Raw genomic sequence first — 57,671 nt, forward strand, 5'->3', positions numbered from 1 at the left:
CCTAATTCTCTTTAACATAAAACCCATGCCTACAGTTTCTTCTTACCACGGGGTAAATTTGAAGTTGTTTTTTCTACTTTACCTGGTCTCACTACAAGCGGTTTCCCAAGTGCGGTTTCTAGGTTTACTAAGGTTTCAAGGGTGAAATTTTCGTTTCCTTTAATCCATTTGTTTACCAGCTGCGGTGTAACGTTCATTTCTTCGGCAAGACGTTTTTGCGTCCAGCCAAGTTCATCCAACCTGGCCAGGATGTCAAAAGCAATCAACTGTGACATCTTAATGAATTTTCTCCGCTCCTGTCTTTCCTTAATGCTTTCAAAAGTGTTTGTTTTTTCTTTTGAAACCAACTGGAGGAATTTTTCTTTAGTTGTCATAGCCTTCTTCAATTAAAAATTCAAAAAATGAATCAGCATCAAAAATTCCATTCGACTGTAAATAGCTTCTGGCTTGCTCCAATTTTACCAGCTCTCTTTGTGTATGGTTTCGGTCAGACATAAGGTGCGTTAATTTGATAGTTCCCCCGGTTATGACGAAACAGTTGGTGTCAATTCGAAGCGCGTAAAGCCGTAAGCAATATGCCCTTCGTTTACGCAGCGAGAGAACTTTAGGGTCATATTCATAATTGCGCAAGGGCACGAAAAACTGGTCCAACGACTTTTCGGGATCTTCACAAATTCTGATAATAGCATCTTCTGTTTCCTGTACTGCTATTAGAATCTGGTCCAATATTTTCGGAAGATCCTGGTCAATTTGCAGGTCTTCAATATTCTCAATCAGGAACTTATGTAAGTACTCTGGGTCGTTCCATAAATCTAACACCCTGGTTAATTCATCCTTGTCCTCCGGTGTATAACAGAAGGAAAATAGCTTCTCTGCGAAGATAGAAACAATTTTCATAAAATCAACCTATAGGTTAATTGCAAAATATTTTTATTCCCTGATCTTTAAGCCAGTTTGAATCTCAGTAATTAATTGTCCTGGAAAAAGGAGTAAATGACTGTATTTATTTGGGGGTGCCGGGTCTTTCTCCTGATCAGCAACTGAAGTATCTTGCGCCGATGAATTACAGTTTTCGCAAAGCCGTGGCCGATGACGCAACCCACATCTGGGAAATCCTTCAACAGGCTATCCTCCGCCGTAAAGCCGAAGGCAGCCAGCAATGGCAGGACGGATATCCTAACCCCGAGGTAGTAAAGAAGGATCTCGACAATGGTTATGGATTTGTGCTAACCGGCGATAACGAAGTGATAGGTTATTGCGCCCTGCTGATCAACGACGAGCCAGCATATGCTAAGATCGATGGGGAATGGCTGACCAATGGTGATTTTGTAGTGGTTCACCGCGTAGCCGTATCCGAAGCCCACATCGGCAAAGGCCTTGCCAAAAAGATGATGAGTTTTATTGAACAGTTCGCTCTGGAAAACGGTATCAACAGTGTAAAAGCGGATACCAATTTTGACAACCCACGCATGCTGAAAGTTCTGGAAGACCTTGGTTACACGTACTGCGGCGAGGTCTGGTTCCGCGGCAGTCCCCGGAAGGCTTATGAGAAAGTGCTTAGCCTTACCCCTTGAGTTGCAGCTTCATCATAATATCCGTCTGGTCATCATCGCCCAAACGGAAAATGTGTTTATCAAATTCAACGAAACCATTTTTCTTATAAAACCCAATCGCCCGCTGGTTCTCTTCCCACACACCGAGCCACACATAATCGACATCTTTATCCCTTGCAACCTGCAGGGCATATTCATAAAACAATTGTCCCACCTTTTGACCCTGGAACTCATTCAACACATAGATCCTTTCAATCTCCAGCGCCCTGCTGTCTTTCAGTTCTGTTTGTGACTGCCCGAAGTTCAGCTTCAGATAGCCAATCACCTGGTCGCCGAGCATCGCGAAATAGAATTCAGAATCGGGGTCATTCAGTTCAGCAGTCAACTTACCGGTAGCATACCATTCTTCCAGGAACTTCTTCATGTTCTCTTCCGTATTCTGCGCCGAAAAGGTTTCGTAGAACGTCTGCCTGCTGACGTGCTGCAAAAGGTCAACGTCCTGCACCGTTACCCGTCTTATCTCAATTCTTTCCATACAGTAATTTACGAGCCGGATACCAAAGGCATCACCTTTTTCCCGATCAATTCAATCGAACTCATCAGTTGCTGATGACTCAGTCCGGCGTTATCCATCTGGAACGTAAACCGGTCAATTCCACCCAGCGCTTCACTATGCCGCAGTAATTTCTCGGCCACGCGCTCCGGTCCACCTACTACCAGCACGCCCTGCGGACCTGCCTGTGAATCAAAATGACTTCTTGTTACCGGTGGCCATCCCCGTTCACGTCCAAGCTTCGTCCACAATTCCGCATAGCCAGGGTAGTATTCTTCAATGGCCTTCTCATCAGTCGAAGCAACAAAACCAGGTGAGTGCAACCCCACTTTCAATTCCGCAGGCGAAAAGCCTGCCTTAGCGCCGGCCTCCCTGTACATATCGATCAGTGGGCGGAACCGCGCAGTATTTCCCCCGATGATTGCCACCATTAATGGCAATCCCAAACGGCCGGCACGCACAAATGATTCCGGCGTACCACCCACTCCCAGCCAAACGGGCAATTTACTTTGCAGCGCCCGCGGGTAAACGGGCAGATTGTTTAAAGCCGGGCGAAACTTCCCTGACCAGGTCACAAACTCGTTGTCCCGGATCTTCAGTAACAGTTCCAGCTTCTCCTTAAAAAGCGCGTCATAGTCGTCGAGGTTAAAACCGAACAGCGGGTATGCTTCAATGGATGAACCACGACCCACCACCATTTCTGCCCGCCCTTTGGAAACCAGGTCAAGCGTGGCAAAATCCTGGTATACACGCACCGGGTCGGCAGTGCTGAGCACACTCACGGCACTCGTCAGTCGTATTCGTTTTGTACGGCCGGCAACAGCGGCCAGTATTACAGCGGTGGAAGAGTCGAGGAATGCCTTCTTGTGATGTTCTCCGATCCCGAATACATCCAGGCCAACCTCGTCGGCATGTACGATCCGGTCCATCAATTGTTCCATGGCATCCACGCTGCTCAATGTCTTGTTTCCATACATCGCTGATGCGAAGCTGTCTATTCCAATTTCCATGGAATTATTAATGCTTGTCCCCTGCATATGGTTCAGTCATGTCACTAAAAATGACATTAACAGGAATTTAATTATCACCGGTAAGGGGGTGCTCTTGCATTCCTACCGAATTCTTATTTCTTTTGTACCACAACCTTAGCACTATGAGAAAAAGCACCCTTTCCTGGGCATTCCTGCTTTTATTTCCCGTATTCGCATATATCGCCTGCCAGAAAGATTACCGCCCCGGCTTCCCGCTCAACCCAACAGATCCGACATCAGAAAAAGTGACCGCCAGCATTTCCGGCCGTGTCTTCAACGAACGCCAGGAACCTGTAGAAGGTGCACGGGTCACCGCCGGGAACAGCACTGTCAACACAGACTATAATGGTTACTTCAGTCTCGAAAATGTAACTGTCGCAGCAGACGCAGCATATATCAAAGTGCAGATGCAAGGGTACTTCCCGGGCTCCCGTACCATTATGGCGCAGGAAGACGGCGCACATTATATCCAGGTAGAACTCATTCCCACAACCAAATCCGCAGAATTCGCGGCAGCTACCGGCGGTACGGTTTCTTTCCCCAATGGCGGCAGTGCAAACTTCCCTGCCAACGCCATTGTCCGCCAGGCTGATGGCAGCGCATATACCGGCAGGGTAGAACTGAGCCAGTCCTTCATTGACCCAACGTCCGAAGGCTTCACCAGCAGGATGCCCGGCGACATGAAAGGCATCTCAACCGGCAACGACATGCGTGCCCTGAAATCATTCGGCATAATGGCCATCCAGATGCGCGGCGAATCAGGCGAACTGCTGCAGGTAGCCCCGGGCAAAAAGGTCGACATGCACTTTCCCATTCCCGCAGCGCTGAACGCCAGTGCCCCGGCAAACATTCAGCTCTGGTCCTTCGACGAGGAAAAGGGACTGTGGCGGGAAGAAGGCAGCGCAACCAAATCCGGATCCGAATACATTGGCCAGGTAAGCCATTTCTCTTTCTGGGGTGCCACTTCGCCGATAGATTTCACCGAGATCGAATTTGTGATTAAAAGCCCGGCAGGACAGCCCCAGGCGAACCTGTACGTAGAGATCAAAAATAAATCTGACTATACCAAGGCATTCAGTTTTTCAGATGCGGAGGGCAGGGTAAAAGGATGGGTCCCCGTAAACCAGGCACTTCAACTGCTGATTAACGACAGGTGCGGTACCTATAGCCATATGCAGGACCTGGGGCCATATACTTCTCCCGTCGACCTGGGTACCATCACGCTGGATGCCAGCGCCACAACGGGGTATTCCATCAGTACTACCGTTACTGACTGTGCCGAACAACCGATTACCAATGGTTACCTGAACGTTTTGTTCCGTTACGATAACCATCGGTTCGCACTGAACGGTCAGCCGATGAACATTACCTTCCAGGGCTGCGACAACCAGCCCGACAGTGCACAAATCACTTTGTATGATGCGGAGCAGGACATCTACGTTACAAAATGGGCCTGGCTCCAACCTGGCAGTAATGACCTTGGTGTGCTGCAGCTTTGTGAAGGGCAACAGGCCGAGTTTTTCAAGATTGAGATCGGGCCAAAGAAGTTCGAATACCTTTCGCCTGGTGACATGGTGTTTATTGATGTTAAAACCGACATTACCCTAAATGGCTACCGGTCTACAGAATATGGAGGCGCCAGCCTGCTCTTCCTGTCGAAAGCCGGCGGCCAGCCTTATACTACCCCACTGAAGGAATTCAAAATTGTAGCCGGTGGTGATGCCAACTATTCTTCAAATGCAAATGGCACTGTGAATATTACGAAGAATGGCCAGGCCGGTGAGTTTGTGGAAGGTACTTTCAGCAGCCAGGTGTATGACTCGCTGACCAATACAGCAAATATTCCCATGACCGGCAGCTTCAGGAAGAAGCGGAAATAGTTTGTCAGCTTCTTATTGCTTCGTCCACATGGGTTTTTGTTTTAAAACATCCTTGTGGACGGGGCAGTTTTCAGTATGAGCCCCACGTAAGTAACCAATACTCTGTAAAAACTCGTTTACGATTTCGCCACCTGTAAAGCGGAAGGTTTTTTTGAACAACTTAACCCATTCTTCTTTTGTTTTGGGGTGATGGTGTTCCAGCCATTTTTCAAAAGAACCAAACTCCTTTTGCAAAGAAAGAATGGCTTTAGCGTTTTCTATCGCGGCATTTACTTTTAATCGGTTGCGGATGATCCCGGCATCAGCTAAAAGCCGTGCCCGGTCTTCTTCGGTATAGGCTGCCACCTTTTTGATATTGAAGTTGTGATAAGCTTTGCGAAATGATTTTTCTTTCTTCAGGATGGTTTCCCAGCTTAGTCCTGCCTGGTTAATTTCCAGCACAAGGCGGCAAAACAATTCATTGTCATCGTGAATCGGGAAGCCGTAAAGTTTGTCGTGGTAGTTTTTATGCAGCGATTTTCTTTCTTCCGGCTGCATTGTTTCTATAGCTGCGCAATAACTCATCGTCAAATGTACCTGAATTTTCTGCTGGTAGCGACCAAGTGAAATCTCCAATCCCCACCATAAAAATTATTTCCTTATTTTAGGTCACCAACTAACTGCGATTGCTCCACAACGATGCCAACAAGTACGAAGAGGCTCAGCTATTATCATTATTGGCTGATGACAGTGAATATGCATTCCAATTAATATATGACCGCCACCGCAGCCGCATTTACCAGGTCTCCCTTCGATACCTCAAGTCGCCGATCCTCGCGCAGGAAGTAGTGCAGGACGTATTCCTGAAACTATGGTTCAACCGGAAGAACCTGAAGACAGACCAACCTGTGGAAGCCTGGCTCTACCAGGTCACCAAAAACAACCTGCTCAACAGGCTGCGTAAAATTGCAAACGAGTGGAAAGCAATGAAGGGCCTCGGACTCATTGCCGAAACCTCCATCAACAATACAGAAGCCATCTGCCAGGAAGCCCAGTACGACGAACTTTTGCAGGCTGCCATTGCGCAACTGCCTGACCAGCAGCAGAAAGTTTTCACCCTCGCCCGGCAGGAACAGCTCACCTATAACGATATCGCCCAAAGACTGAACATTTCTCCGCTTACGGTCAAAACGCATATGTCCAGGGCGCTGGACTCCATAAAAGTGTACCTGTCAGCACACGGCATCATCATTCCTGCCGCCCTGTTCATCATCCTGAAATAATTTTTTCCATCACTGTACTCCGACCCATCCACTCGCGTGTATAAACTATTATGCACACGACCGACCGATTCAAATATTTACTGGAACAATACTTATCCGGCAAGATCACCCTAGCCGAGCAGAACGAATTCTATGAACTGCTGGCGACCCAGGAGTACGACAATATCCTCGACCTGTCAATCGAAAATCACCTGGTAAATGGGGTGGAAGGTGTGAACAGCGACCTGCCCCCCCATATCGCTGAAGAAATTGTCAGGAATATCCATAATGCAGAAAAGTCAACGGCCAAAATCCTGCCGCTCAAAACTAAAAAGCACAAACCCTGGCGCTGGATAGCCGCAGCTTCGGTCATCCTCATCATCTCAACCATTTTCCTGTTTACCCGCAATCAGAACAACAACAGCGGTATGCTCGCCATGGTACCGCCAGACGCGATCATTGAAAAAAATGTCACCACCAACCCCCGGCTTATTACACTGGCCGATGGTAGTGTCATTACCCTGGCGCCCCAAAGCACCATCCATTTCCAGGGAAATTTCAATGACTCCACCCGCGAAGTTTACCTCGAAGGAGAAGCGTTTTTCCAGGTGGCAAAGAATCCACGCAAGCCTTTCCTGGTATACTATAATAACCTTGTCACCAAAGTCCTGGGCACCAGTTTCCGGGTCAATACCAATGCCAAAACCGGCAATATTGAAGTTGCCGTAGTGACCGGCAAAGTGCAGGTATCCGAGAACGATAAAATCCTGAAAGACCAAAGGACAGCCGCCTCGGTTATTCTCGCTCCCAACCAGAAAGCAATTTACCAGGTTGAAAAAGGCCTGCTGGAAACATCGCTGGTTGAAGCACCACAACCACTGCAAACCAACCACGAAACCAAACAGCTACCGCAAAAATTCATCTACGACCAGGAGCGCCTGGAAACCATCTTCCACGAACTCGAAACCGCCTACGGCATTGAGATCTTAGTCGAAACCGCCAACCTCAACAACTGCGTGTTCACCGGTGATGTGTCGAACCAGGACCTCTTCACTATGCTCCGCATAATCTGCCTGACCACCAACTCAACATATGAAATTAACGGCACCCGCATCCTCGTGAGGGGAACAGGCTGCAACTAAACTTATAATATGAAAAACAACAATTCGCCACCCCTGGAATAAAAAAGAGCCAGACGTGTTCGCACCACATCCGGCTCTAAAGGCTGTTTTTGACAACTATTTATTGATCCAAAAACATTTTAAAAATATGAAAAAAAAGCAACGATTGGTTGCTTCCATACTGCTTGCTATGAGAATATCGATTGCGCATCTTGCCCTGTCATTCATATTCCTGAATTCTCTTTATGCAAACGAGGCTAAAAGCCAGGACGTTTTGCAGAAGACATTCACACTGCATGCTGAAAGTCAACCCCTGAAGAAAGTCATCGCAGAAGTGCAAAAGCAAACCCATGTGATGTTTTCCTTCAGTCCCAATTCCATCAACGGTGATAAACTGGTCACCTATTCCGCATATAGAAAAACGATCCTTGATTTTCTCACTAACTTCTTAAAACCAAACCAGGTCGGCTATGAACTGATCGATAACAAGATTGTCCTCTTCCAGTCCAAAAACGCCGCTGCTCCTGTAGTCCAGGCAGTCGTTACCGAAAGACCGGACAAACTCATAACGGGCCGTGTCACGGATGAAAAAGGCGATCCCATCGGTAATGTCACGGTCTCAGAAAAAGGAAAGGACAATTCCGTCATGACCGATGAATCCGGCAACTTCACGATCAAAGTCGCTGACGATGCCATCCTGCTGGTCTCCAGCGTCGGCTACCAATCAATCGAACTGTCTTCCCTGCAGGCAGGCAGTATCGTCCTGAAAGAAAAAGTAAAAGGACTGCAGGATGTAGTAGTGGTGGGATATGGCACCGCAAAGAAAAAAGACCTGACCGGTGCCGTTGCTTCCGTGAATGCGAAAGAATTAAAATCGCTTCCCGTGGCTGGCATCGGTGAAGCACTGCAGGGCCGCGCGGCCGGGGTGCAGGTACTTACCAGTGGCGCACCCGGAAGTGATGTTACCTTCCGCATCCGCGGCGTCGGAACCATCAACAACAGTGATCCCCTGCTGGTGATCGACGGTGTTCCCGCCGATATCCCACTCAATACCCTAAGCCCCGATGATATCGCCTCCGTCGAAGTACTCAAGGATGCGTCGGCTGCAGCCATCTACGGCTCGCGCGGAGCTAACGGTGTGGTTATCATCACCACCAAACGTGGCTCCAGCGGCAAAAACAATCTTGAACTGAAAAGTTTCGTGGGACAACAACAGGCTGCCAATATGGTCGACATGCTCGATGCATCCCAGTTCGCCAGCCTGCACAATGAAATGATGAGCAATAACGGCCAGCAGCAGAATCCAGACAATGCGGATCCGCTCTCACTCGGTAAAGGCACCGATTGGCTGGGCGCGCTGTTTAATCCCGCCCTCATCCAAAGTTATTCGCTGGCTTATTCCGGTGGCGGTCCAAAATCTACGTACTACGTGTCGGCCACCCTGCTCGACCAGGAGGGCATCGTACTGCATACCGGTTATCGCCGTTACACCGTTCAGTTCAACAGTGAATCAAAAGTGTTCGATTGGCTCAAGTTCGGCAACAACCTCACCCTTAGCCACGATATCAAGAAAAGCGGTGATTACAATATCCGCAACACCATGGCTGCGCTGCCAACGCAACCCATCTACAACCCCGATGGCAGCTATAGCGGACCGGTAGGAAAATCATCCTGGTATGGCGATATCAGGAATCCCATCGGCACAGCAACCCTCACCGAAAATAAAACCAGTGGATATAACACTGTTGGTAGCCTGTATGCGGAATTTTCCATTACAAAAAACCTGAAGCTGAAAACAACCGGGGGTATCCAGGCGCAATTCTGGGACAACCGCACCTGGGCACCCGCATATAACTGGCAACCCATTCCACAGGAAAACAGCTACCTGTACCAGGCATCCAACAAAAGCATCACGCTGATGTGGGACAACTACCTCACTTACAGTAAGGTCTTCAACCAGAAACATAGTGTAACGCTTTTGGGCGGTACCAATGCCCAGAACAACCGTTTCGATTACATGAACGGGTCTATTCAGAATTTCGCCAGCAATTCTACCCAGCAAATAAATAACGGTATTGCGCAGCCCACGGTAGGTGGTACGGCAAGTGAATGGGCTTTATTGTCTTTCATCGGCAGGGCGAATTATGGCTTCGACGACAAATACTTATTTACGGCTACCATTCGCCGTGATGGCAGCAGTCGGTTCGGTGAAGACAACCGTTGGGGCTGGTTCCCATCTGCATCTGCCGCCTGGCGGATCTCCGGCGAGAATTTCATGCAATCTGTCGGCTGGATCAACGACCTGAAACTTCGCGCCGGTTATGGCATCACCGGTAACCAGAACATCGGTAACTACTCCTTTGCTTCGGTGCTGCAGACCGTTCAATACAATTTCAACGGGCAAACCGTAAATGCAGTAGTGCCGCTGGCTATTCCCAATCCCGGTGTGCGCTGGGAATCTGTTGAACAGACCAATATCGGTATCGACGCCTCCCTGCTGAACGACAGGATCAAACTCACTGTTGATGGTTATATCAAGAATACCAACGACATGCTTGTGCCAATGAGCGTGCCCATTTCAACCGGTTATTCCGATATCGTGGTACCCAGCATCAACGCCGGCAAAGTGCAGAACAAGGGCATCGAACTTACCCTTACCACCCAGAACACCAGGGGCGCTTTTGAATGGAATACCAATTTCAATATTTCCTTCAACAAAAACCAGGTGCTGAGCCTGAACGACAGTGTGCCGCTCTACACCGGTAGCATCGGGTTGAACCAGAACCTGAGTATCCAGCGTGCAGGCTTTCCCGTTAGTGCGTTCTATGGCTTCGTCACGAATGGCATTTTCCAGTCGCAGGATGAGGTAAACGGTTATGCCGTACAGGTTCCCGGAGATGATCCCTATAACCGTACATCTGCGGGCGACATCAGGTTCCGCGACCTCAACAATGATGGAAAGATCGATGATGCGGACCGCACTTATATCGGCAACCCAGGTCCACGTTTCATCTTCGCCATGAACAATACTTTCGCGTACAAGGGAATCGACCTCTCCATCTTCATCCAGGGTGTGCAGGGCAACGATATCTTCAATGCAAACCGCATTTACCAGGAAGGAATGGCCGTGGCGCAAAACCAGACAACGGCGGTACTCAATCGGTGGACCAACGACAAGTCCCATTCCGAACTGCCCCGCGCTGTGTTTAACGATCCCAATAAAAACACGCGGGTTTCCGACCGCTTCGTGGAAGATGGCAGTTACCTGAAGATCAAAAACATTACACTCGGCTATAGTTTACCGTTAGCGCTGATCAGCAGGCTGAAAATGCAGACTGCCCGCATTTATATCTCGGGACAAAACCTGTTTACGTTCACGAATTACACCGGCTTCGACCCGGAAGTAGGGGTGAATGGAATTGACCTGAATGTGTACCCGGTTACCAGGACATTGAGCGCAGGCGTAAACCTCATTTTTTAACCAAGAAGTTCAGTTCATCATGAAAATATTGAAATCAATAGCTGTTCCACTGCTCATCCTGGCACTAAGCAGCTGTTCAAAATACCTGGAGAAGGCCCCGCTCGACAGCATCAATACGTCCAACTTTTTCAAGACGGAAGCTGATGCCGTTGCTGCCATCAATGGAGCCTACCAGCCACTACAGTGGCCAAAATTATACAACCTGCGCATGTGGACCACCGACATTTGGGCAGGTAACAGCCTCGTTGGTGCCGGTGGCGGCACCGACGGTATCGAAACCCAGGATATCGCCAATTTCGTTACCGCTACCGACAACGCGGCAGCACTGGATATCTGGCGTGGACCTTCACCCGGCATCCTTCGCTGCAACCTGGTGCTGAAAAATGTGCCGGCCATCGAAATGGATGAAACAAAGAAGAAGCGAATCCTCGGTGAAGCCTACTTCCTTCGCGCCCATTACTATTTCATCCTTGAACAATTGTTCGGCGATGTGCCCCTGATCACGGATCCCGTTTCTGCAGAAGACAACCTGCGCCCGTCAAGGACGTCCCGTGCTGAAGTAATTGACCTGGTGATCAATGACCTTAAACAAGCCATAGAGTTGCTTCCCGCGAGCTATACCGGCTCCGATATCGGTCGTGCCACTAAAGGCGCCGCAGCAGGAATGCTTGCTAAAGTGTATTTAAGCCTGGGCAACTTTGCAGAAACATTAAAGTACTGCCAGCAGGTAAATGGCCTGGGATATAGATTAAACCTCGATTATTCAGACAATTTCAACCCGTCTACCAAGAACTCACCCGAAAGCCTGTTCGAGATCCAGTACGTGGGCAAAACGAGTTACAGTTTCTGGAATAACGAAAACCAGGCAAGCTGGGTCAGCACATTCACCGGTCCACGCAACGCAGATTTCGTTGCCGGTGGTTATGGCTGGAACCAGCCAACCGCAGAGTTCGCCGGTCTGTACGAAGCCGATGATAACCGCAAGGATAAAACAATCCTCTATGTCGGCTGTCCTTCTTATGACGGGAAAGAGTACCAGGCATCTTATTCTTCAACAGGATATAACGTGCGCAAGTTCCTGGTTCAGAAATCCGTTTCGCCCGACTACGATACCAACCCGGCCAACTGGCCCGTGTTACGGTATGCCGATGTATTGCTGATGGAAGCTGAAGCCTATTGTGAGCTGAACCAGCTGGAACCGGCCATTGAACCGTTGAATAAAGTAAGGGTAAGGGCCGGGCTTCAACCCGTAGCTGTCAGCAACCAGGACGAACTGCGCAAGACCATCAGGAAGGAGCGCAGGATTGAACTGGCATTCGAAGGCAGTCATTGGTTTGACCTGGTCCGTTACGACAATGGCCAGTACGCGCAGCAGTTCCTGCACGGCATCGGCAGGTCGAATTTCGCGCCCAAACACCTGCTGCTACCCATACCACAGAAAGAGATCGATGCAAATCCCAATCTCACGCAAAATTTAGGTTACTGAGCATAACCCAAAAAACTATTTATGAAACTCATCTATAAAATTTTTGCAGTGATCGCCATTGCACAATTGCTGGCGTCCTGTAAAAAGGAAAATTATGCGGAAACAAATAAGGGGAATACCCCGCTGGTGATCGCAGCTTCAAAGGAAACTTTGGTGCTGAATGAAAAAGAAAAGAACGGTGAAGCACTTGTGCTTGCCTGGACAACCGGTACCAACCAGGGCACCAATGCATCGATCGGTTACACCCTGCAGTTAGCAAAACAGGGAACGAATTTCACCGACCCTGTTTCTGAAGACATGGGAACAGCTGTGTACTCCTACAAGTTCACCACCGGCAAACTGAACGAGATCGCGTTGACAAAATACAGTGCGGTCGCGGGAACAACCATCGCATTCGAAGCCCGCGTAATTGCCCAGGCAAACACTGATGGCCTCGAGCCAGAAGTTTCCTCACCGGTAGTGATCAACGTGGTTCCCTACGAGCCCGTTTCTTCAACCCTCTACCTCATCGGCGACGCCACGCCCAACGGCTGGGATAATGCAAACGCAACACCCCTAACCGCCGTGGAAGAAGAGCCTGGCGTATTCACCTGGACCGGCCTCCTCATGCCCGGCGAGTTCAAGTTCATGACCACCCTGGGTGAGTGGCTTCCCACTTACAATAAGGGTACTGAACCAGGCACTTTGTTTTATCGCACCGACTTCGGTGAACCGGACGATAAATTCACGGTTGCTTCAATGGCTACCTACACCGTGAGGGCTGATCTCATCAGCAAGACCGTAACTATTGCCGTGCCCACCAATCCCACCGTTCCACCTTACGAGCGGCTCTGGATCGTAGGCGATGCCACACCCAACGGCTGGAACATCGATGCGCCCAGTGAAATGCGGGTCGACGCCGGCAACCTGTTCGTGTTCGATTTCAATGAAGTGCTGAAAGCCGGTGAATTCAAGATCCCGACCACAACCGGTAACTGGGGCGGCGATTTTTATATGCCCCTTGTAAACCAGCAGGACCTGTCCGCCGATGGCGTTCAACTGGTTAAAGGTGGTAGTCCCGATAACAAGTGGAAGATCACTACTCCCGGTGCCTATAAGATCAAATTAGACCTGTATTCAACCAAGATCAGCATCACGCCATTTACGCCTTACACGAAACTCTGGCTTGTTGGTGATGCTACTCCCGCTGGCTGGAACATCGACAATCCCACACCCATGACCGCCGACGCTGGCAATCCTTACATCTTCACCTGGGAAGGGGCCATGACAGCGGGCGAGTTCAAGATCCCTGTCGGAACAGGCAACTGGGGTGGCGACTATTTCATGCCCATGGTCAATCACCAGGACCTGTCCCTTAAACAGGCAAAATTTGTAAAGGGTGGCAACCCCGACAACAAATGGCAGATCACTGCGCCCGGTACTTACCGGATCACCATTAATCAATTGAAAGAAACGGTCGACATCGAAAAATTATAACCCGATCCATGAAACATATTTTCATCCTATTTCTTGTTGCGTGCCTCGCATGCAACAGGAATAACGTCACGAGCAATCCCATTACACCCGGGCAGTCAACAACACGTATTCAAACCGATAAGGCAGTTTACCGCCCCGGTGAAACCGTGACCTTTACCCTGAATACGGTGCCGCCAAACAGTAATGTCCGTTACTGGCATTTAAATACCGTTACCAGTGAAGCCCCTTTGTCCGGCACGAGCTGGAACTGGCAGGCACCCGCCACCGACTTCCGCGGTTACCTCGCCGAAGTATATACGAAGGAGAATAACACTGAGAAAACGCATGCATCCATTGCCATCGATGTGAGCAGTGACTGGAGCAAATTCCCGCGTTACGGATTCCTAAGTGAATACGGCGCGGTGCCATCTTCAAAAATGGATTCAGTAATTTCTTCACTCAACCGTTACCATATCAACGGCATCCAGTTCTACGATTGGCACCACAAACACCACCAGCCTTTAGCGGGTACGGTAGCGAGTCCTTCAGCTACCTGGAAAGATATTGCCAACAGGTCTATCCAGCGCAACACGGTGCAGGGTTATATCGACCGCGCCCACCAGGCAGGCATGAAAGCGATGTTCTATAATCTTTGCTACGGTGCACTTGGCGATGGTGCCGGCGACGGGGTAAAGCAGGAATGGTTCATGTTCAAAGATGCGCAGCATACGAAAAGGGATGTGTTTCAACTTCCCAACCCGCCATTCACCAGCGATATCTTTTTTACCGACCCGGCCAATACATCCTGGCAGCAATACCTTGCCAACAAGAACAACGATGTATACCAGGTGTATGATTTCGACGGCTTCCATGTTGACCAGGTGGGTGACAGGGGACCGGGGCTTTACACCTATAACGGAACCGGCCTCGATCTCGCCTCACGATTCCAGTCTTTCCTCGAAGGCATGAAAGCTGCACACCCGACAAAAAGACTGGTGATGAATGCGGTGAACCAGTACGGGCAGCAAAACAGTATTGCCCGCGCGCCGGTAGATTTTATGTACACCGAAGTGTGGACCGGTCATGAAGGTTATAAAGACCTTGCCACGGTGATCCAAAACAATGCCACTTACAGTGGCGGTAAAAGCACGGTACTGGCCGCCTATGTTAACTACAAAAAAGCAGAAAGCCCGGGTGCATTCAACACCCCGGGCGTATTGCTGGCAAACGCGGTGATCTTTGCTTTTGGTGGAAGTCACCTCGAATTAGGCGAACACATGCTGGGCAAGGAATATTTCCCCAACAATAACCTGGTGATGAACGACGACCTGCAGAAAGCGATCGTGGTGTACTATGACTTTCTTACCGCGTTTCAAAACCTGTTGCGCGACGGTGGCGATTTCAACAACATAACGGTAACCTGTACAAACGGGAAATTCAACACCGCCAGCTGGCCGCCGCAGTCAGGCAAAGTAGCGGTTCAGGGAAAAAAGGTTGGAGAGAAGCAGGTGCTGCATTTCATCAACATGGCCAATGCTACTTCCTTCGACTGGCGCGATACCAACGGTACTCAACCCACGCCGGTCACTTTCAGTAACGCCGATCTGGAGGTTTCTGTCAGCGGTTCCATTTCAAAAGTATGGGTGGCCAGTCCTGACCTGAACCATGGCCTGCCGCAGGCTCTTGAGTTTACCCGGCAGGGAGATAAAGTGAAATTTACCTTGCCGCAGTTGAAGTATTGGGATATGGTGGTTATGGAATAAGGATGGTCCCCTTTTGCAGGACAGACTTCAGTACTTTCATGATTCAGAATTTTCCGGTCAGGCATACGTTTATGACCTTATTTACACGATCGCCTAAATTAATGGGTTCTGTATGTGCTGAAATGATACTCGTTACCGAGAGTTCGCTGTCTTTAAAAGGCGATCCTTCAATTCTAAAACTGTGATTATTTTCATCAACCCCCGTTACGCTTATGCGGATGTAGTCTGCTTCGAAGCTTCGCACTGATTTGGCTTTGCTATGCTTAAAGGCTGGCCAGTCTGTCAATTTGTGTTGCCGTAAATCTTTGTCCATGGTCTTGAATAGGCCAAAATACTTCAAAGTGTATTCTCCGAGTGGCAGGTCGGAGAGGGGAAGCTCATACGAAAAACACGCTTCCTGCTCATACCTAATGCCAGCAAGATTTATGGATACAGGGGCAAAGATTATGTGGCCGTGTTTGGCGGAAACATAAATACTCAGTGATTTGTAATGAGTTTTCGATTTTGTTTTTCGGAACAGCATGATTGCAAATCTGGCATTTTATCCTTTTTTTCGCACCATAATAATTTTTTACTGGGCCAACCCGATTTGTTTCATAATGGACTGGTTATCCCAGAAAAGATATTCTTCAATCATTTTTCCATCTTTCCAATGTCCCACTGTGCACATGCTGAATTTAAATTTCTTTCCAGTTGGCGGTATGGTTTTGCCATTCCCGACCGGCATGGGCTGGGAAAAGGTACCTTCCACTTCCCCGATGGTAGACGTCCATTCACCTGTGCCGAATTTAACCGGGTGTGAGGTGACTTTCGTGTCAGGCGCAAAAACAAACATTGGTTTCAGCATATCTATGTGTTGGGGGAATAGTCCGGTTGTCGTAGTCCCGTCAGGGTAATACACTTTGATATTGTCCGCATGACTGATGGCAAGTGAGTCCCACATCTGGTTGCTGTAAAATTGAAAATCCAGGGAGTCCATCCGTCTCAGATATTCTTCTGTCAACTGTGTATCGTTGCTGGAAATGTGGTCAGCAGGTTTCTTTTGCTGGTTGTGTCCACATGCTATTAGCACCGTACTTAAAACGATAGCTGAAAGCAGGGATGCAAGTATTCTCTTTTTCATTTTTCGTTTTTTAATTGTTAGGAAAACATAAAGGTATGCTGCGCGACTGTCAATAAGCTTTTTCTCCAACAATTGCTTTTTTGCCTATTCTTGATACATTGATTTCTCCGAAATTTTGATGTTGCCTGTATGTAAACAGTTCAGTTAATAATGCTTCCCTGGTAAATGCTTTCCATATCTTGTCTTGTCCGTGGCTTCTGTTATAAAAGCAGTAATCACTTCCGTACATTTGAACTGTCACCATTGTTCCAGCTTCGCTTTTTTCAGAGTCAAATGGTCGGAAATATTCTATTTGAAACTCGCCCGGCACCGTATTTAAAAAGTCTTCTAAATTTTGAAAAGTGGTCTGTTCATTAATATGAAAATGGAAAACAAGGGCAAATGGCTTTGGATTTATGACATGTGAGAACTTCAGGCCAATGATTTGCAAAGCAAGTCTTTTATCTTCATCTCCAAACTCGTAAGCTGGAATATTGAGTGGTATCAATTTTTTATCGCTATTGGGTTGTGTCCTAAGTACCACTGAATTTGCTATAAAATCATGAACTGCACGTCGTTTTGCATTTGTTAGCATTGTTATAAGTTCAATAAGTGTCCACCAAAAGATTGGATTGTCCGAAAAGCTTTCATAATCTGAAAGAATTGATTCTGCTTTATGCGTTTGTGTCAGAAGAAGTCCAAAGTATAAAAGCGAAACCAATGAAACCAACAAATAGAAGCTGTCTCGGGTGAGGGATTGCAAAAGCGTTAAGTATCTTTTTTCGCTAAGGTCCATCACCTTCACATTAGTAACCCATTTTCCGATGGTCTGTCCATACTTGTAGTGAAGAATGATTGAATAGATAGGTGGGGCAAAGGCTAAGAATGTCACCCATACAAAAAGGATATAGATATTGCTGGTGAATTTGTAAATCCATTGGCCTACTAACAAAAAAGGCAGGAAAACAATCCAATCCACAATTGCTGCCCAAAATCTCTTACTTCCTGTTCGGTATTTTTCTGTGTCCATTTTAGTTTTGTGTCTACTTTAAACTGGCAGCAAACGTAAAGGTATTGGCGAAGGTGGGCACTAGTTATGTTTTTTTATTTATGGTGCTGGGATTCCGCTTTTGCCAATGCCAATGTTGGCAGAATTTGCCTAATATTTTTACTTAAGATTAAGATATTGCGTTACTGGTCAATCTTTATCAACGTTCAGCGGATCAATCTTAAATGAAAGATATCGCATACTACCCCTCCCACTTGGATCAGGTCCTCGGCCAATTGCCCAAAAACTTGAGTTATTAAATGGAATACACCTATTGCTAATATCAACTCCTTCTTTGTCTGTAACAACCGGTTTTAAATATGTTTTGTTAAATGTCCACCTTGTAATATAGCCGATACCGTTATTGTCAATGTGTAAATTGTTATGGCTACTGTCCCTTAAAATAAGCATTACTTCGCCTCGATAGTTCGTTGGAACTTGAATATGTAACTGCGGCGAATAGACAAAATAGTGAAGCCAGATTAATCCCACAAGTGATGTGTGCAAAAAGACAATTCGGTATGGAACAGATTTGATAAATATCTTCAGAACCGCTGCCAAAATAAAGCACGAAATAATTACTGTAACTAACAAGACCAGACCAAAATAATATCCTGGTAATATCATACCTCCGGGCAATTTTGAGAATTGGTAGATTAGCCCAACTAACAAAACACCACACAGTGAAAATAGGAGCGGTTGATATTTGGTAGGTTTCATAATTTCTGCCAACGAATGTATCTACGAATTAACTAAAACTCACAATAATTCCAAAGCTCGTCGCTTATTAAATATAATTCCTCGCGGCATTCAGATTGCGCATTACCGATTGAGGCAGTAAAAGTAGGATCCCCGCCTACAAGGAACGCCTCTGTCCGGATCAAAGACATTCCTCTACACCAAAACCTTATGCTGCAGGAATAGCCATCCGTACTTCTACAACTGCGCCGTACTTAATGATGGGACACTTCTTCGCAAATTCAACGGCTTCATCATAATCGTTTGCGCGTATCAGGAACAACCCACCCATCGACATATTATTCACCGCATAAGGTCCCTGTTGTACAATTTCTGCCCTGCTGACAACCCGCCCATCGAGGTCCCATCTCTTTGGTGGAGCTACTAACCTGTTTTCTGCCGCAATCCCTGCAATCCAATCCTGGTATGGTTTAAATGCGTCTTTCAATTCTTCCTGTGAAGGATGGGGATTCCTGCTCGTGAGATCCCGGAGGACCGTAATCAAAAACTCACTCATGATGATTTGTTTTTTGGTTTAACAATACGCCGTAACGTTTTACGTGATACTAGGAACCAAGGCCATGCCGCAAATTCAGCGGGTTAATTTGCAGCATTTTAATTTTTAGCACCGTAAAAAGGATTTTGCTATTTCAAAAACTCCCCGAAAACTCAAAATGTAAATCCGTGAATTGTCCAGCTTCCACCGTGAAACCTCTGATTCCACGCATCCGGCCCGCGGGAACTTTGACGCTTAAATTATTTTATGAGTCAACAGCAAAAGATCCTTCTCGTAACCGGAGGCAGCCGGGGCATCGGCAGAAGCATCGCCCTCCATGCAGCCCAACGCGGTATTGGTGTTATCCTCACCTTCAATAACCAGCAAAAACATGGACAGGCAGTAGCCGACGAGATCAATAACAACGGCGGCAAAGCCATTGCCCTGCACCTCGACATTGCCAATACCGCGTCGTTCGACGACTTCACTATCACGGTCAGGGATATCCTTAAAGAAAAATGGAACCGCACGAGCTTCGACTATCTTGTCAACAATGGCGGCATCGGCCAGCGCGTACTCATCAAAGACACCACCGAATCTATTTTCGACCAACTGGTGAATGTAAATTTCAAGGGGGTATTCTTTCTCACACAGAAGCTGCTGCCAATAATCGCAGACGGTGGACAGATCATCAATATCTCATCCGGACTTGCCCGCTTTGCCTTTCCCGGCTCAGCTGTATACGGGGCATTGAAATCTGGCCTCGAAGCACTGACAAGATATTTCGCCAAAGAATTTGCAGCACGCAGGATTCGGGTCAACTCAGTTGCCCCTGGAGCCATCGATACCGAATTCGGTGGCGGCAAGGGCGACGAAAATCAACGTCAGCAAATGGCGGCAATGATCGCTGCCGGCCGCCTTGGCGAAGCGGATGATGTAGGCGCATTTGTGGCTTCACTGCTTTCAGACGATAGCCGCTACCTGAATGCCCAGCGCGTGGAAGTGGGCGGTGGCATCTTTATCTGATTGTCTCGTATATTTATATCGCTCCCCACCTTCATCAAAGCTGTTCATGAAACCGACTTCAACCGAAGAACATAACCGTCTTGGGGAAGCCCGTAAAGGAATACCCTGGAAAAAATGGGGACCGTACCTTTCTGAACGGCAATGGGGAACAGTGAGGGAAGACTATAGCGAGAATGGGGATGCCTGGAATTACTTTACCCACGACCTGGCACGTTCCCGCACATACCGCTGGGGGGAAGACGGGCTGGGAGGGATCTCTGAAGACAAGCAGCTTCTGTGTTTCGCACTGGCACTTTGGAATGGGCGAGACCCCATACTCAAGGAACGGCTTTTTGGCCTTACCAATAGCGAAGGAAACCACGGTGAGGATGTAAAGGAATACTACTTCTACCTTGATTCTACGCCTACTCACTCCTACATGAAGTTCCTGTACAAGTATCCGCAGGCTCCCTTTCCTTACGTTGATCTCGTGGAGACAAACCGCAGGCGCTCGCGTACCGAAATGGAATACGAACTGCTCGACACTGGTGTGTTTGACGATAACCGTTACTTCGACGTTTTCGTGGAATATGCTAAGGCTGATCCTGAAGACATCCTGGTGCGGATCACAGCGTTCAACCGTGGACCGGAACCTGCAGAGCTGCACATCCTGCCAACGCTCTGGTTTCGCAACGACTGGACCGCCGTAATGGAAAAGCCCGCCGGCCAAAAGCCCCTGATCACCCAGCTGGAAGGGCCAACCGGTACCTGCATGGCAATTGCCTCACACCCGGTCCTGGGTAACTATTCTTTTTATTGCGAAGGCGATGTGCCACTGCTTTTCACCGAAAACGAAAACAACCTGAAAGCCGGCATCAATAATTTTGTGGTACTCGGGCAGCAGCATGCGATAAATCCCGGTAAGGCAGGTACCAAAATGTCTGCCCATTATCGCAACTCCATTGCGCCCGGGCAATCAGCAGTAGTGCAGCTGAGACTTAGCGCCATAACCGCAAGATCTGCCGTGGCGGAAACTTCCGTAAATGATCCATTTGGAATTGGGTTCAACCAGGCCTTTGCCTCCCGGCTGCAGGAGGCGGATGAATTTTATAAACTTGTTGCCCCGGCAGCTGCGTCCCCCGATCGTGCGGCAATAATGCGGCAGGCTATCGCCGGCATGCTCTGGAGCAAACAGTACTACTATTTTGATGGCGACACATGGCTGGCTGAACACCAGGCACACCCGCTTTTGGGCGGACAGAATATGACCCGCAACCGCGAGTGGTTTCACATGCTCAACGAAGACATCATTTCCATGCCCGACAAATGGGAATACCCCTGGTATGCTGCCTGGGACCTTGCCTTCCAGACCCTTCCTCTTTCCATTGTGGATCTCGACTTTGCCAAGGAACAGATGAAGCTGCTGCTGCATAAAGACTATATCCACCCCAACGGGCAGGTGCCCGCCTACGAATGGAACTTCGGTGATGTAAACCCGCCGGTGCAGGCCTGGTCCACCCTGTTCCTGTACCTTATCGGCCAGGCCCAGTACGGCGAGGCCGACCTGGATTTTTTGAAACTGACCTTTCACAAGTTGCTGCTGAACTTCACCTGGTGGGTTAACCGGAAAGACCGCTTTGGCAAGAATGTGTTTGAAGGTGGTTTCCTTGGACTCGATAACATCGGCGTCTTCGATCGCAGTGCCCCATTGCCGACCGGTGGTTACCTGGAGCAGGCTGACGGCACCGCATGGATGGCCCTCTTTACCCAGAACATGACAGAGCTCGCGGTTGAACTGGCCACACGGGATCCCATATACGAAGACATGGTGCTGAAATTTCTCGAGCACTTCTATTTTATTGCACTCGCGCTGAACAAGCCGGGGCACGACAGCATGTGGGACGAGGAAGACGGTTTTTACTACGACCTGCTCCGCCTTCCTGATGGCAGTGGCAAGCGACTGAAGGTTCGGTCCATGGTTGGACTGCTACCCCTGTGTGCCACCACGATAGTGGAAAAATGGCAGCGTGAGCAGATTCCCTGGGCATTGTCGTTTATCCAGGCTCGTGCAAGACGCACACCCGGTTTCCTCGATGGGATCCATCCAACCGGTCCGGGTCATTACGGGGTAGGAGGAAGAGGGATTCTTGCCCTGCTCAATCCCGAACGGCTTCGCAGGGTGCTCACCAAAATGCTCGACGAGAATGAATTCCTCAGTCCATACGGGATTCGCTCACTTTCGCGGTATCACCTGGAACATCCCTTCATCTTTAATGTGGAAGGCCAGGATTTCCGGGTCGATTATCTTCCCGCTGAATCAGATACCGGTATGTTCGGCGGTAATTCCAACTGGCGCGGGCCGGTATGGATGCCCATGAACGTACTGATCATTCGGGCGCTCCTCCAATACTACCTGTACTATGGCGACAATTTCAAAATTGAATGTCCCACCGGCAGCGGCAACCACATGAATCTATTCGAAGTAGCCCGGGATATTTCTGACCGCCTTACCCGGATCTTCCTGCAGGACGAAAACGGCCGGCGACCGGTTTACGGCGGCACGGAAAAATTCCAGTCCGACCCATACTGGCGAGATCATATTCTCTTCTACGAATATTTCCACGGCGACAACGGCGCAGGACTGGGTGCCAGCCACCAGACCGGGTGGACCGGCCTCATCGCCAAACTGATTCAGCTCTATGGTCTATTGGATGAAAAAACACTGCTGGAAGGCGGCAAGCATGTGATCTTTCAATAGCAGGAAAGGATGTCTTCTGTCACAAGTCAATCATCCTTCTATGGTAATTTACCTGTCCTAAATGATAGCTTAAATGTGTGACTAAATGAACCAACAGGTATTCAATTGTAGTCCTTTCTTCAAACACTATAACAGGGTAGTCATTTTTCGTTGAACTTTCGTCCAGGTTGTCAAGAGTTTTGTTCACAACCTCGATGGTGTCGTCGATCTTCCTGACCAGTTCTTGCCGTGGAATATTCTTTAATGAGAATTCCGATTCCCTGTTTCTTATATAACCGGTGTTGCCGAGTTCCTTTCCAACAAAAGTATTCAGGTTCCCAACTAAATGCAGGCAAAGGTTTCCTGCAGAATTGGAAATGTTTCCCTCAACTTTCCAGATTTTTTCCTCCTTCGTATACAATTCAATCTCGTTCCGTAACCTGTTCAGGTCTCTCGTGAATAATGATTGTAAGGTTTTAATTAGCATCTTGATTATACTTTAACGCACCAAAGTAAAGCCAGTTTCCTTTTCTAAATGTAACTTATTTTTGTTTACTTTGTAATTGAAAGGACTTTTATATAGATAGCCTATTCATGAAAGCGTAACCAACTTATGAATATCACAAGCCGGCTTAATGATGTATATAACGATGCAAAGGGAAACAGGTGGTTTCTATATTTTGCCATTTTCTGTCGCATCATGTTGGCCCTCGCGTTTATCATCTCCGGAATTGTAAAGATCAGTGGAGAACGCTTCGCCAGCGGCTTACCCGTTAACAACCCGATGGGTCATTACCTGGAAGCCCTGCACCAAACCGGGTACTACTATACGTTTATCGGCATTACGCAGGTGCTGATTGCCCTTCTATTGCTTATTCCCCGGACTGCACTTCTTGGTGCCCTCTTGTATTTTCCCATCATCCTGAATATTTGTATCCTGGCTTATGCCGTACGTTTCGAAGGCACTCGTATCACAACCTTTATGGTTCTGGCCAATTTGTACCTGTTGTGTTGGGACTTCAACCGGCTGAAATATCTTTTGCCGTTCAAACAAATTAAAGAGCTTCACTCACCACGCGAAAAACCTTTGAGCAAGAAATTTCCGTTCCTGTTTTTCGGATCGGTGATTGCAACACTCGCCGCAGTGGTAATCATAAACCAGTATCTCTATGCCATTCGGCCCGGCAATTCCCCCGAGGAATGTATAAATGGCTGCCCCGGCAACAGCAACCCCCAGGCCTGTGAAGAGTTTTGTGATTGCATTTATAAGCAGGGCAAACCGCTTAACGAGTGCCTCACGAATTACAATAATGCAACAGTAAAGGGAACGAAGCCATAGAGGCCCAATTTACCTACATAATTAATTTACTTGTCCTACGTGATAGTTTAAATGGCTGACTAGTCGTTTGTACGTTTTGGTTGCATTGGGAAGCAATCGCAATTGCAATTCCTTGGTTTTAACGTTTCAGTCTTCAGGTCATCCAGGCTCATAGATGTAAGCTCCTCTTGAAATTGTTCTTTAGAAACGAGTCTTAAGTTAAGATCGATATGTTGCCTGGTAGTAATAAGAAATTCTTTCTTGCCAAATAATATGCCTTCATTGTTCTCGCTTAAGGCAATTATGTATGCGAGTACATTCTGCGGTAATTCTATTTTCCCATCTTTGGTTTGAAAGACAAATTGATCGTTGCTTTGGCTTAGTAACCTTCCCTCGAGAAACACCTTCTGTGAAGGGATAATTAAGTATACCTGTATGTCTTTCTTATGTTCGCTTTTAAGACGAACAGTAAGTTCGCTTACTTGTGCACCAAAAACGCCTTCCAGTAATAGGTCAATATTATACCAGCCAAAGGATATGATATTGAATTCGTAAAATAGTGGGTTACGGGGATTTTGGCGTGTTGTGCTGGCTAATTCAAATTGTTCTTTGAAATAGGTGACGCAACTGTCAAGGCATCCTGCTTCTAGCGGCACAGGCAGGTTCTTACTGTTACTTTCGTTTTCAATGTAAGCGTACAAGGCTCTGAGTTTTACGTCTGTAAGGGAAGGAAAGTTATTCATAGCAGCCTTGTTCCAATAATTGTAGAGACAATTTGCATAAAAGTCTCCCGAGGCAATGACCTGCTGATTGTTTCGTGTAAATGCGTAGAGCCATTCTTTGCTTCTTCTTTTGGAAACGTGTGCGAGGTCGGGGCCAGTCAAAGGTTTACCAATTGCATGACATGAAGCGCAATTGTCCTGAAAAATCGCTCCTCCGGCATCATTAGCTTCTGATTTTGTTATGTCAAAAAGGGGGGCTGGGTTTGTCCAGTTGATAGTTCCCTTATCCATCAGTTTTCCCTTGAATAGTTGCATGTCTTTATTCAGGGAGCCAGTTGGAAGCGAAATAGTAATGGAACTTGTGATTTTTACGTTTGTGTCTCCAATGGCATCAATATAAATCATTCCCCCGCTGACTAATGGCTGGCCGCTACTGCTGGTGGTTAAACCCCCATTGATCATGTCCGTTATGCTATAAGCTTCTTTAATCTCTAATTGTACAGAGACAGTCCCTGCGGCCTCTATGGCCCCCATCGGGATATGAATTTTGGCACCTTTGGAGGTTATTAAAGTGGTGTCTTTAGTTAAATCTATAGTAAACAGTTCACTTTTGATGTTGTCCGCATTTAAAGGTGATTTTGTTTTTTCAGGGATACTGCAGCAGGTTAAAAGGACTGCAAAAGTAAAGCTGAGGGTAGTTACAGTTTTCAACATAGAATGTAAAGGTATTTTGGACTTTGGTTTATGGTATACATCTCAATCATCCCCACCAGACTTGTATAAGCTTTGTCTGCAACGCCTATATTACTTGAGTGCCTTCTTTGAATATTTAAAAAAGTGAAACGGATAAAAATGCAATAATGCGAACGCTATAGTAAACCATCCAATAATAGCTAAAGTAAAATTGGGGACTCTCTTCTCAACTGTGCCACTGTCCAAGGTGACTATTTCTAGATGGGTGAATTGACTATAAAATGAAAGTAAAATAAGTACTATCCCTGCTATTAATCCAAATGCAGGGATGAATTGTCTTTCCAACCACCAGGTTTTTACCTTTTGATTCAGCCTCAATGGAAGGCCAATTAAATAACAACATGATGTTGTCAGGAAAGTGAGAATCAGGCCAATAATTGGCTGAATTATTATGAAGCTTAGTTCCGTGATTAGATCAAATTCAGTCATGTCCGCAAAAGCGTACACCATATAGATAAAGAGCAAGATACATGTAGTGGAAGCGAACTGCGCCAGCCTTGTTATTAATTTAAACATATTGTTAATCACGTTCACCTAACGTGACGAATATTTGGTGGTTTATTAGCCCGAAACCAGGCAACTTCGGTTCGGATTAAGATAATCAAGGTGCCTTTCTTCAAACAACTGTTCTAATGCCTCACAACCGTTCGCAATTTTGTAGTCTCGTTCACTTTCCGTTATCGGAATCACCCAATAACAATGTATAGTGTTGCCTTCAAACTGGAAGAGCTCCAATTCTTCGCCTTCCAGGTAAGGTAGAGATATAAAAGCATGGTTGCACAAGGAGCTGTCCAGCCAGGGTTGTCCGATGTTTACAGTATGATGAAGATTCAATGGCAACTTTGTTCTATGATAAGAGGCGCAGTATGTTATCAGTTCTACCAGCGAGATGTCGGACCTCGGTGAATAAACAACAAGTTCAACCTTATTGTCGTCTATCCTGTCCGCCGACATGCCAACCGAACAATAACAAAACATGCCATGTCGCTTATTGGGTGGTATTTCTAATATAAAGAATTCGGAGTGCAGTTTCTCTTTTGGCCCTTTGTCAAGAGTTAAGGCCTTTCCCGTCACACCGAAATAAGATTCAAAGTGCAGCTGGAGTTTGTCAATATATGTCCTGGAATTAAAAACTTTCATGAGACCTCAAATTACCGCTAATGAATGCGCTTTCATGATCAAAGTTTGTTTGGAGCCGTAAAATAATTTGAAGGTGCCAGATTTGCAAGAATCCACCCCCCCGGCTAAAATCGAGGCAACCCCTGCCACTTTCCAGTCAAATTAACCGCCTCTCTATCCCTAACTTTAGCCCTCCATTTCAGCTTTAAATTATGACCATGCGCAAGACTCTCCTGGTATCTCTGGCCGCAATAATTGCAGCAACCTGTCCCGCCCAAACGAAAATCGCCTCCAACCCGGTTGCGAACACCATTCCCGTTACGGAACAGGATACCAAAGAGACCATCATAAAGAAAGCAGCCCGCGTAGTGCCCACCGGCGCCCAGTACGCCGCGCTCAAAAATGAGTTTATCGCCTTCATCCACTTCGGTCCCAATACCTTCACCCGCATGGAATGGGGTAACGGTAAAGAAGACCCGAAGATCTTCGACCTCAAAGAACTGCACACCGACCAATGGTGCGAAGCCATGAAAGCCGCCGGCATGAAAATGGTCATCCTCACCGCCAAACACCACGATGGTTTCGTGCTCTGGCAAAGCCGCTACACCACCCACGGCATCATGAGCTCACCCTTTAAAAACGGGAAAGGTGATATCGTAAAGGAACTCGCCAACTCCTGCCGGAAATATGGACTGAAACTCGGCATCTATCTTTCTCCCGCCGACCTCTTCCAGATCGAAAGCCCGACCGGCCTCTATGGCAACCTCAGCAAATACACCAAAAGAACGATCCCACGCCCCGTACCCGGAAGGCCCTTTGCCAACAAGACCACCTTCGAGTTTGAGGCCGACGATTACAACGAATATTTCATGAACCAGCTTTTTGAACTGCTCACGGAATACGGACCCATCGACGAAGTATGGTTCGATGGCGCCCACCCGAAAAGAAAAGGCAACCAGCAATACAATTACCTCGCCTGGAAAAAGCTGATCAAAACATTGTCGCCAAACGCCGTGATCTTCGGCAAGGAAGACATCCGCTGGTGCGGTAACGAAGCGGGCGGAACAAGGGACACCGAATGGAACGTGATCCCCTACACGGAAAATCCTAACCAGATGAACAGTTTCGCAGACCTTACCGATGCTTCACTCGGCAGCCGCGAAGACCTCTACAAAGGAAAATACCTGCACTACCAGCAGGCCGAGACCAATACCTCCATCCGTGAAGGCTGGTTCTACCGCGACGATACCGAACAGAAAGTGCGCAGCGCCGACGATGTATTTGATATTTACGAGAGGTCTGTCGGCGGTAACTCCACTTTCCTCCTGAACATCCCGCCCAACCGCGAGGGAAAATTCTCACCTGAAGATGTGTCCGTACTGAAAGAAACCGGCAAGCGCATCCGCGAAACCTACGGCACCAACCTTTTCGTTAAAGCCAGCATCTCCAAAACCAACCAGGAAATACTGATCACCACCCCGGCCCCGGTTACCATCAACCGCCTCGCCCTGCAGGAAGACATCCGCACGAAAGGTGAACGCGTAGAAAAACATGCGCTCGATGCCTGGATCAACAATGAATGGAAAGAACTCGCCACTGCTACCAATATCGGCTATAAGCGGATCCTCCGCTTCCCGGAAGTAACAGCCAGCAAATTCCGTGTCAGGATCCTGGAATCGCGTGACGTACCCACCATCAGCACCGTTACCGCGCATTATTATAAGACCCGTCCGCCGCAACTGCAGCTGGCCAGGAACGCATCCGGCATGGTCAGCATCGAGCCATCGCTGCAAGATTTCGGCTGGAACCCGCATGGACAAAACGCTGCAAAGAACATCAACAGCGGCATCGATATCTATTATACCACCGATGGCAGCACGCCTACAAACAAGGCGAAAAAATATGACCAGCCTTTTTCCTTCACAGCAGGCGAAGTGAAAGCTTTTGCCATTGCCAAAGACGAGACTGGCAGTGTAACCAGTCGCCAGTTCGGCATCATCCCCAAAGACTGGAAACTCGTAGGTGCCGACAGTGAAACCGGCAAGCACGCCGCAGCCCTCGCGTTTGACGCCAATCCCAAAACGTACTGGCGGTCGGAGCCAACCGGCGCCGCCCATTTCATCACGATCGACCTGGGAGCCAGCACCACCCTTAAAGCATTTGCTTACACCCCGCAAACGCAAACCCACGGTAAAGGCATGATGGAAAAAGGGATTATTAAAGTAAGCACCGACGGCAACACCTGGACAGACGCAGGCACTTTCACTTTCGGCAACCTGGTGAACGATCCCACAACCCGGAAGCACGCCTTCAACGCCCCTGTAACGGCGAGGTATGTACGAATAGAATCTACCGGTATTGCGGCGAACGACCAAACCCTGGCGATCGCGGAACTGGAATTCTTTGAATAAGACAGGGGCAGGCGCCCCCTCATTTCTTTAATGGATCAATTTCATCAATTAACCGCACCAAATTAGCAAATGACTTCTTATATCTCTTCATAACCATTTCCTTCTCGTCCTGTTTGAAATGCAGTTCGGAAATGGCATTCTTCCTGATGTAATAGTTGAATTTAAGGTTCACTACCCCTGGCTCAATTTTGCTTAAAGTATAGTGAACGAGGTAATTCAGGCCTTCGTCGTTCTCAGTGAACTCAATCAGGTCGTCAGCCAGCACCTTGCTTCGACTGCTGATTATTGCCTCGCCATCTTCCGAAGTGATCTTGCACCTCATTCCTGAACGGGGAAGAAGGTCGTTAAATTTTTCTGCTTGTTTCACGCCTTCCATCCAACGACTGCGCAATTCAAAATCTGCCGTTGCCCTGAACAGCAGCCGAATACGCGTTTTGAATGTCTTCCGCATGGAGAAAGCAAGCGCCAGTTCTGAAAATTTTACTTTCGGCACCAACACTGGTTTGATCTCATCGCGTAGCATCCCCAGCTGGGTATATTGAAATGAAATGTTCCCGATGTCGGTAAGTTTATTTCCACTATGCCATTGGGGCCATTTGGCTGAGTTTACATGTATAAAGGGAAACATGTTTTCCGTCGCCAGCCAGTACTCATGATCCTCGATATCATTTTTCATCAGGTTATGGGCGATGATCACATCCCTTCCCATCAGCTTGCTGAAATTCCTGACTTTATATTCTGTGAGCTCGCCATAATGGGTAATGATTTTCAGGGTGAGCTTAACGGCCGACTGGCAGGCATTGCAATTGCAATATTTACTGAGGTCATATGATGCCAGGTGCGTGTGGAAATCACAAAACATTTTTTCAACCTGCTTAATAACCTGGTGTGCATCCGGCGAGTCGTCGTACCGGTAAAACAGGATCGCATCTCCTTCGATCTCAGATAGCCTGAGACCAATCTGGTTGGAGTTCACCAACACCTCCAGCAATTCCTGGATGATCAGGCGACTGTGTTCAATGTCGGCTTCATTTACAAACCGGGAAAATCCGCTGATATCAGGAATGAACAAAAGGCCATTTTTTCCCATTTCAGGTTCAGTTTGTCAGTTCGGCAATGTATCAAAAATCCTGCATAGTAGGCCTGACCACAATTTCGTTGATGTCTACATCTGCCGGTTGCTCGATCGCAAATGCAATGGCCCGCGCCACCGATTCCGCCGGAATAGCCTGTTTGTAAAACTCGTTCACGTATTTGGCGCTTTCCGAATGCGAGGTGCCGAGTTTCAGTTCTGAGTCAACGGAACCGGGTTCTATTGTAGTGGTACGAATGCTTTTGCCTACTTCCTGCCTCAGCCCTTCACTGATCGCCCTTACCGCGAATTTGGCTCCGCTATAAACGGTGCCACCCGGACTGAACACCTTAACTCCGGCCACGGACCCCATATTTATGAAGTGGCCCGATTGCTGTTTTTCAAAAAACGGTAATGCTGCTGCAATGCCATACAACACCCCTTTGATATTAATATCGATTATGCTGTCCCATTCGTCCGTCCTGGTCTCTGACATTGGCGCAATGGGCATAATGCCGGCATTGTTGATCATGACATCAAGCCTGCCGTACGTACTGACAGCTTTATCAACCAGGCGCTTCACCTCAGCTTTGTTTGTTACATCGGTGAGCTCGTAAATCGCCGTGCCGCCGAGAATTGAGATTTCAGCTACTATTGATTTCAGTTTGCTTTCGCGCCTGGCTCCTAATACAACTATTGCACCTTTTGCAGCCAGGTATTTCGCAGTGGCTTCACCCAGTCCGCTGCTCGCGCCTGTAATGACAATTACTTTGTCTTTGATGTTGTTTTCCATTTGTAATCATTTATGCATTACAAAGTTGAACCGCCCTTCCTGTTATTTCAAATCACTTCTATCACATAAATAGTATTTGTGCTCAATCACCTGATGCCTGCAATAACAGTAAGTTTTTGCTGCAGTCTACCTTTGAATCACTCACTTATTTCCTCACCTAAAAAATAGCAGTATGATACCAAAAACAATGAAGGCGGCTGTAATTCATGAATTTGGAAAGCCGTTGAAGATTGAAGAAGTGCCTGTTCCGAAACCTAAAGAGAACGAGGTGCTGGTAAAAGTTGTAACCTGCGGCGTATGTCATAGCGATGTGCACGCCGCAAACGGGGAATGGGCAGTGAAACCCGAGCTTCCTTTAATCCCGGGTCATGAATCTATCGGTTATGTCGCAGCCCTCGGACCTTATGTGAAGAATTTGAAAGAAGGCGATATCGTGGGTGTTCCCTGGCTGAACAGTACCTGCGGTTACTGCAGTTATTGCTCTTCGGGTAAGGAACCGCTTTGTACTGATCAGCATAACAGCGGCTATACAGTTAACGGGGGATATGCCGAGTATGTGATTGCAAATGCCAACAATGTAGCCCGCTTCCCGAAAAATGGTTTTGATTTCAAAGAAATGGCACCGATCCTTTGCGCAGGAATAACCGTGTACAAAGGTTTGAAAGCAACAGGGATCAGTCCTGGTCAATGGATGGGCGTTTCGGGAATCGGTGGACTGGGTCACCTTGGCGTTCAATATGCGAAGACAATGGGATTTAAGGTCGTCGCAATCGATATCAATGATGAGAAATTGGAACTTGCCAAAAGGGTGGGAGCAGACCTCACGGTGAATGCTTCCAAAGAAGATCCTGCTGCCTTCCTTAAGCGCGAAGTTGGTGGCGTGCATGGGATGCTGGTGACTGCGGTAGAGAACGAAGCGTTTGGACAGGCAATTGGCGGAATCAGGCCCGGGGGTACGATGACCATGGTTGGCATTCCCGAGGGTAGCGTGGATGTGCCCATTCTCGATTCGATCATGAATGAGATTACAGTAAAAGGTTCATTGATCGGAACAAGGGAGGAAATGCAGGAGGCGATAGAGATCGCACTGCAGGGGAAAGTGAAGACAGTTGTAACAGGCGCAAAACTTGAAGACATTAATGAGATTCTTCCCAGGCTGAAGAAAGGAAAAGTAGAAGGGCGGGTCGTTCTCGAAATCTCAGAACCATTATAAACAGGCGGGAAGAAAGAACAAGGTGATGTAATGTCACCTTGTTCATTTATTGTTCATTTCAAATTCTATGTTGTGAAAAAAGAATATCCCGATTTTGGCAGGATCCTGAGATTCTCTGTCGATCAAAACGCGCATGCAGCTTTCAAACCTGCAGTCAGCAATTATTTAAAGAATGTACGGCACGCAGAAGGAAATATTATTGCGGAGTCTTACACAGATAAACAAAACAGCAACAATATCTGGATAATTGAACGTTGGGAAGACCGGAACCTTGCTGGGCAGTATGCACCAGGCTTGCCTGTAAGCGCTGCTGAAATCATTTCCCTCACAGACCTGTCGCCGCTTTCAAAGCAGGCATGGCAAAAGGATGGCCTTACTGGTGACGCCGTTACCATGATGCTGTTTATTCATGCTATGGATGGCAAAGCTGTTAGCTTAAAAGAATTATTTTCTACGGCGATGCCTGTATTTAGAAATAGCAGCGGCATTCTCCTGTACCAATTCAGCCAGTTGGAGGGTAACCAGGACCGGTTTGTGACCTTCGAAAAATTCAGGGATGAAAAGGCTTTCAGGGAGCATCTTGATTTCCCGGTCTCAGGTCCCATCATGCAGTTTCTGCAGGCCTCGATCCAGGATCCGCCGTTTGAAAAGAACTTCTTTGAGCTCTCGAAATTCGCCTCGTAAAGCAGATGTTCAACACATGCGCTGTTACAATAGAAATGGCAGCTGCCGGTACCAGCAGGTGGATGAATCGTTCGAGTGTGGCCTGGTTGAGAACCATCAGGCAATAGCCTGCGACAAACAAAACGATAGGCATACTCTTCCGGTGATGACGCCGGTATCCATGATACAGGGAGATGATGCCAAAGAGTAAGGCAGCGAGCATCATCGTCCATTCCACCCATTTATTTTCCAGGAATTCAATACTGAGCAGGGAAAGGCTGCTGAGAAACAGCGGCAACACTATGCAATGAATAGCACAGGTGATCGAAATTAAGATCCCTGCACCATCATAATACAGTCTCATTTTTTCACTGGCCATACTGCTGGAGTTGACTATAAAATTATTGTCTCCGCCTGCGTTTTACAATTTCTAAGTATCAATCATGTATGGTTGCACTAAACTCAACTGATGCTGCAAAAAGCGCCCCCCCCCATTTTTTTTGGAGTCCCTCACCTCAGCCTCCAAAATATTTGGACGCCCTGTATAAGTCTCACTCCCGAATGTTTAGCAGGGCAGCTACCTAAGTCGCTGTTATGCATTCTATTGAGGATTGCCCCTGCCTTGTACTACCGAATTTGGATCAACTGGCATACAAATCGCAGCCTTCAGTTACAAGCTGTTGTTATGTTGAATCTCGAATGGTTTAGGACATTTAAAGCAATTTATGAGACCGGTAACCTGACGGCCGCAGCCAACGCGTTGTATATTTCACAACCTGGGGTGAGCCTGCATTTAAATTCCCTCGAAACCTATACCGGCTACCCCTTGTTCAAGCGCGAAGCCAGGAAAATGACACCTACGGACAGGGGAACCATCTTGTATAACTGCATCTTCGATTCAATGAAAAAGCTGGAAGAAACCGAACAGGCATTTTTCAGGAATTCAAAGGTTAACAAGCCGACCATCAGCGTAGGCATGAGGTATGAAACCTTCGAATACTCACTCGAGGAGCATGTGGCGCAATTGCCTTTCAACCTGATCTTACGATTTGATAATTACACTGAAATGCGGCACGACCTTGATGCCGGTAAACTGGATATGATAGTGACACCGCATAAGGAACTACATGCCAACCTGGAATACACCCCGTTCTTTATTGAGCGGATCATCCTCGTTTGTGGCGGCAGAACCGAATCGGCAGAGCTCGATAACCTGGTTGTAAACAACGACAGGAAAGCCATGAAACATTGGTTAAAAAAACAGGTGTGGTATTCAACTGCTGCAGATATGATGTACCTCAAAAATTTCTGGATCGCCAATTTTGATTGCCTGCCGGACCTGAGTCCGAACTATATAGTTCCTCACTTTTCTTCCATCCTTCGGTGCCTGAGCAACGGAAAAGGCTTTTCGGTTATGCCGGAATTTTTATGCAGGAAGGCGATCGGGAATAACACTATCAGGCGGGTATGGGAGGCGTCTGCGAGTCTTGAAAGCATGCTTTATTTCTGCAAAAGGAAAAAGACCATCTTTGCCCACGAGATCCGGCAGCTGGAAGAGCTGTTGATCCAGAAACGCTTTTAAACTCTTTCGCTCAGCCAGCTGATGATATCATCTATCACCACACCGTTATTCCTGTCATTTACCAGGTCGTGGTAAAATCCTTCATACAACTTCAGTTCCCTGTCACTGGAAGAAACGTTTTCCATAAAGTATTTACTTCCCTCGGGGCTCGTGGCCCTGTCTGCAGTTCCATGAAGAATAAGCAGGGGAAGGCTTATCCTGTTCATGCCATTTTTTAGGTCATCAGCTGCACGTAACAATTGCTGCATTGTTTTGGCTGGTTGCTTTTCGCCTAACAGGAATGGATCATTGTTCATCGTGTCCACCACGGATTTATTCCGGGAAAAATCCTCATTGTTTAACTTCACCAGCCGGGTATGCGGAATTACATTAGCCAGGAATTTGATCGTAGCCAATGCAAACCTGGGCGCTGGAATTTGGAAGGCAAAGCTCTCCGAGATCAGGCCCGCAAGTTTGTACTGGTAGATCATGGCATACACTGAAGCAAATACCCCTCCGGCACTATGGCCAAACAGGAAAACGGGGAATGCCGGGTATTCGGATACGACGATGTCCATCAGTAAGTTGATGTCTGCAACAACATCATTATAATTGCCGATGTAGAATCTTTCGCCTTCCGATAAACCCCTTCCGGGAAGATCCAGGGCAAAAACCCCGAATTGAGCCTTGTTGAGCTGAAGGGCAAAATTGTTGTAATAGCCGCTATGCGAATTCAGCCCATGAACAATGATGACTATTCCTTTAGGCATGCCATCCGTTTTCCAGTTCCTGTAAAAAATGTCCAGCCCTTTATGACCGATAAAGCAGCCTGACTTTGGTTTTTCCTTTACTTGCATGTACATAACCTGGCTATTTAATGTAAACAGTCTTGATGTTGACAAATTCATGGATCCCAAATGAACTTAACTCCCGTCCATACCCGGAATTTTTAATGCCACCAAATGGTAAGCGGGGATCCGATTTAACCCGTTCATTTACATAACTGGAACCGGCTTCAAGAATATTCCGGGCTATATTTTCCCCTTTTTCTTTATTACTGGTAAATACGGCAGAGCCTAGTCCAAAATCGCTGTCATTTGCAATTCGTAATGCATCGGCTTCATCTTTAGCGGTAATGATCGAAGCGACCGGGCCAAATAGTTCCTCATCATAGGCCGGCATACCGGGTTGTACGTTTGTCAGGATGGTTGGCGGGTAAAAAGCATGTTTGCCCGGAGCTACTGTTCCTCCTAAAATACAGGACGCGCCTTTCTCGATGGATTTAAGAACCTGGTTGTGCAGTTCGTCCCTCAGGTCCTGGCGGGCCTGCGGACCGACATCAGTGGAAAGTGCAAGCGGGTCACCAACGACCTTTTCCTGCATTTTCTTCAGGAACATTTGCGTGAATGCTTCTGCGACCGGGGCTTCCACGATAAATCTTTTTGCCGCAATACAACTTTGCCCGCTATTGATCAAACGGCTTCCTACGCAGGTCTCCGCTGCATGTTCAAGGTCTGCATCTGCAAGTACCACGTAGGCATCACTTCCGCCAAGTTCCAATACAGTTCTCTTGAGAAAAGTTCCTGCTTTGCTGGCTACTGCGATTCCTGCATTATTACTTCCTGTCAGGGTTACCGCTTTGATATGCTGATTTTCGATGACCTTATCGATCAGGTTGCTTCCTATCAGCAATGTCTGGAACACATGCTCAGGAAAACCTGCTTCGTTTACAATTTGTTCAATGGCCAGCGCACAGCCGGGTACGTTAGATGCATGTTTCAGGACCCCGCAATTTCCGGCTGCCAGTGCGGGTGCCAGGAATCGGAACACCTGCCAGAGGGGAAAATTCCAGGGCATGACCGCAAGAATTACTCCCAGTGGCTGGAAGCTGGCATAACTCCTGGATGCTTCGGTTTCTATGACCCGGTCAGCCAGGTGTGCTGGTGCATTGGCGGCATAGTACTCACAGCACACGGCACATTTTTCAATTTCATCGAGCCCCTGGATAACAGGTTTGCCCATTTCATTTGCCATCAGGGTAGCCAATGGTTGCCTGTGTTTTCTTAAAACGCCAGCCATGTTTGTAAGCAGCCTGCTGCGTTCGGCATGGCCTGATTTTTTCCAGCTGTTCCATGCCTGGTGAGTCTGTTCTATTTTCCTGTTAACATCGTCAAGTGTCAATGTATCGTAGGTTTTGATCTGCTCACCACTAGTGGGATTAATTGAAACGATACTCATAATCGAAGTTTTTAGAATAAGACAAATTCTTTTGGTTGAATAGGCTTTGGGATATTTATTTCTCCTGTTATTCCAAGCAGGTCAATCTCTATGGATCTGCAAATGGAAAGCATAGGTGTGTCGTTGTGCAGTCCTTCAAAAGGATTTTCTGAATAATCCCCTATCATTTCCAGCACCAGGTATACCCAGCTAACGATAACCCCGACAGGGATACTCAGCCAGATAGCCGCGCCACCTATCTTGTTGAATTCGGCAATTATTCCAAAGGGGAGGAGGAAAACGAAGATGCAGACAAACAAAAAACTGAAGCTGGCATATTTGCGGGGGAAAGGTGTTCCTTTAATTCGTTCCACTTTAGCCTGCACACTATGCAGGTCATTAATTGCTCCCTGGATATTACTTTGTTGGATCGGGTTAATTGCCTTGATGTCGAGCAGGTGCTGTACCATTTGGGATTGCCTTTCCAGCAGTTGTACAGCAATGTTGCTGTGACCCTGAATATTGAGTTGTTCCGCTGCCGGCAGGTAATTCCGGTTGGCGATCTCATCCAATTCGGCTTTGAACATGTCAATAAGCCTGGCGCGTCGTTGCCGGTTATGACGGCCTGTTCTCCATACATTATGCAGGCTCACATGCTCCCAAATAGCTGGTTCAAGTAGCTGTATACGCAATTGATAGATGTACGCGATATGCCGGAAGATGATTTGTTGCCTGATGCTTTTGCCCTCGTCCTGGTTAACCGCTTCTTCTGAACGGTAATTTTTGACCATTACAGCCAGCTGCCTGCTTTGGCCGGTGATCTCATCCCAGAGCCTTCTTGCTTCCCATAATCTTCCGTACGACTGGTTGTTTTTGAAACCCACATAGAATGCGACGGCAGTGCCAACCAGCGAAAGCGGCAACCACGGGAACAGGATCAGTTTACAACCTGTGCAATAATAAACGATAGTCACAAGCGACATCCATGTGGTGAGCCACCAGATATGATGACCTGCGAATTCATACATTGACTTTAGCGAAAGTGTTTTCCTGACTATCATAAGAGCGACTGACTTGCCAACCCAAAATTGACGAAGGAAATGCTGGCTAACAAATAACCAGAATCATAGCTGCCCTAATAATTTTAATTGATTGGGGATTTAACTTACCCCGTTGGCGGAATGAGATTATCCCGGGTGTCTACTACTAAAGACATCCGCATGAACAACCAGTCAGCCGCGACGAACAAAATACCTCCCGGTCCCATTCCCCACACGGTAATGGCCGAAGAATATGTCAAAGCAATTGCCGCTTTCATTTACGGCTGGGCCTGGCCGCTCGTAAACGTCCATAACCGGATTGAAGAATTCAAAAAGGCTCCATATCCCCTCTATGGCGGGGGAGCATTTCCCGTTGCGCCGCCGAACCAGATGTGCATGCTCACCGATTATGTCAGGCCGGAAGAAAGGGGGGTTGCCTGTCCCAACCAGGACGTAGTGTACGGTGTATCGGGGCTGGACCTCACCCAGGGACCGGTAGTGCTGCAGGTCCCCGATTTCGGCGATCGATTCTGGGTTTACCAGGTCTGCGACCAGCGGACAGACGCATTTGCCACACTGGGAAAAACCTATGGCACCAAACCAGGGTTCTACCTGCTTGCGCATAATGACTGGCAAGGCAAAACGCCGGAAGGTATCACGCAGGTCTTCCGATGCAGCACTGCACGCGGCGTGGTGATCCCAAGGGTATTCCAAAGCGATGACCCGGAAGACAAGAAAGCTGTCCAACCCCTGGTAAATCAAATTGGGATTTATCCCCTGGCCGACTTCGACGGCAAAATAAAAATCACCGACTGGTCAAAAACCCCGTCAACCCCGCCGGATCCTGCCGGTGACAAAGGAGAAACCAAATGGGTGAGACCGGAGATCTTTATTGACCAGCTGGCTGAGATCCTTGCGGAAGTTCCCGCCCTGCCGGGAGAAGAAGCCTTGTACGCGCAAATGCATGCGCTGGTTGACGCCATTACGCACAACACGGCGCTCGGCGAAATAGCGAAGTCGGCATTGATTGAAGTGGACAAAAACCTGGTACCCGAGATGTTTAAGTTCGTGAATGTCGGTTACCAGGTTCAACACAATTGGACCACCCAGCGCAATGGAGCAGAGTTTGGCATCGATTACCTGACCAGGCTCGCCTGCGCGAAGTCCAATATTTTCGTGAACAGGCCGAACGAAACCAAGTATTTCTACCAGGATCTCGATGCATCCGGCGCGCGGTTGAACGGGTCAGCTAATTACACGGTCACCTTCGCAAAAGGCGAGCTGCCACCGGTAAAAGGTTTCTGGTCATTGACCCTGTATAACCCGGAACATTTCTTTTCGCCGAACGATCTCAACAGGTATTCCCTCGGAACGAAGAATAAAAATCTGCGGCTAAACCCGGATGGCTCTCTCACCATCTATGTGCAAAGCATACCGCCGCCCGAAGACAAAAAGAGTAACTGGCTGCCGGCTCCCAATGAACCGTTCTCCCTATACATTCGCTGTTACTGGCCGGATGAACGCGTTATAACCGATAACTGGAACCCGCCGCCAGTATTGAAAGTGAAGTGACTGCTACAGCTTTTCATACCAATCCAAAATATAGTCGGCCACCTTTTCCCAGCCCGGTTCACCGCAAATGAAATGGCTTTTGCCCTCAACGATCTTTACATCAACGCGGCTGTTACCATCCTTATACCTGCCGGCTATTGTTTGTGTTAGTCCAGGTGGGAAAATATGATCGTTGCCACCACCAACAAACAGGATAGGCGCGTGGGGCTTCTTAAAATCAATATTTGAAAAGGAGTTTAAAACCAGTTCACGACTGACCTTATAGCTCTCAGGCACCGCATATTTTTCAAATGCCTTTTGTTTCTCTGCGTCGGGGAGTGTATTGAAAAACGCATAATCGTACCATTGACGGCTCCCCATAAAATATTTAGCGGAAGAAAAAAATCCAAAGGCCGGCAACACTGTCTTGAGCGTTTGAAACGGGGGGAAGACATTCTTCGGTGGAGCTCCGTCAATGCTGACGCCAGCTGCTGCCTGTCCCATTTCAACCAGTTTCATTGTTACCATACCAGCCATGGAGTGACCAATTACCAATGGCTTCTCAGGCAAAGTATCTATTAACCGGTCAATATTGTTTACCACATCTATAAACCCGGTATTGACAAGGTCAGGATGTACTTTTGCCCTCAGGTCGGCAGGATTGCCTCCATGCCCTGGATTTGAAGGGGTATAAACTGTATATCCCTTTTGTTCATAGTAACGTTTCCATTCTGCCCAGCTTAGGTCATTCACAAAATTGCCGTGAACCAGCACAATGGTTTTTGATTTTGCCATATTAGTTTCAAAACTTATGTCTCCCAATATATAAAATGATTACCGGAGACATTCAACTAATTCGCAAATCAACATATGATGGTCGCAATTAGACATGAATAAAGTCAATTTCTATTGGCTGCCAGCAGTTTTTCCAGGTTGGCCAGCGACATTTTGAATCCTTCTGTGAAGCCCATTTCAATCAACTTCTCCATACGTTCAAGGGATTCGTTGTAAATAGAAATTTTCACTATCGTGGTTCCGTTTTGTTCGCTGAAACTGTAATCCCACTCTGAACCCGGCAATTGAAGATTTTCGTTTTCATCGGCAAAAGCATTGAACATTTTGAAATTGGTTTTCGGGCTGATGGAAGTGTATTTCTGGACTGCCCAGCGCTCCAGTCCCTCCGGGCTTACCATGGCATAGAACCTCCGCCCGCCAACGGTGAAGTCCATGAATTTTGTTTTTGATGTCCAGGGTTTCGGCGCTACCCACTGGTCAAGTAGTTCGGCTTTGGTAAACGCATCCCATACGCTATCCAGGTCAGCATCAAACTCCCTTGTAATGAATACCGTTTTCGCTGCTTTGTCAACGGTAAAGTCAAATAGCAGATTGGTTGTCATTTTTTTTGTTTTTTAATGGTTGATAATACTTTGTCGAGTTGATTGAATTTAGTTTCCCACATGGTCCTGAATTGTGCCAGCCAATTGTCAAATTCCTTCATCTTCTTAGGGTTGAAATGATAGTAAATTTCCCTGCCGGACTGTTCCGGCTTTATCAATCCACATTCCTGTAGAACTTTAATGTGCTTTGACACTGCCTGCCGGCTCATATCGAACTTTTCGGCCATGGCATTTGGCGTTAATGCCTGAATGGCAATCAGGGTCAGGATAGCCCTGCGGGTAGGATCGGCTATGGCCTGGAATATATCTTGTTTCATTTTGCAAGTATTAAAATACGCAACCTACAGGTTGCAAATATATGTGCAACTTTTGGGTTGCGCAAATTTTATTTTACTTGCTCCAGCCAGCCGCCGCTAAATCCTGCTTTGCGCAGCCCGCTAATAATGTGTGGGCATTGTTTGAAAATCGTCCATGTAAGTTCAGATTGATAGTTTTCTATCATCATCACTACCGGGCCACGATTCAACCCGAATTGCCAGGGCGACAACCATCCGAATGGATTATCTCCTCTTTTGGGAAAAGTGGCATTGAAGCTGGCCTGGAATCCCTTGTTTTTTCCAAACAGCAGGAAAATTATTCCCAGGACAAATCGTGCAGCTCTTAGCACCAGCTTTGGTGCAAAGGGTAACGCTGTAACACATACCCATGGCGATATTGTACCGTCATCTGGGCCATATGGTGCTCCGCGGGCTATATAGTCATAGAAAGTTCTTTGCACTCCATTCACCTTATAGGTGGCGGGACCAGGCCCATCGCTTGCGGTAAGTCCCCATACATATTTGCCATACCTCCTGAAACCCATCGGGTTTTCAAGAGCATACCTATAGTGAACAAGCACTGCCCGGCAGCTGTTTTCAAAATAATCTATCCCGTATTTTGTATTTATGCTATCACTAATGCCCCTGAGATCAAGCCATAGCTGGGACATCTGGTGAATGAAAAGCGGGCCCGCATATAGATACTCAATGTCGTAGGCTTTTTTCCATTCAAATGAGGATAGCCACTCCAGGTACCCAGCCTCGCTGATAGGATGTGTTGGTGATCCCAGGGCAAGGATATAGAGGATATGCGCCTCGCTGTAACCATTATTCCATCTTTGTTCACAGAAGCCTTTTTCGGGTGTCCAGCCATGTGTAAGTGTAGCCGCCCCGTTTCGCGCCCAGTCCCAATCTACCCGCTCATAAAGTACGTCTCCCAGATTCCTTAATTCTTCTTCTTCTTCGTTATGATGGGTAAAATAATGCCTGGCTGTCAATATCCCTGCCATCAAAATTGCGGTATCAATTGTTGACAGTTCAGATTCCCACATTCTCTTACCAGTTTGCATATTGAGAAAATGGTAGTAAAACCCCATGTATCCTGTTGAATCGGGCTCAGGCCCTTGTTGGCTTGAATGCAGAAATCTTAGCGTCTGTAATATTCTTCCCCGCGCCTCCTCACGACTGATATAGCCCCGTTCCACACCGATTATGTAAACATTTATGGATAAACCGATCACAGCGATGCTTGATGGGCTACCCGCTTCCGTTTTATCAGCTATGAGGCCATTATTGCAATTTTTTTCATCAATAAAGTAATCAAAGGTTTCACGTTCCAGGCGTTGCAGTATTTCCGAATCCGTGGTAAAGTGCAGCAAATATTTTAGGGCTAATATTACATCCATGTTACCTCCGATTGATACTCTTGCTATTGCAACTCGAATGCCACCACTGAACCTCCTTATCATTGACGATCCGGGCTTTCCCGGTTACTGATTGCCGCCGATGGGTAACTTCTTACAAATTTGAAAAATGTTCTTTACCACTTCTTCATTGAAACCATGTGCGGCAGTTGACAACAGGATATATTCTTTTTTCGGTGCGGTGACCTGGTCAAAGTAAGGCCTTGAAATTTCCGCCGGGGTCATAATATCTGTTGCGCCCTGGAGGATATATATGGGGATCTTGAAACTCAAACCACTCACAGGCCTGGACATTGGCTCGATGCCAAGCTTTTTGTCACCTTCAAAGTAAACGAAGGAATAATCATCTCCATCATAACGATGCTGGTTGTCTTTTTCATTATCATATTCAGCCGATATTTTCATCCAGTGTTCAGGAGCTGGTGTGGAATTCAGCTGTTCATACTTTTTTAAGATGCGGAAGAACTGGCCATATTGCCGTGCTGTGTCGTAGGGTGGCATTCCAAGCGCATCCAACACCGCTAGTGATTTTTGGTCCGATGCTTTCTTTACCTGTTGATAGGCTTTCTGCCAGGCGAGCTTCAGGTCATTAGCGGGATACACCAGCTGGGAATGCCCGATATAGGCATAGAATAGGTCAGGTCTTAGTTCCGCTAACTGGATCCCCAACACCGATCCCCAGGAAGAACCGAACAAAATAATCTTTTGTTTGTCCAGATGCCGGACCAGGTATTCCGCCACTTTAATGCCATCTTTGATCATTTCCTCCACTTTCAGTGGGTTGGATTTTATAAACGCTGGCGTTAATTCAGCAGGAGCTGTGCGCCCATAGGTTTTCCCGGCACCGCGTTGGTCCCATTGTACCAGGACAAAATCCTTTTCCCATCCGCTGAACATTGCATCAGCATATGGAGTCAATGGGCTACCTGGCCCTCCATGTAGAAAGAGGATAACCGGTTTCGAACGATCGCCTTTTATCGTGATCCATTGTTCAATGCCATTTATCTGGACAAAGCCCTTTTCATCAATTTGTGCGTTTTGTGATTTGGATATGATTGGTGTTACCAGTAGACCAAGGATGACAACCAATTTGGGCATGCTAGTTATACCTCCGTTATATACTTGTCTTTTTTTTTCCACTTAAAAAAGGTTGTTTAGTTAATTGATCCTGGTAGTCGCTTATTTTAAAGAATGGCCAGACATCATAGTCGCCTGACTTTTGCCACTCGTAATAGGAAATAATTTGTTCTTCTCTTTTATTTCTGTAATGGTGCCCGAGTGTCAGGACTGACAAGATCAAGTCCGATAATGAGAATTGTAACAATGGGTTGTTCGTGTTGAAATAAGGCCATCTATATTCCTTATCAGAATGTAGAAATAAAATGCAGCGTGCTATGATTTTAAATGAATCCTTTCGTAATGCATCTGACTTAATCAGCTTATGATTTCTTGTGTCGTCATATAGCCCCCAACACAACTCAAGCATAGGCTTAATGATTGGATCGTCGTTTTCTCTCTTTGATAGTTTTGATCGGTGATATTGCTCGGGAAGCCAGCCGTCCGAAACGTCATTCATAACGGCTTCTTCAAATTCGTCATTTGAGATCAGTCCAACTGACAAGTGGCGTAAATGAAGGACAAGTTTTTTTCTTCGTTCCTTGTCTACCATATTTTTAAATTAGGTTACCAACGGATAGTACTTTCTGTTGTGTCGACAGGCATTGGAATCGTATCTATAGGAATAATAATTTGCCACTTCAAAATTTCTTCTGCTTTAGACTGGATCTTTTTCCTCAAGCCTTCATAGGCAGGGCAAGGGTTCTCCCAAATTTCGATGACCACTCTATCTATTATATTTTTTTGATCGGGCATGCAAGTCTGCGATGCCAGGCGATTTAGCATAGTGTCCAATAGCTTTGAGCTTCTGTCACTTTCTTGTACAACCAGAGCTTGAATGAAATCTTCTGGCGCAGCCCTGTCGGCAACGACACCGGAAAATCCATGAGGTCGATTTCCTGAGAATTTGTAAAACCGCCTGCGATGATAGGCCTGCAAAACATCCATGTATGCTGTATCAGGAAATTCTGTCATTAGCTGAAAAGATATATCGCTTAACCTCCCGACATACCTCAACAATTTATTCTTAATAAATACCACATCCTCCTTTTTCTGGAACATTGCAAGCCCATATAGTGCGTACTCAATGTCACTGAAACCTAGTTCAAATTCTTCATCGGGGTCTAAGCGCCTGGGACGTGTTGCCATATCCTTGATGAAAGGGTAATATTTCTCTTGCGGCTGTAATGTTTTCAGAATAGTATAAGCAGATGTCAGGTAATTATGTTTGGTAAGTACCTGCTCAACCGTTTTGTCTTTTAATTCCTGTGTTTTCCAAACTGCCTCCTGCAAAATGTCGTCTGTCACTGTCCGGTCCCAGATACCAAACTCACCAGCATCGGTGAAAACAAGGGCTGTGTCGTCCAGGTGCCCCATTATTATTTCAAAATGGTTGATGGATTTTCGTTTCAGCATTTCCCGGAATGCTGAAGCCCGAATTATCGGATGCTCAGATTTGCCAAGGCGCTCAAGCTCTTTATCGGTAGTCAGGGATTTCAAGGCACTGTCACTATGCATTACAATTCCTTTTTCAACCATTTTTGTTAGATGGGGCTGAAGTTTTTTCGGGGAATCTTTGATAGCATAGCGATAAGTATTGTTGTTAGTGCAAGAACAAATGATGAATGTCAGTAGCAGAATTATTTGTTGTTTTGGTCGAAACATAATCTTAAGTCTTATCGACTACCGAAAAATAGCTTTAAGACGCCAGATTTGCAAGCCGAAGATATTTCACGGTCGCTTCTCCCACATCAATTGTCCCAGCACCAGCGATTTAATTTCGCCATCATCCCTCGGGATAAATTCATAGCCTGTGCTGTAATTTCCCTTGCCCTGGCTTTTGAACCTGTTGTTTCCCAAAGAGATCACAGAAAAGTATTTTTGGTGGACTTCTAAACTGCGCCAGCGTGGGTGAAAAAGACCGATCCACAAAAAAAACAATTGCATACCCCTGTTTATTGTCGTACCTTAACTAGCATCTTTCCACGATATCCGGTACCCGCCGGATTTTTTTATTTCCCCTCATTACCGAACTACATTGATTACCGCGACTCGCTGCCCTTATTAAAACCACCATCCGTCGGTCTGCATACCCTGTAATTCCATTTTCATCACTTAAACTTTTTGCTATGCAGATTTCATTTACGCCACCGCTGGCCACGAAGTTTTTCATCACTCACCGACTTTTCATCCTGTTGGCCCTTGGTTTTGCCATGGTCGTTCCGGGTTGTAAAAAGGATGGCCACCCGCCCAATGGTCCAAAAACCGCGAAGCTGCTGGTTGCCGACCTGAAAGAGCTCCAGGGCAGTACTGTCGGCCCTGACAAACAGTTGTATGTAACCGCACCGCTCGACGGCACCATCTGGAAAGTAGACCCGAATACCGGCGACTACACGCTTTTCGCCACCGGGTTGCCTAAGCGAAACCCCGACCCATTCTACATTGGTGCCGGGGTGATCGATGTAGTCTTCCTTGGCAATACTGCTTATGCGCTGGTAACTGGTGTTGCGGCGGATCTCGGCGGGACTGATGTCGTAGGCATTTACCAGGTAACCGGTCCGGACAGCTATACCATTACTGCGGATATCGGCGCGTGGGCAACGGAACATCCCCCGGTGCCTGACTTCTTCGTGGCCACTGGCTTCCAGTACTCGTTCGAACCTTACCGCGACGGTTTCATTGTCGCTGACGCGCACCATAACCGCTTACTTTATGTCACCCTCGACGGCGGGATCACCGAGGTGATCGCCTTCGCGAATGAGGTGCCGACAGGGCTGTCGGTGAAAGCCAACACTGTCTTCTTCACCAAAGCCGGTCCCATTCCTCACCATCCTGAGGATGCGAAACTCCTGACCCTCCCGCCAAAGTCGCCCGTCGCCCTTGAATTGGCCTCCGGTGAGGGATTGGAAGTTGGGTTATTCGTTGACGTGGAATTTGACCGTTGGGGTATGATCCATGTTCTCGCACAGGGCAAATGGGATGGTCCCTTCGAAGGGGCTCCGGCACTGCCAAACACCGGCGCGCTCCTGAAGTTCAAACCGAACGGCAGTTTCAGCACCGTCGTAAAAGGACTGAACCAGCCCACTTCGCTGGAGTTCATTGGCAACAACGCTTACATTGTTAGCCTGATCGGCGAGGTCTGGAAGATAGACGATTGCTCGCCTTCGGCTTATGGGAATTAATACTGCTGAGCGTAACATGCTTCCTGCTACTTAGCAATAGTCCTCGTTTCAAACGAGGACTATTTATATTGATCCAGCAACTTGCCAATTTGAACTCCTCAGTAGTTTCATGAAGGAATTCTAATAACATGTTCTCGTTCTGCTGCAAAAGATAATGCAGCTTTGATATGGTCCTCATTAATTTCAGGATACTCTTCAGTAATTTCCTGGAAAGACATTCCTGTAGCCAACCAGGTCAGGATATCAAATACAGTTATCCGGGTATTAGTGATACATGGTTGACCGAAACGCTTTTCTGCCTTAATCTTTATGTATTGCTGATAACTCACGATCTAATAATACAAAATTCAGGTAAACAGGCAAACTTGACCCGTATTGAAGCCGTACATTGGGTGACAATACCTAGTTTTTCTAAAGTTCGTTATTCCCGATCTATTTCAAAATAAAAGTCCGTGGCTGGTTAGCGCCAATATCAAATGCGAAAGAATTATTTGAAATCGTAATTCCATTCTTATCCAACAACTCACCCCTTAAATTACACAGGTAGGCTTTCCTGAATAAGCTATTGCCGGGAAGCGTAACCGTGCATTTTCCGGAACGTCCCGCTTCTTCCCAAAAACGAATCAGGGCTTCATTCCCTTTCTTGTTGAATGAAGTAACCAGGATGCCTTTGCGATCCAGTGATAGTCCGCCCTGTGTATTGGGCAACTCACCAGAGGTTTCATAATTATGGGCAAAAGCCAGTGATGTAGGCGCATAGTACGCTGCACTCAATGGTGTGCGGGTTTCTTCAGCAGGAGTGATAAGGGCAGACTCTGCATCATAGTTTTTGTAACTCCAGACGTAAAACTTAGCCGAATGCGACCCTTCTACCCATTCTGTAAAATTAGTGCCCCATACATTGTTAAACAGGTTGGAAAACACAGTGCCGGTTGAAAGCGTCCTTGTTTTGGAATATACCCCAATCCCCGGCTGGTCAATACTTACACCCGGGGTATGTGGACAATTCAGACCAATGCCCCCTGCCTTATCATACATGGCCATCGCTGTGTTGAGAAAATAAAAGTCGTGATTGGCTTTATTCACAAGGTCGTGTTGCGGATCCACAATGCCGCCAGTACGCAACAGGCGATATTCCGGTTTGTCTAATGCAAACGGGAAAGCCACCCAACCCGCTTCAGGATTGGGTACCGGCTTCTTCCCGTCTTGTCCGACCATAATCTCGATATAGGGCTCATTTTCGTAGAGCGTATAACTGACCAGGTATCGCTGTGCACTGCTGTCGTTTAACCGGCACATTGCCGTAGCACGGATCATGCTGTTGTTTTTTAGCCAGTCTATTTTATCACATTTCCCGGTGAACCTTACCTGGTGCTGGTTAGTCACCTGGCTTTTTAACCTGATGAACTCCTGGCCTGCCCAATCGGCACTACCGGGCTTGATATAATTGTTATTGTACGCTTCTATTTGTTCCTGCCCCAATTGTTCATACACGTATTCACCAAAACCATATTGGCTCCGAGCATCCACCAGTTCCCGGTTGTTTTGCTTGTCAAATGCTGACTGCAATGTTCCCTTGGATGGATCAATGACCAGTTTAAAGTATTTATTCTCCAATACCCGGTTTTGCTCGTTGGCTGACAACGTTGAAGAAGCAACTCCATCTTCATTGGAAACGACAAAAGTTTTATATCCGCCGGCCGGAACATCCATCGCGTCAAAAGATAGCAGGTTGTGGTCCTGGTGCACCGGAATGATCTTCCCTGTCCCGGGATCCTTAAGCGCTTTAATGGCCGGCACCGGATGGGATGGATTTTCATAAATGCTTTGAAACAGGGTTACCCGCCCACTTCTTGCCCATGGAAGGGGGTTGTAAACGGTAACATGCGGGGTTTTATCTTTCACAGATTTCACCAGTTCAAAAAGAAGGTTCCGTTTTAATGGCCACATTATTTTCTCCGCTTTTTTTGTATAGGCTGATTTTTCTTCCCATGATTTTTCCAGGAAATAATAATTGCCTGCGGCCCTGTTGATTTTAAATTCATCATCGTATTTCCAGAACAGCTGATGACCATGCGACATGGCTCCGCCGAACGTATGTTCGTCAAACAGTAACATGTTTTCAGTCGCCTTATTTACATACCTGTCAATGGAAACATTTTTGCCTTTCCATACATTCATGTGGGTATTCAACTGCTCAGTCACATAAGTTTCACGTTGAAAGACTTTATTGGTTTTTACTTCCTCCGGCATAGACATAAAGCCATGGATCCAGGTATCCGGCATGTCACCTTTTACAACAGGCAATTGTGGATTTTCTTTCATCAGCAAATCATAGAAATCCGAAATTCTTCCAATGTGGACGCGGGCATTGGGCATTTTCTCTTTGGCTTCTTTTAATAAAGCTGCAACCTCTTTGGGATCGGGCGCACCGGTGTTTTCGTGCGTATGAATCATGGCCAGCCATGTTTTGTGGGGCCAGTCTTTAGGCGGTAAAACCCCGGAACCATAATATTGCGCCCAATAAAAGGTGAGCAACTTTGAACTGTCAGGCCCCTGCCACCAAAACAACGTAGGTACATCCGGTGAAGTTGAACCGGGATTACAACCGATATGCAATATGTCCACACCAGCGTTCTTTAATAAGGTTGGAATGATCCAGGAATGCTCAGGCACATCGGTAAACTTGGCATCACGCGCAGGGTTTAGCCCGAAACGCCGGTTGATGTTATCGGAAAATGATAGACCACGGGTGAGGTTCTCCATATCGCTCGACTCGGTTTCCACCGTAAAGGGCAGGGCATGGGGAATGATGCGCTTGTCTTTAATGGCTTTTTCCAGGCGTGTTTTGTTTTCCGGTGAACAGTTGTCGAGCATATATTGCAGGGGCCATGCAGGAATTGTCCAAACAAATTGCTGGCTTTTAGGCAGTGAGGCTGTTTTGTCAATATTCTCCAACGTCTTTTCCAGCATGGGTCCCGCATATTTTTGGAGGACAGCCTCTGTCCAGTCGGTATAACCGAGATCCACATGCATTTTAAAAGCTATCACTATATCTGTAACCGTATTGTTGGCATTACCTTTCCCCGCGTCAACAGCGCTTATCTGCGATTTCAATAAAGCAGGTGCAAGTAACAGGGACAGTAATAATAATTTTCTCATGGTTTCTTATTTGAACCGGTTGCGATACTCCCTCGGGCTCACTCCCATAGATTGCCTGAAGTACCGGGTGATATTATCGGGGTTGTTAAAATTCATTTCCGCAGCAATTTGCTGTATAGTAAGGTCAGAATCTTCCAGCAGGATTTTAATTCTCCTGATCCTTGCCTTCTTGATCTCTTCCAGGATGGAACTCTTGATCATCTGCTGGAATTTTATTTCAAGGATCCGGCGTGATACAACAGTTGCCTTAACCACATCGTCAACAGATATTTCTTTGGAAGGAGATTCATTGGCAATAAAGTGAAGGGCGGCGCGCACCTGTTCGTCCTCGACCGCCAACGCGCTGGTTGAATTCCGGGTGATCACCTTTGCATCCCCTGCAATGATATCAGCAGCTGGCTTTTCGCCATAGTCTATCCACCTGCATAAGGCTGTTGCTGCCTGGAAGCCTGCCAGCCTGGCGTCATGTTCGATACTCGAAAGGGTAGGACTGGCCATATCACAGATCATTGCATCGTTATCGACTCCCAGAACTGAAAGATCATCCGGCACTTTTAATCCCAATTCTTTCGCGGCTTCCAGCAGGTGAATATTCAATTCATCAGTAGCCGAGAATACAGCACATGGTGTTTCGAGTTCAGGCAGCCATTCAGTCAGCTGTGCCGGCAGTTGCTCCCATAACAAGGTTCTGTCATCAAAAATATTAGCGTTCACATAATAGCCGGTATTATTAAGTCGCTCAATATAGCCGGCTTGTCTTTCGGTAGACCATTGAAAATTCCTGAATCCCAGGAAGGCATAATTCCTGTAACCCTTCGAGATGAAATAATCAGCGGCCGCTTCACCAACCGATTTGTTAGATCCCCATAGGTTTATTTTGTCTTTATATAACTTGGTATGCGGAGCGATGATAAGCGGAATATCCAGGTCAAGCAGTTGTTCAAACCCGTCAATCTCCCTGGTCAGGATTCCGTCCGGTTTCCAGGCGATCACCCGGTCCACCAATGCATGCTGGTTATTTCCCTGGATATATTTTGGCGAGAAGGAGAAAAAAATAAACCTGTCGTGGATCCTGTTGAAATTGGCAAAGCCTTTCAGGAGATCCCTGTCATAGGCACGGGACACGTCCGCCAATACCGCCACTTTTAATTTCTTCTTCAACTTTCGCGCGATTGTTACTTTACGAAAGGTACTTACAAAAGTTCCCAGTTCACCCTTGGCACGTTCAATGATCCCAGTTCCTTGTCGCCGTCGAACAAGAGCGGGAAAAACTTGCTGTCAAGTACCTTATCCTGCTCCATGGGTGGAAAGCTTTGCAATGCCTCCAACCGCTCGTAGTTGGCGGTGTTCCCGAGCGTTCCGGATGCCATGGCATTGATTACCACTGCCCTTCTCGGCCGTACAGAAGAATTTGCATAAGAGCCATGCATGGTCAGGGGGTGATGGAAACTCGCATACCCCTTCGGTAATTCATTGGCGACCTTCTTCCTGAATATGGTTTGCTGCTCTTCGGTTAGTACCTGCGTTACGGCATCCATATCCCCGGTCAGTCCTGTTATGGGCAACAGTCCCCACTTATGGCTGCCAGGAATATAATATAGGCAACCATTATCTATTGTAGCATTGTCCAGCCCTATCCAGCAGGTAAGATGATGCATAGGTTTCGTGAAAGTCCAGTAAGAAAAATCCTGGTGCCAGGCCACTACACCACCATGTTTTGCCGGTTTACAAAATAACTGGTCATGAAAAAGCCGGAACGAATGCCCCAGCAATTGGTAGGCGGCCATCCGGAAGGCCGGCGCCCAGATCAGGTCATGAAATCCCGGCGTCACTCTCCAGCCGCCAATTGCATGAAACAGCACTTTGTCCGGGTCTTCTGACTCATTGTGCTCATAGTGGTAAAATAATTTCTTCTCCTCAGCACTTACCGCCTGGAGTTTTTCCAGTTCGTGATTTAAAACGTCTACCTGCTCCTCGCTTAAGATTCGGATCCCGGATATAAAGCCATTCTCTTCGAATGACCTGACCTGTTCTTCGGTAAGCATATACGGTTCCCATTCCGCCGGGGTTGACGGCTGCCGGAAAAGATCAGAAACCGGCCTGCTAAAATTTGCAAGGTCGGACGATAGTGTGGATGCTGAATCTTTCATACATCAATTTAGGCAACCGGCATAGCATACCTTAATTCACTTTGCGAATAAGATCAGTCATTTTGCGAATGCGTATAAAAAGGTCAATGAGTGAAAGCTAAAACTTCACTCATTGACCTATCAGCTATTGATCAGAAACGATAACGCAGTTCGTCTATCTTATTGTCCTGAACGCGTCCCTGATTTCCTGTGAAAAGATCAAAGGCTGTTCCCATGCAGCAAAGTGACCGCCCTTATCAACCTGGTTGTAGTATATCAGGTTCGGATAGGCTTTTTCCGTCCAACTCTTCGGAGCCTGGTATTGCTCGCCGGGGAACACACTCACCGCAACCGGGATGGAAACTCCCTTGGTATTGAAAAATCCACCTTTGTATTCCCAGTAAAGGCGCGATGCGGAAACGCCCGTATTCGTCAGCCAGTACAATGTTATGTTATCGAGGATCTCATCACGCGTGAGTTCACCTGTAGTGCTTGATGTCCGCTGAAGGGAAGTGTAAACCGCTTCCGCCGGCTGTCCATCTGCATCATTGTGATCAAGCAGCCATGCCGCCAGTCCAACCGGTGAATCAGCAATACCGTACAATGTCTGCGGACGTGAAGCCATCAGCCGCGCATAGTCAACCTGCTTGAAAGTCCTTACCAGTTGATCATACGCGCGATGTTCATCCGCGGCCAGACCTTCAGGAGCAGGGCTGCCTGAGAGCAAAGCCTTATCCACATCGGCAGGAACTGTTGCTGGCATGTTAGTGTGAATCGCCAGCAATCCTTTCGGTGCCTGCAGGCCCATCTGGTCTACCACGAACGCACCCCAGTCACCACCCTGTGCAACATAGCGGGAGTAACCGAGACGCTTCATCAAAACATCCCATGCACGTGCCATATGTTCCGGACCCCAGCCCGTAGTGGTAGGCTTACCTGAAAATCCATAACCCGGCATTGAAGGGATCACCACGTCAAATGCATCTTCCGCCTTTCCGCCATATGCTGTCGGATCGGTAAGCGGAGCGATCACCTTCAGCTGCTCAATAATGGAACCGGGCCAGCCGTGCGTAATGATAAGTGGCAACGCATTCTTGTGTTTCGAGCGGACATGAATGAAATGAATATCGAGCCCGTCGATCGTAGTGATGTACTGGGGCAGGGTATTCAGTTTTGCTTCCACCTTCCGCCAGTCGTAATCTGTGGCCCAATAGTGAGCCAGTTGCTGTAGCGCGGCCAGCGGCACACCCTGCGTGCGATCCGGAACGGTTTCCTTCTCGGGCCACTGCGTGGCGTTGATCCGCTTGCGCAGGTCATCGAGCCGGGACTGATCAAAATGCACCTTGAATGGACGGATGGCTGCTGAATCTTTGGGCGCAGGTGTCGCACCTTGTAGTAGGTAAGCCGCAGCGACCAGCGTGCCTGTAAATAGAATCTTCTTCATTGTTTTTGTTTTTAAAATGTTGATTGTTTACTTAAGTGAAGCTTGTGCTGGTGAAGCTTCCGGCTGGCGAAGGGAACTGAATGCTGCGCGGAGCTCTTCAGAGAAGATCTTCGGTTGTTCCCATGCTGCGAAGTGACCACCAACATTGGGTTTGTTGTAATAGATCAGGTTGGGATACGCCTTCTCAGCCCAGCTCCGTGGAGCCTGGTAAAGCTCATCGGGGAAAGCACTAACGGCAACGGGCACCTGAACACCTTTCGGATTGAAATATCCACCCTTGTATTCCCAGTAGATCCGGGCTGCAGAAATGGCGGTGTTCGTGAACCAGTACAGGGAGATATTGTCAAGGATATCATCGCGTGTAAGTCCAACTGATTCGCCTGCAAATGCACGGGAGATAAGGTTCAGGCTGCGTGCATCATGGTCTAGGAGGAAGGTTGCCAGTCCAACAGGTGAATCAGTCAAAGCTGCCAGTGTCTGTGGACGTGAACCCATATAGAAGGCATAATAAACATGCTTGTACACGAAGTCAAGCTTTTCATACTCTTTCCTTTCTTCTTCGGTCAGTCCTGCAGGAACCGGTAGGCCGGCAATGGCTGCCTTATCCACTTCAGCCGGAACAGCGCCAGGGAAGTTGGTGTGAATGCCAAGTAAACTTTCAGGTGACTGTACCGCCATCAGGTCAACGATCAATCCACCCCAGTCGCCGCCCTGTGCCAGGAACTTGTTATAGCCAAGGCGTTTCATCAGGGTTACCCATGCCTTTGCCATGTGCTCAGGTCCCCAGCCGGTAGAAGTTGGTTTGCCCGAAAACCCAAAACCGGGCATGGATGGGATCACCACGTCAAACGCGTCTTCTGCTTTTCCGCCGTGGGCAGTGGGATTGGTCAGGGGATCAATTATTTTCATCAGTTCGATAAATGAACCCGGCCAGCCGTGGGCCAAAATGATCGGGAGGGCATTCGGGTGTTTGGATTTAACGTGGATGAAATGAATATCAAGTCCGTCGATCTTTGTGATGAACTGGGGGTAGGCGTTCAGCCTGGCTTCTGCTTTTCGCCAGTTGTAAGCGGTTCCCCAGTAGTGGGCGAGTGATTTGATCGTAGCCAGTGGCACGCCCTGTGACTGGTCGCTCACCGTTTCTTTTTCCGGGAACTTCGTTGCCCTGACCCTTTTTTTAAGGTCGCCAATTTGCGATTCTGAAATATGCACTTTGAACGGACGTATAGCCGTGTCCGTTGCATTGTTGTTTTGTGCATGACTGATGCTTGTAAGGAGCATAAGTGATCCTGCTACACTGGCTTTAGCCAGTGAAAAATTGAGCTTTTTCATTTTAGTGATGTTTGAAATTTTTGAAATAAGAATTCCTGTTGTTTGTTTGGTTTCCGCGGGTAAGACGAAGCCGGCTAAAGCGTTTATGAAGGGACGAAGTGCGGAGAAGTGTTTATACCAATTGGTATAATTTTAGTCAAGAAAATATTACTTGTTGGATATCGATGGAGACCATTAGATCATTCAGTAGTGGATTTCCGCCCGGACCTTTTTTATAGACCCTGCGTTTGGAAGGCAACATGAAGCCCTGTACTTCAATTGGATCGTACATATACTGTGCGGCTTCAAAATTGCCTGCTATATCGATGCTGTAATCATGTCTTTTCAGCAGAAGATCTTCCCCGAAATAAAAAAATTGTGTTGAGCTGTGTGTGGCCAGTGTTTGCGGGAATTTCACTTCCAATACCCGCCATATTTCATTGCCTTCCTTCCAGGGTTCGGTTTCCCTGGTTGTAATGCCCGGAATCAGCAGGAAGAAGGGAGAGGTGAGATAAGTCCATAGTGCATAGCCATTGAAATAAGCCCGGTCCAGCGGATCCCATTGTTCCCTTAGCAGATGCTGGTGGATGACTTCAGGATTGCCATTGCGTTCCCAGACCACTTTTCCATCGAGTGTTTCCACAGCTACCCGGTTGGGCCGGAAGTTCGTTCTGAGGTCTGGTGTTCCGAATGGGTGGAGGGAAGCATATTGTTCATGTAAATGAACGGTCATTGTTCTTGGGCTCCGGTCCTGCGGGAACCCTTTTTCGTCAAACAATCGTCCCGATGAAACGATCGTTGCTTTCAGTTGGTTGAAAGACTTCCACAAATCCGTGCCGCCATGTTTGTCGAGAATCGTGTTTATAAAGTCACTCATGATCTGTAGCATTTAAGATTGCTACACAAATATCATGAGGAGGAGGGACGTGGTTGTGTGACCTCCGTCACTATATCTTCTCGAGACTTCCATACCGGAAGTTTAATTCTTTGCACAGGTCAATAATTGCTTTCCTGCCTGACTCTGTAAACCCATGCGTTTCTGCGGGGATCTCTATTTCTGCAATTAAGTAGTTGCAGTCAAGGCAAACATTTATTTGAGTTACTTTCTTATTGTCTTTGTAAAGAACCAGGGCAAAGTGGGGCTCAAAGCAGGCAGCAGTTACTTCCCCGTATGTAGAATTGTTTGTGAGTGCAGACAGGATTTTGTCTGCCTGTTCCTGGGACAGGTATTGCTGACCCATAACAACCGGAACAAAATTTCCTTTTTGGTCAATTACACTTGGGTATGTGTTCGCGCTACCTGCAAAATCATAGGCGATTAATTTGTCATAGTCAAGTTTACTGAATGGCACCCCGTTTTTAGGATTTTGCCTGATCGTTTTTGCAGCCGCAATGTAGTCAACCAGGACGTTCTCCTTTATGATTTGAGAACTGTCCAATCGTCCTGGCGGCTTTGGAGTTGAAATAGCTTGGTCTTCAGATACTTTTTTGTCTTCAGTATTTGACTGGCAGGAACTAAGGACAGTCAAGCCGCAGGCCAGGATCAAAGTCAGTCGGGAAATTTTATGTCGAGTCATTTTCGGGAAGAAAAATAATAGTAAAAAGTCGGATTTACAAGCATTACCTCATCGCAGGTAGGCGGAACCGCACCGGGCCAGCCATTGTTTCCAGGTGATGCTTTCTGCTTTTTTGTTGATTGTAGCCAGGCTGCCGTTTCGTAAAGATTTGCCCAATGTACCAGGAATAGGCAAATTCAGAATCCATCTTTTTTTGCCAGTCTGGAGCAGCCATTCTTTTGCCATTTGTTCTACGGACAGGATTTCTGCACCACCTATTTCGTAGGTCCTGTTTTCTGCTTTTTCCAATGATAACCTAAATAATTCCTGCGCTACCACCTCGGTTGAGATCGGCTGGGAAACCATTTTTTTCGGCAATAAGCCCAATGGGAATTTTAAAGCCGTTGAGATTACCTGGTTAATCAATTCGTGAAATTGAGTTGCTCTCAAAATGGTATATGGTATACCACATGCTTTGATGGCATTTTCAGAAGCCAGCTTTTGTTTGTAATAACTCAATGGCACTTTATCAATCCCTACGATAGAAATGTAGATAAGCTGGACGTTTGAATTTTTATCTATCGCATTAAGAAGATTTTGCGATGCTATAGTATCGTTCTTAGGGTCAGTTGCAAGGTGGAAGATGATTTCTTTCCCTTCTACAGCTTCTTTAATTCCTTCGTTCTTTAGCAGATCCATTACTGCAACATTGCTTGCCCCGGAATTATTGATGCGACTTCCAACAACGTATGGAATGTTCTTTTCGCTCAGTAACCTGGTCAAACTCTTGCCTAAATTCCCTGTTCCGCCTGTGATTAGAATCTTTGCCATCGTTTAGAATTTGGATTTCATGAAGATGCAAATCTCAGTAAAGGAAGTCAGGAAAAGTTAAGTGACTACGATTAGTCCACCAATCCCCGCCTTTATTCCAACTATTAGCCTCATACTGGGTCTTTTAACCCTTGATTTCCCATGTCGGTCGCCTTATCTTGGTCACATCATGCAGTTAATTCAGAATATCCAAAGCAGGATTTATGAAATCAGGGGAGAAAGGGTTATGCTCGACCGCGATTTAGCTACTCTGTATGAAACAGAAACTAAAAGGCTAAACCAAGCTGTCAAAAGGAATATCAATAGATTCCCTCCGGATTTCATGTTTCAGCTGACTAAAGCTGAATTTGAGCCTTTAAGGTCACAAATTGTGACCTTGGAAACTGGCGATTCTTCAAGGTCGCAATTTGCGACCTTGAAAACAGGACGAGGTAAAAATAATAAATACCTGCCCTTTGCTTTTACTGAACACGGCATCACCATGCTGAGCGCAATACTAAATACAGGAATAGCGATCCAGATGAATATTGCGATAATTCGAGCCTTTATTGAAATGAGACGATACGCTATTGTTCATACCGACTGGAAGGCTCAAATCGACAAGTTGAGAGATTGTGTCGCTTCGCATGATGCACAACTCAATCAAATTTATGATGCACTTGAAAATCTCCTGGATGAA

At 47.1% G+C, this 57,671-nt stretch carries 54 protein-coding genes (1 of these 54 only partly in view); 18 read left to right on the forward strand and 36 right to left on the reverse strand.

Annotated features, from left to right (window positions below; all coding sequences use genetic code 11):
- Positions 1-29 precede the first annotated feature (29 nt).
- Together OI18_RS03335 and OI18_RS03340 are read right to left on the reverse strand one after the other, a co-directional pair.
- Complete coding sequence (locus tag OI18_RS03335) at positions 30-374, reverse strand: helix-turn-helix transcriptional regulator (protein ID WP_039137240.1); 345 nt, start codon at positions 372-374, stop codon at positions 30-32.
- Positions 364-897: a hypothetical protein gene (locus tag OI18_RS03340; RefSeq protein ID WP_039137242.1), complete on the reverse strand. Its 534-nt coding sequence runs from the start codon at positions 895-897 to the stop codon at positions 364-366. The genes OI18_RS03335 and OI18_RS03340 overlap by 11 nt, the downstream gene beginning before the upstream one ends.
- Positions 898-1,058: 161 nt before the next feature.
- On the opposite strand from OI18_RS03340, the gene OI18_RS03345 reads away from it, so the two are divergent.
- On the forward strand, positions 1,059-1,574 hold the full coding sequence (locus OI18_RS03345; protein ID WP_039137329.1) for a GNAT family N-acetyltransferase: 516 nt from the start codon (positions 1,059-1,061) through the stop codon (positions 1,572-1,574).
- Here the strand turns inward: OI18_RS03345 and OI18_RS03350 are convergent.
- Together OI18_RS03350 and OI18_RS03355 are read right to left on the reverse strand one after the other, a co-directional pair.
- A complete protein-coding gene (locus tag OI18_RS03350; protein ID WP_039137245.1) occupies positions 1,564-2,088 on the reverse strand; it encodes a GNAT family N-acetyltransferase in 525 nt (174 codons plus the stop codon). The genes OI18_RS03345 and OI18_RS03350 overlap by 11 nt on opposite strands.
- An 8-nt stretch (positions 2,089-2,096) precedes the next feature.
- Positions 2,097-3,116: an LLM class flavin-dependent oxidoreductase gene (locus tag OI18_RS03355; RefSeq protein WP_039137330.1), complete on the reverse strand. Its 1,020-nt coding sequence runs from the start codon at positions 3,114-3,116 to the stop codon at positions 2,097-2,099.
- A gap of 143 nt (positions 3,117-3,259) precedes the next feature.
- Here OI18_RS03355 and OI18_RS03360 point away from each other — a divergent pair, with 143 nt between their 5' ends.
- Complete coding sequence (locus OI18_RS03360; RefSeq protein WP_039137246.1) at positions 3,260-5,017, forward strand: carboxypeptidase-like regulatory domain-containing protein; 1,758 nt, start codon at positions 3,260-3,262, stop codon at positions 5,015-5,017.
- A 12-nt stretch (positions 5,018-5,029) separates the two neighbouring features.
- On the opposite strand, the gene OI18_RS03365 is transcribed toward OI18_RS03360, so the two are convergent.
- Positions 5,030-5,581 (reverse strand): DNA-3-methyladenine glycosylase I, encoded by a 552-nt coding sequence (locus tag OI18_RS03365; protein WP_039137247.1) that lies wholly within the window; start codon positions 5,579-5,581, stop codon positions 5,030-5,032.
- Between the two features lie 101 nt (positions 5,582-5,682).
- On the opposite strand from OI18_RS03365, the gene OI18_RS03370 reads away from it, so the two are divergent.
- The 6 genes from OI18_RS03370 to OI18_RS03395 all read left to right on the forward strand — a co-directional run bounded on the left by OI18_RS03370 (position 5,683) and on the right by OI18_RS03395 (position 15,564).
- Complete coding sequence (locus OI18_RS03370; RefSeq protein WP_039137249.1) at positions 5,683-6,279, forward strand: RNA polymerase sigma factor; 597 nt, start codon at positions 5,683-5,685, stop codon at positions 6,277-6,279.
- A gap of 50 nt (positions 6,280-6,329) precedes the next feature.
- Complete coding sequence (locus OI18_RS03375; RefSeq protein ID WP_039137252.1) at positions 6,330-7,400, forward strand: FecR family protein; 1,071 nt, start codon at positions 6,330-6,332, stop codon at positions 7,398-7,400.
- A 169-nt stretch (positions 7,401-7,569) separates the two neighbouring features.
- Positions 7,570-10,860 (forward strand): SusC/RagA family TonB-linked outer membrane protein, encoded by a 3,291-nt coding sequence (locus OI18_RS03380; RefSeq protein ID WP_052272834.1) that lies wholly within the window; start codon positions 7,570-7,572, stop codon positions 10,858-10,860.
- 19 nt (positions 10,861-10,879) lie between these two features.
- Positions 10,880-12,346: a RagB/SusD family nutrient uptake outer membrane protein gene (locus tag OI18_RS03385; RefSeq protein WP_152616711.1), complete on the forward strand. Its 1,467-nt coding sequence runs from the start codon at positions 10,880-10,882 to the stop codon at positions 12,344-12,346.
- A gap of 21 nt (positions 12,347-12,367) precedes the next feature.
- Entirely contained in the window at positions 12,368-13,822 is a 1,455-nt protein-coding gene (locus tag OI18_RS03390) for a SusE domain-containing protein (RefSeq protein ID WP_039137253.1), read from the forward strand.
- An 8-nt stretch (positions 13,823-13,830) separates the two neighbouring features.
- Positions 13,831-15,564, forward strand: coding sequence for an endo-dextranase (locus OI18_RS03395; protein WP_039137254.1), 1,734 nt, complete (start codon positions 13,831-13,833; stop codon positions 15,562-15,564).
- A gap of 43 nt (positions 15,565-15,607) precedes the next feature.
- Here the strand turns inward: OI18_RS03395 and OI18_RS03400 are convergent, their stop codons facing one another.
- The 5 genes from OI18_RS03400 to OI18_RS03420 all read right to left on the reverse strand — a co-directional run bounded on the left by OI18_RS03400 (position 15,608) and on the right by OI18_RS03420 (position 18,969).
- Positions 15,608-16,087, reverse strand: a complete 480-nt coding sequence (locus OI18_RS03400) for a hypothetical protein (RefSeq protein WP_039137256.1) — start codon at positions 16,085-16,087, stop codon at positions 15,608-15,610.
- A gap of 48 nt (positions 16,088-16,135) precedes the next feature.
- Positions 16,136-16,687 (reverse strand): ester cyclase, encoded by a 552-nt coding sequence (locus tag OI18_RS03405; RefSeq protein ID WP_039137335.1) that lies wholly within the window; start codon positions 16,685-16,687, stop codon positions 16,136-16,138.
- A gap of 49 nt (positions 16,688-16,736) precedes the next feature.
- The gene (locus OI18_RS03410; protein WP_039137258.1) at positions 16,737-17,696 is read right to left on the reverse strand and encodes an RDD family protein; all 960 of its coding nucleotides are present in this window, start codon (positions 17,694-17,696) and stop codon (positions 16,737-16,739) included.
- Positions 17,697-17,864: 168 nt separating this feature from the next.
- Positions 17,865-18,434, reverse strand: a complete 570-nt coding sequence (locus tag OI18_RS03415; protein ID WP_039137259.1) for a hypothetical protein — start codon at positions 18,432-18,434, stop codon at positions 17,865-17,867.
- A gap of 187 nt (positions 18,435-18,621) precedes the next feature.
- Positions 18,622-18,969 (reverse strand): YciI family protein, encoded by a 348-nt coding sequence (locus OI18_RS03420; RefSeq protein ID WP_039137260.1) that lies wholly within the window; start codon positions 18,967-18,969, stop codon positions 18,622-18,624.
- A gap of 246 nt (positions 18,970-19,215) precedes the next feature.
- Here OI18_RS03420 and OI18_RS03425 point away from each other — a divergent pair, with 246 nt between their 5' ends.
- Positions 19,216-19,974, forward strand: coding sequence for an SDR family NAD(P)-dependent oxidoreductase (locus OI18_RS03425; protein ID WP_039137262.1), 759 nt, complete (start codon positions 19,216-19,218; stop codon positions 19,972-19,974).
- Between the two features lie 46 nt (positions 19,975-20,020).
- The gene (locus OI18_RS03430) at positions 20,021-22,711 is read left to right on the forward strand and encodes an MGH1-like glycoside hydrolase domain-containing protein (RefSeq protein ID WP_039137264.1); all 2,691 of its coding nucleotides are present in this window, start codon (positions 20,021-20,023) and stop codon (positions 22,709-22,711) included.
- A 19-nt stretch (positions 22,712-22,730) separates the two neighbouring features.
- Here OI18_RS03430 and OI18_RS03435 read toward each other — a convergent pair whose 3' ends face one another.
- On the reverse strand, positions 22,731-23,177 hold the full coding sequence (locus OI18_RS03435; RefSeq protein ID WP_039137266.1) for a DUF1572 family protein: 447 nt from the start codon (positions 23,175-23,177) through the stop codon (positions 22,731-22,733).
- Between the two features lie 126 nt (positions 23,178-23,303).
- On the opposite strand from OI18_RS03435, the gene OI18_RS03440 reads away from it, so the two are divergent.
- Complete coding sequence (locus tag OI18_RS03440) at positions 23,304-24,029, forward strand: hypothetical protein (RefSeq protein WP_039137268.1); 726 nt, start codon at positions 23,304-23,306, stop codon at positions 24,027-24,029.
- A gap of 59 nt (positions 24,030-24,088) precedes the next feature.
- Here OI18_RS03440 and OI18_RS23560 read toward each other — a convergent pair whose 3' ends face one another.
- Positions 24,089-25,444: a c-type cytochrome gene (locus OI18_RS23560; RefSeq protein ID WP_052272826.1), complete on the reverse strand. Its 1,356-nt coding sequence runs from the start codon at positions 25,442-25,444 to the stop codon at positions 24,089-24,091.
- 600 nt (positions 25,445-26,044) lie between these two features.
- Positions 26,045-26,623 (reverse strand): suppressor of fused domain protein, encoded by a 579-nt coding sequence (locus OI18_RS03455; RefSeq protein WP_039137272.1) that lies wholly within the window; start codon positions 26,621-26,623, stop codon positions 26,045-26,047.
- Positions 26,624-26,820: 197 nt separating this feature from the next.
- Between OI18_RS03455 and OI18_RS03460 the strand changes: the two genes are divergently transcribed.
- Entirely contained in the window at positions 26,821-29,013 is a 2,193-nt protein-coding gene (locus OI18_RS03460; RefSeq protein ID WP_039137274.1) for an alpha-L-fucosidase, read from the forward strand.
- Positions 29,014-29,032: 19 nt separating this feature from the next.
- Here OI18_RS03460 and OI18_RS03465 read toward each other — a convergent pair whose 3' ends face one another.
- Together OI18_RS03465 and OI18_RS03470 are read right to left on the reverse strand one after the other, a co-directional pair.
- Positions 29,033-30,103 (reverse strand): DUF2652 domain-containing protein, encoded by a 1,071-nt coding sequence (locus tag OI18_RS03465; protein ID WP_039137276.1) that lies wholly within the window; start codon positions 30,101-30,103, stop codon positions 29,033-29,035.
- A gap of 31 nt (positions 30,104-30,134) precedes the next feature.
- Positions 30,135-30,878, reverse strand: a complete 744-nt coding sequence (locus OI18_RS03470; RefSeq protein ID WP_039137279.1) for an SDR family oxidoreductase — start codon at positions 30,876-30,878, stop codon at positions 30,135-30,137.
- 172 nt (positions 30,879-31,050) lie between these two features.
- Between OI18_RS03470 and adhP the strand changes: the two genes are divergently transcribed.
- Both adhP and OI18_RS03480 read left to right on the forward strand, forming a co-directional pair.
- On the forward strand, positions 31,051-32,091 hold the full coding sequence (adhP, locus tag OI18_RS03475; RefSeq protein WP_039137281.1) for an alcohol dehydrogenase AdhP: 1,041 nt from the start codon (positions 31,051-31,053) through the stop codon (positions 32,089-32,091).
- 72 nt (positions 32,092-32,163) lie between these two features.
- Positions 32,164-32,775 carry a putative quinol monooxygenase gene (locus tag OI18_RS03480; protein ID WP_160290186.1) on the forward strand — a complete coding sequence of 204 codons (612 nt, stop codon included), beginning with the start codon at positions 32,164-32,166 and terminating at the stop codon, positions 32,773-32,775.
- On the opposite strand, the gene OI18_RS24145 is transcribed toward OI18_RS03480, so the two are convergent.
- A complete protein-coding gene (locus tag OI18_RS24145) occupies positions 32,696-33,133 on the reverse strand; it encodes a MerC domain-containing protein (protein ID WP_072038945.1) in 438 nt (145 codons plus the stop codon). The genes OI18_RS03480 and OI18_RS24145 overlap by 80 nt on opposite strands.
- Before the next feature lie 306 nt (positions 33,134-33,439).
- On the opposite strand from OI18_RS24145, the gene OI18_RS03485 reads away from it, so the two are divergent.
- Entirely contained in the window at positions 33,440-34,336 is an 897-nt protein-coding gene (locus tag OI18_RS03485; RefSeq protein WP_039137340.1) for a LysR family transcriptional regulator, read from the forward strand.
- On the opposite strand, the gene OI18_RS03490 is transcribed toward OI18_RS03485, so the two are convergent.
- From OI18_RS03490 to OI18_RS03500, 3 genes are read right to left on the reverse strand one after another with little or no spacing between them, the layout of a single operon-like run.
- Complete coding sequence (locus tag OI18_RS03490) at positions 34,333-35,178, reverse strand: alpha/beta hydrolase (protein WP_205409976.1); 846 nt, start codon at positions 35,176-35,178, stop codon at positions 34,333-34,335. The genes OI18_RS03485 and OI18_RS03490 overlap by 4 nt on opposite strands.
- A gap of 7 nt (positions 35,179-35,185) precedes the next feature.
- Positions 35,186-36,553, reverse strand: coding sequence for an NAD-dependent succinate-semialdehyde dehydrogenase (locus OI18_RS03495; protein ID WP_152616712.1), 1,368 nt, complete (start codon positions 36,551-36,553; stop codon positions 35,186-35,188).
- 11 nt (positions 36,554-36,564) lie between these two features.
- Complete coding sequence (locus tag OI18_RS03500) at positions 36,565-37,593, reverse strand: bestrophin family protein (RefSeq protein WP_039137288.1); 1,029 nt, start codon at positions 37,591-37,593, stop codon at positions 36,565-36,567.
- A 120-nt stretch (positions 37,594-37,713) separates the two neighbouring features.
- Here OI18_RS03500 and OI18_RS03505 point away from each other — a divergent pair, with 120 nt between their 5' ends.
- Positions 37,714-39,144, forward strand: a complete 1,431-nt coding sequence (locus OI18_RS03505) for a DUF1254 domain-containing protein (protein ID WP_039137290.1) — start codon at positions 37,714-37,716, stop codon at positions 39,142-39,144.
- Positions 39,145-39,147: 3 nt separating this feature from the next.
- On the opposite strand, the gene OI18_RS03510 is transcribed toward OI18_RS03505, so the two are convergent.
- The 8 genes from OI18_RS03510 to OI18_RS24630 form a co-directional block, all read right to left on the reverse strand.
- A complete protein-coding gene (locus OI18_RS03510; RefSeq protein WP_039137292.1) occupies positions 39,148-39,918 on the reverse strand; it encodes an alpha/beta hydrolase in 771 nt (256 codons plus the stop codon).
- 104 nt (positions 39,919-40,022) lie between these two features.
- Complete coding sequence (locus OI18_RS03515) at positions 40,023-40,520, reverse strand: SRPBCC family protein (protein ID WP_039137294.1); 498 nt, start codon at positions 40,518-40,520, stop codon at positions 40,023-40,025.
- Complete coding sequence (locus OI18_RS03520; RefSeq protein ID WP_039137295.1) at positions 40,517-40,837, reverse strand: ArsR/SmtB family transcription factor; 321 nt, start codon at positions 40,835-40,837, stop codon at positions 40,517-40,519. Before OI18_RS03520 ends, OI18_RS03515 begins: the two co-directional genes overlap by 4 nt.
- Positions 40,838-40,905: 68 nt before the next feature.
- The gene (locus OI18_RS03525; protein ID WP_052272827.1) at positions 40,906-42,243 is read right to left on the reverse strand and encodes a glucoamylase family protein; all 1,338 of its coding nucleotides are present in this window, start codon (positions 42,241-42,243) and stop codon (positions 40,906-40,908) included.
- An 84-nt stretch (positions 42,244-42,327) separates the two neighbouring features.
- Positions 42,328-43,359: an alpha/beta hydrolase gene (locus OI18_RS03530; RefSeq protein WP_152616713.1), complete on the reverse strand. Its 1,032-nt coding sequence runs from the start codon at positions 43,357-43,359 to the stop codon at positions 42,328-42,330.
- Positions 43,360-43,375: 16 nt separating this feature from the next.
- Positions 43,376-43,930 carry a hypothetical protein gene (locus tag OI18_RS03535; RefSeq protein ID WP_039137297.1) on the reverse strand — a complete coding sequence of 185 codons (555 nt, stop codon included), beginning with the start codon at positions 43,928-43,930 and terminating at the stop codon, positions 43,376-43,378.
- Between the two features lie 14 nt (positions 43,931-43,944).
- Entirely contained in the window at positions 43,945-45,042 is a 1,098-nt protein-coding gene (locus OI18_RS03540; RefSeq protein WP_039137299.1) for a hypothetical protein, read from the reverse strand.
- A 66-nt stretch (positions 45,043-45,108) separates the two neighbouring features.
- On the reverse strand, positions 45,109-45,246 hold the full coding sequence (locus tag OI18_RS24630; RefSeq protein ID WP_160290187.1) for a hypothetical protein: 138 nt from the start codon (positions 45,244-45,246) through the stop codon (positions 45,109-45,111).
- A gap of 260 nt (positions 45,247-45,506) precedes the next feature.
- Here OI18_RS24630 and OI18_RS03545 point away from each other — a divergent pair, with 260 nt between their 5' ends.
- Entirely contained in the window at positions 45,507-46,559 is a 1,053-nt protein-coding gene (locus OI18_RS03545; protein WP_039137300.1) for a hypothetical protein, read from the forward strand.
- A 107-nt stretch (positions 46,560-46,666) separates the two neighbouring features.
- Here OI18_RS03545 and OI18_RS25185 read toward each other — a convergent pair whose 3' ends face one another.
- The 9 genes from OI18_RS25185 to OI18_RS03590 all read right to left on the reverse strand — a co-directional run bounded on the left by OI18_RS25185 (position 46,667) and on the right by OI18_RS03590 (position 56,992).
- Complete coding sequence (locus OI18_RS25185; RefSeq protein ID WP_039137302.1) at positions 46,667-46,888, reverse strand: DUF433 domain-containing protein; 222 nt, start codon at positions 46,886-46,888, stop codon at positions 46,667-46,669.
- Positions 46,889-46,991: 103 nt separating this feature from the next.
- Entirely contained in the window at positions 46,992-49,721 is a 2,730-nt protein-coding gene (locus OI18_RS03555) for a glycoside hydrolase family 38 N-terminal domain-containing protein (RefSeq protein WP_039137304.1), read from the reverse strand.
- Between the two features lie 6 nt (positions 49,722-49,727).
- Positions 49,728-50,882 carry an AraC family transcriptional regulator gene (locus tag OI18_RS03560; protein ID WP_039137307.1) on the reverse strand — a complete coding sequence of 385 codons (1,155 nt, stop codon included), beginning with the start codon at positions 50,880-50,882 and terminating at the stop codon, positions 49,728-49,730.
- A 32-nt stretch (positions 50,883-50,914) separates the two neighbouring features.
- Entirely contained in the window at positions 50,915-51,871 is a 957-nt protein-coding gene (locus tag OI18_RS03565; RefSeq protein WP_052272829.1) for a phytanoyl-CoA dioxygenase family protein, read from the reverse strand.
- A gap of 154 nt (positions 51,872-52,025) precedes the next feature.
- Complete coding sequence (locus tag OI18_RS03570; RefSeq protein ID WP_039137308.1) at positions 52,026-53,294, reverse strand: epoxide hydrolase family protein; 1,269 nt, start codon at positions 53,292-53,294, stop codon at positions 52,026-52,028.
- Between the two features lie 27 nt (positions 53,295-53,321).
- Positions 53,322-54,626, reverse strand: a complete 1,305-nt coding sequence (locus OI18_RS03575) for an epoxide hydrolase family protein (RefSeq protein ID WP_052272830.1) — start codon at positions 54,624-54,626, stop codon at positions 53,322-53,324.
- Positions 54,627-54,762: 136 nt separating this feature from the next.
- A complete protein-coding gene (locus OI18_RS03580; protein WP_205409977.1) occupies positions 54,763-55,482 on the reverse strand; it encodes a hypothetical protein in 720 nt (239 codons plus the stop codon).
- A gap of 70 nt (positions 55,483-55,552) precedes the next feature.
- Positions 55,553-56,044 (reverse strand): hypothetical protein, encoded by a 492-nt coding sequence (locus tag OI18_RS03585; RefSeq protein WP_152616714.1) that lies wholly within the window; start codon positions 56,042-56,044, stop codon positions 55,553-55,555.
- A gap of 186 nt (positions 56,045-56,230) precedes the next feature.
- Positions 56,231-56,992, reverse strand: coding sequence for an SDR family oxidoreductase (locus OI18_RS03590; protein WP_052272831.1), 762 nt, complete (start codon positions 56,990-56,992; stop codon positions 56,231-56,233).
- A gap of 169 nt (positions 56,993-57,161) precedes the next feature.
- Here OI18_RS03590 and OI18_RS03595 point away from each other — a divergent pair, with 169 nt between their 5' ends.
- On the forward strand, positions 57,162-57,671 hold the 5' portion of the coding sequence (locus OI18_RS03595; protein WP_039137313.1) for an ORF6N domain-containing protein. It continues 54 nt past the right edge of the window; the window shows 510 of its 564 coding nt (coding positions 1-510); its start codon is at positions 57,162-57,164; its stop codon lies off the right edge, out of view.

Origin of the sequence: Flavihumibacter solisilvae (assembly GCF_000814475.1) — a bacterium.
Taxonomy (GTDB): domain Bacteria; phylum Bacteroidota; class Bacteroidia; order Chitinophagales; family Chitinophagaceae; genus Flavihumibacter; species Flavihumibacter solisilvae.

What these genes read in the sequence shown, in the direction of transcription:
- OI18_RS03335 (WP_039137240.1), bottom strand. Translation starts at nt 374, where the DNA reads ATGACAACTAAAGAAAAATTCCTCCAGTTGGTTTCAAAAGAAAAAACA.
- OI18_RS03340 (WP_039137242.1), bottom strand. Translation starts at nt 897, where the DNA reads ATGAAAATTGTTTCTATCTTCGCAGAGAAGCTATTTTCCTTCTGTTAT.
- OI18_RS03345 (WP_039137329.1), top strand. Translation starts at nt 1,059, where the DNA reads ATGAATTACAGTTTTCGCAAAGCCGTGGCCGATGACGCAACCCACATC.
- OI18_RS03350 (WP_039137245.1), bottom strand. Translation starts at nt 2,088, where the DNA reads ATGGAAAGAATTGAGATAAGACGGGTAACGGTGCAGGACGTTGACCTT.
- OI18_RS03355 (WP_039137330.1), bottom strand. Translation starts at nt 3,116, where the DNA reads ATGGAAATTGGAATAGACAGCTTCGCATCAGCGATGTATGGAAACAAG.
- OI18_RS03360 (WP_039137246.1), top strand. Translation starts at nt 3,260, where the DNA reads ATGAGAAAAAGCACCCTTTCCTGGGCATTCCTGCTTTTATTTCCCGTA.
- OI18_RS03365 (WP_039137247.1), bottom strand. Translation starts at nt 5,581, where the DNA reads ATGAGTTATTGCGCAGCTATAGAAACAATGCAGCCGGAAGAAAGAAAA.
- OI18_RS03375 (WP_039137252.1), top strand. Translation starts at nt 6,330, where the DNA reads ATGCACACGACCGACCGATTCAAATATTTACTGGAACAATACTTATCC.
- OI18_RS03380 (WP_052272834.1), top strand. Translation starts at nt 7,570, where the DNA reads ATGAGAATATCGATTGCGCATCTTGCCCTGTCATTCATATTCCTGAAT.
- OI18_RS03385 (WP_152616711.1), top strand. Translation starts at nt 10,880, where the DNA reads ATGAAAATATTGAAATCAATAGCTGTTCCACTGCTCATCCTGGCACTA.
- OI18_RS03390 (WP_039137253.1), top strand. Translation starts at nt 12,368, where the DNA reads ATGAAACTCATCTATAAAATTTTTGCAGTGATCGCCATTGCACAATTG.
- OI18_RS03395 (WP_039137254.1), top strand. Translation starts at nt 13,831, where the DNA reads ATGAAACATATTTTCATCCTATTTCTTGTTGCGTGCCTCGCATGCAAC.
- OI18_RS03400 (WP_039137256.1), bottom strand. Translation starts at nt 16,087, where the DNA reads ATGCTGTTCCGAAAAACAAAATCGAAAACTCATTACAAATCACTGAGT.
- OI18_RS03405 (WP_039137335.1), bottom strand. Translation starts at nt 16,687, where the DNA reads ATGAAAAAGAGAATACTTGCATCCCTGCTTTCAGCTATCGTTTTAAGT.
- OI18_RS03410 (WP_039137258.1), bottom strand. Translation starts at nt 17,696, where the DNA reads ATGGACACAGAAAAATACCGAACAGGAAGTAAGAGATTTTGGGCAGCA.
- OI18_RS03415 (WP_039137259.1), bottom strand. Translation starts at nt 18,434, where the DNA reads ATGAAACCTACCAAATATCAACCGCTCCTATTTTCACTGTGTGGTGTT.
- OI18_RS03420 (WP_039137260.1), bottom strand. Translation starts at nt 18,969, where the DNA reads ATGAGTGAGTTTTTGATTACGGTCCTCCGGGATCTCACGAGCAGGAAT.
- OI18_RS03425 (WP_039137262.1), top strand. Translation starts at nt 19,216, where the DNA reads ATGAGTCAACAGCAAAAGATCCTTCTCGTAACCGGAGGCAGCCGGGGC.
- OI18_RS03430 (WP_039137264.1), top strand. Translation starts at nt 20,021, where the DNA reads ATGAAACCGACTTCAACCGAAGAACATAACCGTCTTGGGGAAGCCCGT.
- OI18_RS03435 (WP_039137266.1), bottom strand. Translation starts at nt 23,177, where the DNA reads ATGCTAATTAAAACCTTACAATCATTATTCACGAGAGACCTGAACAGG.
- OI18_RS03440 (WP_039137268.1), top strand. Translation starts at nt 23,304, where the DNA reads ATGAATATCACAAGCCGGCTTAATGATGTATATAACGATGCAAAGGGA.
- OI18_RS23560 (WP_052272826.1), bottom strand. Translation starts at nt 25,444, where the DNA reads ATGTTGAAAACTGTAACTACCCTCAGCTTTACTTTTGCAGTCCTTTTA.
- OI18_RS03455 (WP_039137272.1), bottom strand. Translation starts at nt 26,623, where the DNA reads ATGAAAGTTTTTAATTCCAGGACATATATTGACAAACTCCAGCTGCAC.
- OI18_RS03460 (WP_039137274.1), top strand. Translation starts at nt 26,821, where the DNA reads ATGCGCAAGACTCTCCTGGTATCTCTGGCCGCAATAATTGCAGCAACC.
- OI18_RS03465 (WP_039137276.1), bottom strand. Translation starts at nt 30,103, where the DNA reads ATGGGAAAAAATGGCCTTTTGTTCATTCCTGATATCAGCGGATTTTCC.
- OI18_RS03470 (WP_039137279.1), bottom strand. Translation starts at nt 30,878, where the DNA reads ATGGAAAACAACATCAAAGACAAAGTAATTGTCATTACAGGCGCGAGC.
- adhP (WP_039137281.1), top strand. Translation starts at nt 31,051, where the DNA reads ATGATACCAAAAACAATGAAGGCGGCTGTAATTCATGAATTTGGAAAG.
- OI18_RS24145 (WP_072038945.1), bottom strand. Translation starts at nt 33,133, where the DNA reads ATGGCCAGTGAAAAAATGAGACTGTATTATGATGGTGCAGGGATCTTA.
- OI18_RS03485 (WP_039137340.1), top strand. Translation starts at nt 33,440, where the DNA reads ATGTTGAATCTCGAATGGTTTAGGACATTTAAAGCAATTTATGAGACC.
- OI18_RS03490 (WP_205409976.1), bottom strand. Translation starts at nt 35,178, where the DNA reads ATGTACATGCAAGTAAAGGAAAAACCAAAGTCAGGCTGCTTTATCGGT.
- OI18_RS03495 (WP_152616712.1), bottom strand. Translation starts at nt 36,553, where the DNA reads ATGAGTATCGTTTCAATTAATCCCACTAGTGGTGAGCAGATCAAAACC.
- OI18_RS03500 (WP_039137288.1), bottom strand. Translation starts at nt 37,593, where the DNA reads ATGATAGTCAGGAAAACACTTTCGCTAAAGTCAATGTATGAATTCGCA.
- OI18_RS03505 (WP_039137290.1), top strand. Translation starts at nt 37,714, where the DNA reads ATGAGATTATCCCGGGTGTCTACTACTAAAGACATCCGCATGAACAAC.
- OI18_RS03510 (WP_039137292.1), bottom strand. Translation starts at nt 39,918, where the DNA reads ATGGCAAAATCAAAAACCATTGTGCTGGTTCACGGCAATTTTGTGAAT.
- OI18_RS03515 (WP_039137294.1), bottom strand. Translation starts at nt 40,520, where the DNA reads ATGACAACCAATCTGCTATTTGACTTTACCGTTGACAAAGCAGCGAAA.
- OI18_RS03520 (WP_039137295.1), bottom strand. Translation starts at nt 40,837, where the DNA reads ATGAAACAAGATATATTCCAGGCCATAGCCGATCCTACCCGCAGGGCT.
- OI18_RS03525 (WP_052272827.1), bottom strand. Translation starts at nt 42,243, where the DNA reads ATGGATGTAATATTAGCCCTAAAATATTTGCTGCACTTTACCACGGAT.
- OI18_RS03530 (WP_152616713.1), bottom strand. Translation starts at nt 43,359, where the DNA reads ATGCCCAAATTGGTTGTCATCCTTGGTCTACTGGTAACACCAATCATA.
- OI18_RS03535 (WP_039137297.1), bottom strand. Translation starts at nt 43,930, where the DNA reads ATGGTAGACAAGGAACGAAGAAAAAAACTTGTCCTTCATTTACGCCAC.
- OI18_RS03540 (WP_039137299.1), bottom strand. Translation starts at nt 45,042, where the DNA reads ATGTTTCGACCAAAACAACAAATAATTCTGCTACTGACATTCATCATT.
- OI18_RS03545 (WP_039137300.1), top strand. Translation starts at nt 45,507, where the DNA reads ATGCAGATTTCATTTACGCCACCGCTGGCCACGAAGTTTTTCATCACT.
- OI18_RS03555 (WP_039137304.1), bottom strand. Translation starts at nt 49,721, where the DNA reads ATGAGAAAATTATTATTACTGTCCCTGTTACTTGCACCTGCTTTATTG.
- OI18_RS03565 (WP_052272829.1), bottom strand. Translation starts at nt 51,871, where the DNA reads ATGAAAGATTCAGCATCCACACTATCGTCCGACCTTGCAAATTTTAGC.
- OI18_RS03570 (WP_039137308.1), bottom strand. Translation starts at nt 53,294, where the DNA reads ATGAAGAAGATTCTATTTACAGGCACGCTGGTCGCTGCGGCTTACCTA.
- OI18_RS03575 (WP_052272830.1), bottom strand. Translation starts at nt 54,626, where the DNA reads ATGAAAAAGCTCAATTTTTCACTGGCTAAAGCCAGTGTAGCAGGATCA.
- OI18_RS03580 (WP_205409977.1), bottom strand. Translation starts at nt 55,482, where the DNA reads ATGAGTGACTTTATAAACACGATTCTCGACAAACATGGCGGCACGGAT.
- OI18_RS03590 (WP_052272831.1), bottom strand. Translation starts at nt 56,992, where the DNA reads ATGGCAAAGATTCTAATCACAGGCGGAACAGGGAATTTAGGCAAGAGT.